The organism is Pseudomonas sp. SWRI50 (assembly GCF_014269095.1).
GTDB lineage: Bacteria > Pseudomonadota > Gammaproteobacteria > Pseudomonadales > Pseudomonadaceae > Aquipseudomonas > Aquipseudomonas kermanshahensis.
In genome coordinates, this window is the sequence record NZ_JABWRW010000020.1 from 56,241 (window position 1) to 113,911 (window position 57,671).

Genomic DNA, 57,671 nt, shown 5'->3' on the forward strand with positions numbered 1-57,671 from the left:
AACCACGTGACCGCCTGATCGAAGGGTGCCTGCAGCCGGTGGACCCGCACCCGGTCGCGCCCAGGCAGGCTGTCGAGCATGGATTGCGCCATCATGGCCACACCTGCGCCGGCAATCACACAGGCCAGCATGCTCTGGTACGACTCGATCTCCATCACCCGGCCCATCGGCGTATGGGCGTGGGCGTACCAGGCCTCAAGGCGCATCCGGTATGAACAGCCCTGGCGGAAGGTGAACACCGCTTTGCCTGCCACGTCTTTTGCCGTGTGCACGGGCGGGTGTTCAGGGCTGGTGATCAGCACCAGCTGTTCGTCGCACAGCGGCACACCGTCCAGCCCGGCCAGGCTTGGCGGGCCATCTACCAAGGCCGCGTCCAGGCCATGGCTGAGCAAGCCCTCGAACAGCTCACCGCTGGGCGCTGCACGCACCTGCAGGTTCACCGCCGGGTACGCCTGGTGATAATGCGCCAGCAACGCTGGCAGGTGGGTGGCTGCGGTGCTGTACATGGTGCCCAGCACAAACTCCCCAGCCGGCTGGCCACCTTGCACGGCCGCCATCGCCTCGTCACGTAGCGCCGACAAGCGATTAGCGTAGTCCAGCAGCACCTTGCCCGCGGGCGACAATTGCAGGCGCTGGCGCTCGCGCAGAAACAGCTCCACACCCAATTGCTCTTCGAGCTGGCGCAGGCGCGTCGACAAGTTCGACGGCACCCGATGCAGGCGCTCGGCGGCGCGTGTGACCGAACCTTCCTCGGCCACCGCCTGGAAGATGCGCAGTTGGCTGAACTCCATACCTTTCTCCAAAACAGAACAACTTCATCATCATTATTCAATTTTAATGAAAATGAAACCGGCCTAACCTGCCATCCATCGCTTACCAACGTGCAGGAGCCCTTCCATGTCGCCCCGTATACAACTGCTGGCCAGCGCCGTGGCCCTGATGATGGCCATGGGCATCGGCCGCTTCGCCCTGACCCCACAACTGCCGCAACTGATCGCCGAAGGCCAGTTCGACCTCACGGCCGCCGGGCTGGTCGCGGCGGCCAATTACCTGGGTTACTTCATCGGTGCGGTGGATGGCATGTTCGCCCGCAAGCCTGCCCAGGTACGCCTGCGCCTGCAGGGTGGCCTGTGGCTGTGCGTGCTGTTGACCTTGGCCTCGTGGGCCGCCGATGGCTTCTGGAGCCACCTGCTGTTGCGCTTCGGCACCGGCGTGGCCAGCGCCTGGGTATTGGTGATGATCACCAGCCTCAGCCAGCAGGTTGCCAATGCACACCATCAACCACGCTTGGGCGCCTTGGTGTTTGCCGGGCCGGGCCTGGGGATCGCCGTTACCGGGCTGCTGGCACTGGTGGCGCATGGGCTGGGGCTGGGTTCGGCAGCGCTGTGGCTGATCTACGCGGTGGCGGCGCTGATGATGCTGTTGGCCGTACGGCCCTGGTTGCCCCAGGCGCAAGCGCAAACCGTGCACCCGGCCACTGCGCAGCCCGGTAGGGTAGGCAATGCCGGGATTGCGCGCCTTGGGCTGGTCTATGCCTTGTACGGCGTCGGTTACATCCTGCCGGCCACCTTCTTGTCACAGATGGCCAACCAGCAGTTTCACGGCCAGTGGATGGCCGACCTGTTCTGGCCGGCCTTTGGCCTGGCAGCCGCGCTGGGCGTGCTGCTGGTGAGCGTGCGCCGGGCCGGCCGGACCTCTGCCTGGCTGACCGCCACCCTGTGGCTGCAAGGGCTCGGCGTGCTGGCATGCCTGATGGGCGGTGGCCTTGGCTTGGGGTTGGGTGTGGTGCTGTGCGGCGCGCCGTTCTTGGCCTGCATGCAGCTGGTGATGCAGCGCTCGCGGGAGCTGGCGCCACACGCGACGCAGCGTAATGCCGGGCTGCTCACTGCGTGCTTTGCGCTCGGCCAACTCAGCGGGCCGTTGTTGGCGGCAGTCAGCAACCATTACACGGGGAGCCTGCAACTGGCGTTGCTGCTGGCCGCGAGCGGGTTGGCAGTGGCCGGGGTGTTGGTGCTGACTGCAGCCCATCCCAACCCCAGCTGCCTGGCGGCCCCTTCAACCACCGCGCAATCCGTGTAGGAGCAGCCTTGCGCTGCGAAGAGGCCAGTCGCAACAACGTAGATGCTCGCTGCTGCCACTGGCCTCTTCGCAGCGCAAGGCTGCTCCTACAGGGGTTTCGGTTGACGGTCAGTGAAGCCTAGGGCAGCGGCTATCACCCCACCCATTTGCGCAATTGCTGCTTCACCCAAGGCTCGGCGCTCACCAGCACTACGCCAAGCAACACCATCACCGCGCCAAGTACAAAGTTCACGCTCAGCGGCTCATCCAGCAGCAGCACGCCGAACGTGACGCCGAACAGCGGCGTGATGAACGAAAACACCGCGAGGTTCGACGCCAGGTATTTGCGCAATAACCAGAACCAGGTCAGGTAGCTGACAAACGACACCACGACCCCCTGGAACAGCACACTGCCCACCGCCAAAGGCGTCAGCGACACCGCGCCGATCTGGCCGCTGAGCAAGGCAATCAGCAGCAGCCCGGCAAAGCCCACTGCCAACTGATAGAACAGGGTCAAGGTCGCCGGTGCTTCCGAAAGCCGGGAACAGCGCACCACCACCGTCGTCGCACCCCAGGCCAACCCCGCCACAACGCCAAAGGCATCGCCCAGCAACGTGCGGCTGTCCATCTCTTCAAACGACATGCCACCGGCAAACGCGGTGGCAATCCCACCGAAGGCCAGCAAGATCCCCAGCCACTGCAGCAGCCGCAGCCGCTCACTGGGCAGCATGAAGTGCAGGCCCAACGCCGTGAAAACGGGTGCCGTGTAGAGGAAGACCGACATGTGCGCTGCCGACGTCAGCTTCAACCCTTCAGCGATGAACAGGAATTCGACACCAAACAACCCACCCGCCAACAGCCCGGCGCGCCAAGTGCTGCCCACCTGCTCCCAACCACCGCGCCAGCAGATCATCAGGCCCACCAGCACAGCGGCGATGCAGTTGCGCAAGGCGGCCTGCATGACCGGGGCGATGTCGACGGCAGCCGTCTTGATCAGCACTTGCTGGCAGCCCCAGATCAGGCACAACCCAAGCATGACCTGGAAAGCGAAAGCGTCGGGGTTCTTCCGGGCCGCGCTCATCGGCGGGCCTTTGGGGTAATCATTGGCATGGGATCAGCTCGGCAGTCTTCAAAGACTGCCGATTATCGGGTTTACAGGCCCACCCATGCCACCCTCAAAACGACCTCAAGCAATCTGTGCCTTCGATGACACCTGCTCAAAGGTCGCTTCATCCAGCGCATCGGCTTGTTCATCCAAGACCTGACGCGGGTGCTCGAAGCCCGGGATGCTGCTGTCGATCAGGCTCAACAGGCGCGAACCGCGTTCGCTGAGGACAAAGTTTTCGCCGTTGCCCCCCTCTTCATCAGGCCGACTTTCGATGAAGCCGCGCTCGAACAGCAGTTTTTCGTATTCGCAGGCTCGGGTCTTCAGGTGGTCCAGATCGCCTATCGGCTGGCCTTTGGCGGCTAGCGCCGCGGCGTGCTGCTCGGCATAGGGGCGTGGCGTAAAGCTGTGACCGGCGCTGTTCTGCACTTCATGCAGCAAGCGTTCGATCAAGTCCCAGTCGTAGGTGGTGCTCATGGCGGCAGGCTCCTGCTGTGGACGGAAGGGGTACACAGGTTGGGACCTGCCGCTGACAGGCTGCGTTCAGAAAGATATCAGCGCTGTCTTTGCTGAGCCTGCATGTACTGGCGCAGCAACTGATTTATACGCGTCTGATACCCGGCGCCCTGATCCTTGAACCAGGAAAGAACATCAGCGTCCAGGCGAATGGTCACCGCCTGCTTTGCAGGAACCCGCAGGTCGGCCTGGCGAAAAAAATCCAGTCAGGACGGAACTGCAAAGCTGGAGGCCACCTGTCGCAGATGCTGAACTTCTCAGGGAGCCGAACCCTCCACCGCGCATAGCCAACGCGAGAGGTAGAAAGGATGAAATCGCTGCTGCGTATCACCTGTGCAACCGCCTTGCTCTGCGCACTGCCCGCTTGGGCCTGTACGCCGGAGGAGGCCACCCAGAAGCGCGAAGAACTGGCCGGGCTGGTCAGCCAGCTGACCGAACAGAACCCGCAGAAGGCCAAGGAGATCAACGATGAGCTCCAGGGTATGGAGCTGGGGACGGCGAGCAAGGACCTGCCGGACAAGTGCCAGCTGATCGATACGCGAATCAAGGAATTGAAGACAGCGGAGAAGAAAGCGGAGTGACGCAGAGGCGGTAAAGGCCCTATCGCCGGCAAGGCGGCGATAGGGCTACAGACGACTTACTCAGCCGCTGGCGTGCGCTTTTTCAGCGGCGCCATGCCGTCGGAGCTGGCCAGTGGCGCGTTGGCCTTTGGCTTGGCGGTCGGCTTGCGCTTAGCGCCAGCCTTCTTGTCACCCGACTTCTTCTCGACCTTTTTCTTCTTGGTACCGGCAGCCTTGCCCGACGCCTTGACCTTTTTAGGCCCGGTGTAGGTGCCTTTGACTTCCTTGATCACCCGGCGCTCGAACTGCTGCTTGAGGTAGCGTTCGACGCTCGACATCAAGTTCCAGTCGTTGTGGGTGATCAACGAGATCGCCAGGCCTTCGCCCCCCGCACGGCCGGTACGGCCAATACGGTGCACGTACTCGTCACCGCTGCGTGGCATGTCGAAGTTGATCACCAGGTCCAGGCCGTCGATGTCCAGGCCACGGGCGGCAACGTCGGTTGCCACCAACACGTTGGAGCTGCCCTGCTTGAAGCGCTCAATGGCCAGCTTGCGGTCTTTCTGGTCCTTCTCACCGTGCAGGACGAAGGCCTTCACGTCCTTGGCCACCAGGTGGCCATAGATACGGTCGGCCAGGGCACGGGTGTTGGTGAAGATGATCGCCTTCTGGTAGGTCTCGTTTTCCAGCAACCACTGGACGATCTTCTCTTTGTGCTGGTCGTGGTCAGCCATGATGATCTGCTGACGGGTGCCTTCGGCCAGCTGCGAGACGCTGTTGAGCATCAGGTGCTCAGGGTCTTTCAACACCTTGCCGATGATGTCGCGCAGGGCCGCGCCGCCTGTGGTGGCGGAGAACAGCAGGGTCTGCTCACGGTTCTCACACTCCTTGCATAGGCGCTCCATGTCTTCGGCAAAGCCCATGTCGAGCATGCGGTCGGCTTCATCGAGGATCATGACCTTGACGTGGGACAGGTCCAGGTTGCCGGCGTTGAGTTGCTCGAGCAGGCGGCCCGGGGTGCCGATCAGCACGTCCGGCACCTTGCGCAGCATGGCGGCCTGTTCCTTGAAGTCCTCACCGCCGGTAACCAGGCCAGCCTTGATGTAGGTGAACTGGGAGAACAGTTGCACCTGCTTGAGGGTCTGTTGCGCCAGCTCACGGGTGGGCAGCAGGATCAGCGCACGGATTTCTACGCGCGGGCCGCTCAGGTCGACCAGGCGATTGAGCATTGGCAGGACGAATGCCGCGGTCTTGCCGCTGCCGGTCTGCGCGGTCACACGCAGGTCACGCCCTTGCAGGGCCAGGGGGATGGCCGCTGCCTGCACCGGGGTCGGCTCGACAAATTTAAGCTCGGCCACGGCTTTAAGCAGGCGTTCGTGCAGGGCGAATTGGGAAAACACGGAGGTAACCTCAGGCAAGTGCGGGAAATTCAGTTGCATAGGGTAACGTTTTCTGCCGCCATAGCCGAATTTCTTTTGGCAACTTTATCGGCATCCGCGCTCTAATGGCGCTTCGTTTGGCAATACAGACTGTTCAAAACCCCATGGATATCCAACGAATCTGGCGTGACTCCCTCGACCTCTGGGGCACCCTCGATCAACATCCCATGCTCCACGCCGCCATCGGCCTGGCCGTCCTGCTGCTGATTTCTCTAGTCGTCGGCCGCCTTTCGCGCTTCCTGATGCTGCACGGCACCCGCCTGCTGGCGCGCCAACAGGCGCTGAAATGGCTGGATGACCTGCGCCACAACAAAGTGTTGCACCGGCTGGCCCAGACCACACCGTCGCTGGTGCTGCAGTTTGGCCTGAAGTTGGTGCCGGAGCTGTCCGACACGGCGCAGCACTTCCTCGGCAACGTTGCCCTGGCCTTTACCCTGCTGTTCATGACCATGGCCCTGTCGTGCCTGCTGGATGCCTTGCTCGACATCTACGCGCGCACCGAGCATGCCCGCACCCGCTCGATCAAGGGCTATGTGCAACTGGCCAAGATGATGCTGTGGATCTTCGCCTCCATCGTCATCGTCGCCACGCTTATCGACCGCTCGCCGTTGCTGCTGCTGTCGGGCCTGGGTGCCATGTCGGCGGTGCTGCTGTTGGTCTACAAGGACACCCTGCTGTCGTTCGTGGCCAGCGTGCAATTGACCAGCAACGACATGCTGCATGTGGGTGACTGGATCGAAATGCCCCAGGTCGGTGCCGATGGCGATGTGGTGGACATCACCTTGCACACGGTGAAGGTGCAGAACTTCGACAAGACCATCGTCTCGATCCCGACCTGGCGCTTGATGAGCGAATCGTTCCGCAACTACCGCGGCATGCAGCAGTCAGGCGGCCGGCGCATCAAGCGCAGCCTGTTCATCGACGCGGCGGGCGTGCGTTTTCTGACCCGCGAAGAGGAACAGCGCCTGACCCAAGTGCGCCTGCTGGGCGACTACCTGGCTGGCAAGCGCCAGGAACTGCAAACCTGGAACGAAGCGCTGGGGCCGGTGGCCGAGCTGTCCGCCAACCGCCGCAAGCTGACCAATATCGGCACCTTCCGCGCGTTTGCGCTGGCTTACCTGAAGAACCACCCCAATGTGCATCAGGGCATGACCTGCATGGTCCGGCAGATGCAGACCGGCGCCGAGGGTGTGCCGCTGGAAATCTACTGCTTCACCACCACCACGGTGTGGGCGGAGTACGAGCGGATTCAGGGGGATATCTTCGATTATCTGCTGGCGGTGTTGCCGGAGTTTGGTTTGAGCTTGTATCAACAGCCGAGTGGCAATGACATGCGGGTGGGGTTGAGCGGGCGAGTGCCGCACCGGTTGGAAGAGATGAGCGAGGCTTGAGATCGCCGGGGCTGCTTTGCAGCCCATTCGCAGCACAAGGCCGCTCCTACCGGAGGTACGCGCTCCCTGTAGGAGCAGCCTTGTGCTGCGAATGGGGCGCAAAGCGCCCCCCAATCACCCCGCATAACCCAGCAGGTACAACAACCCGGTCAGGGTCACCAACGAAGCCACGGTCGACAACAGGATCGTCCGCGAAATCAACCCCGCCTCGCGGTTGTAGTACTCCGCCAGCATGTACGGCCCGGTCCCGGTCGGCAGCGCCGCCAGCAGCACCGCCGAAGCCGCCCACATGCTCGGCAGGCTGAATACCTTGTACGCCAGCACCCAAGTCAGGGCCGGCTGCCCAACCAGTTTCAATCCCACCAACGGCCACGGGCTGGCTTGCGCACCCGCGCGCTTTTCTGCCAGGAATGCGCCCAGCGATATCAAGGCGCACGGCGTGGTGGCCAACGCCAGCATGTCGAGAAAATGCATCACCGGCTCGGCCAGCCCCAACCCGCTCATGGCCCACCCCGCCCCCACCACCGGCGAAATCACCAGCGGGTTCTTCGCCAGCGCCTTGCTCACCACCAGCACCGCCCGGCCGACCTGCCGCTCTTCCTGCAGCCCGACCTCAATAAAGGTCAGCGAAATGGCGAACACCAGGCACACCACGATCAACGACGAGATCAGCGCCGGCTGCAAGCCCGCCTGGCCGAACAGCAACAGGCACAGCGGGATGCCGATGTAGCCGGTGTTGGCATACCCTGCACTGAGCCCGTCGATGCTCGCGGCAACCAGGTTATGGCCGCTGTACAGCCGCCACGCCAGCGTGACCACGAACATGGCCAGGGCGCCCGTGCCAAACGCCACGATGAAGCCTGGGTGCCAGATCTCGCTCCAGGTCGCAGTGGCGGTCACCTTGAACAGCAAGGCCGGCAGGCAGAGCCAGACCACCATCTTGTTGATTTCGGCTGCGGCCTTGTCGCCGAGCTTGTTGGCGCGACGGCACAGGTAGCCGACCAGGATGAGGGCAAAGATCGGCGCGACGATGACAAAGAGGGTATGCATATCAGGCCTTGCGGGTCAGCGCGACGTCAGTGCGGCTACCCAACCGGCTCATCCACACCGACGCCAGAATCACCGCGCCTCCAATGAGCAACCGCCCCAGTGGCTCGTGCTGGTTCCAGATCAACAGGTTGAGCAACAGCCCCACCGGCACATGCAGGTTGTTCATCACGGCCAGCGTCGCCCCGGAAACCAGGCACGCGCCCTTGTTCCACCAGTACAAGCCCAGCGCGGTCGGGCACAACCCGAGGAACAACAGCACCAGCCATTGCACATCGGTGCTGGGCAGGTGCTGGGCATTGCCGAACAGCAAAAACGCCGGCAGCACGACGATCAAGGCCCCGAGGTAGAAGTAGCCGAAGCGCTTGTAGTGCGGCAGGTCGCTGGGGTTTCGGGCGATCAGGTGACGGTACAGCACCTGGCCGGCGGCATAGGTGAAGTTGGCCAGTTGCAGCAGCAGGAAGCCGATGAAGAACTCACCACTGATGCTGTCGAAACGAATCACCGCGGCTCCCGCCACGGCCACCAGCGCGGCCAGCAAGGCCCATGGGTTGAAACGCCGGTTCAAGGCATCTTCGATCAGGGTCACGTGCAACGGCGTGAGGATGGTGAACAGCAGCACTTCTGGCACGGTGAGCACGCGAAAGCTCAGGTACAGGCAGACATAGGTAATGCCATATTGCAGCGCACCGATCAGCAGCATCGAACGCATGAAGCGCGGCTCGACCTGGCGCCAGCGGGTCAGCGGCAAGAACACCAGGCCTGCCAGCAGCACCCGGGCGAGCACGGCAAAGTAGCTGTCGACGTGCCCAGCCAGGTACTCGCCGATCAGGCTGAAGGAAAACGCCTGAATCAGCGCGACGATAATCAGGTAGCCCATGGTTGCCTCTCGTGGATCAAGGCGGCGACCTTAGCGGGTTGCGGGCAATCTGTTCAACCCTGCGGAATGTGGGGGCTGAGTTTTTGTAGGAGCGGCCTTGTGTCGCGAAAGGGCTGCGTAGCGGCCCCAGATTTACGCTTCACCTCAAGCATGATGGGGCTGCTTTGCAGCCCTTTCGCGACACAAGGCCGCTCCTACAATTGATCGCATGGGCCGCAGGCATAAAAAAGCCCGGCCATCAGGCCGGGCAGGTACACCCAAAGGAGCAAAAACAGGTGTCAGGGTTGGGAATTCGTTGACGCTCAGGCCACCGCAGCCAGCTTGGCCTTGGCCTGGTTGATGCCCTTCTCGTGGAAGTCGCCGCTCATGTTCAGGCCTTCGGCATGGATGAAATTCACATCGTGAATGCCGATGAACGCCATCACCTGGCGCAGGTAGGGTTCCTGGTGGTCGCTGGTGGCGCCAGCATGAATGCCACCGCGGGCGGTCAGGACGATGGCGCGCTTGCCAGTCAGCAGGCCCTGCGGGCCGGTCGGGGTGTACTTGAAGGTGATGCCGGCGCGCAGCACGTGGTCCAGCCAGGCCTTGAGGGTGCTGGGGATGGTGAAGTTGTACATCGGCGCAGCCATCACCAGCACGTCGGCCGCCAGCAGTTCATCCGTCAGCTCATTGGAGCGGGCCAGCGCTTCGAGCTCGGCGGCACTGCGCTGCTCTTCGGGCTTCATCCAGCCACCGAGCAGGTTGGCATCCAGGTGCGGCACCGAGGTCACAGCCAGGTCACGTACGGTGATCTCATCGCTCGGGTGGGCGGCCTGCCATTGCTGGATGAAGTCGCGGGTCAGTTGACGGGAAACGGAATCCTGCTGGCGGGCGCTGCTTTCGATGATCAGTACGCGGGACATGGGGTGCCTCCATCGGCAAAAAGGGTGCGATTCGATGGAGGTGAGATTAAGGCTTGACCTATCGATAAAAAAGCGTAAAAAGTGGGTTCAATCAATCGATTAATCCGTTTATTCCGCTGTACAGTTCACGCTGATCCGCAATTTGATGATCTGGCGATTGAACTTGGCGGTGACGTCGACGCTTTTACCCGCCGGCACGTTCACCCGGCGCACCCGAGGCGCTTCCGGGCCGTTGCGGAACATCACCTTGCAGGCTGCAGGCACCTGCCCATAGTTGTTGAGGGTAATGGCGCCAATGTCGTAGGCGGTATCGTAGGCCGTGTAGTCGAGCTTGACCCCATCCTCCAATTGCTTCTCCACATCGATGGGGTAAGCCATGGCACCGAGGGGCAGGCACATCAGTATTGCCGCACAACATTTCTTCATGGGGCGCTCTCCTTGGAAGAGCGCAGCTTAGGACAACAGGAGCGAAACATGAAAGCGCCGCGCGTAACCCTTGATCAGTGGCGAACACTGCAAGCAGTGGTCGATCACGGGGGGTTTGCCCAGGCCGCCGAGGCGCTGCACCGTTCGCAGTCGTCGGTCAGCTACACCGTGGCCCGCATGCAAGAGCAGCTCGGTGTTCCGCTGCTGCGCATCGATGGGCGCAAAGCGGTGCTCACCGAGGCTGGCAACGTGCTGCTGCGCCGCTCACGCCACCTGGTCAAACAGGCCAGCCAGCTCGAAGACCTTGCCCATCACATGGAGCAAGGCTGGGAAGCCGAGGTGCGCGTGGTGGTCGACGCCGCCTACCCCAGCGCCCGGCTGGTTCGTGCGCTGAGTGCGTTCATGCCGCAAAGCCGCGGTTGCCGGGTGCGTCTGCGTGAAGAGGTGTTGTCGGGCGTCGAGGAAGTGCTACGCGAAGGCATCGCTGACCTGGCCATCAGCAGCTACAGCATCGGCGGCTACCTGGGCGCCGAACTGAGCGCGGTAGAGTTCATCGCCGTTGCCCACCCCGAACACAGCCTGCACCGCCTGGGCCGTGAAATTACCTTCCAGGACCTGGAAAGCCAGCTGCAGGTGGTGATCCGCGACTCTGGCCGCGCCCAACCGCTGGATGTCGGCTGGCTGGGCGCAGAACAGCGCTGGACCGTCGGCAGCTTGGGCACCGCCACCACCTTCGTCAGCAGCGGCCTGGGCTTTGCCTGGCTGCCGCGGCACATGATCGAGCGCGAACTGCGTGAAGGCGTGCTCAAGCCGTTGCCGCTGGATCAGGGTGGCAGCCGTCACCCACTGTTCTACCTTTATTCGAGCAAAGAGAAGACCCTGGGCCCGGCTACGCAGATTCTCATCGACCTGCTGCGCAACTTCGACACCGCGCCTCTGGACGTGCCCTTCGCAGCCCCCCCACAAGCCTGAGAGGACCGCGCCCATGGCCTACTTCGAACACGAAGGATGCTTACTGCATTACGAGGAATACGGCCAGGGCGAACCCTTGGTGCTGCTGCATGGCCTGGGCTCTAGCTGCCAGGACTGGGAGCTGCAGATACCGCTGTTGAGCCGCCACTACCGGGTCATCGTCATGGACATTCGCGGGCACGGCCGCTCCGACAAACCCCGCGACGGCTACCAGATCGCCACCTTCAGCGAAGACCTGCTGGCCCTGCTCGAACACCTGCAGACCGGCCCGGTGCACTTCGTGGGCCTGTCGATGGGTGGGATGGTCGGCTTCCAGTTTGCCGTCGATCACCCGCGCTGGCTGCGCAGCCTGTGCATTGTCAACAGCGCCCCGGAGGTTAAGCGCCGCTCCCGCAGCGACTGGGCCTGGTGGGCCAAGCGTTGGGGCCTGGCACGCCTGCTCAGCGTCGAGACCGTGGGCAAAGGCCTGGCCCAGCGCCTGTTCCCCAAGCCCGGCCAAGCTGACCTGCGCCAGAAGATGGCGCAGCGCTGGGCACGCAACGACAAGCGCGCCTACCTCAAAAGCTTCGACGCCATCGTTGACTGGGGCGTGCAGGAACGCATTGGGCAAATTCGCTGTCCCACGCTGGTGATTGCCGCCGACCACGATTACACGCCGATACATCTGAAAGAGCGCTACGTAGCCCTGATGCCGCAGGCCAGGCTGGTAGTCATCGACGATTCCCGGCACGCTACGCCCCTCGATCAACCCGAGGTCTTCAACCAGACCCTGCTGCAGTTTCTTGCAGCTGCTTCCACCTCTCAAGGATCTTTGAGCCCATGCTGAAAAAACTCCTGCTCACCGCCTGCTCGGTCGCCTTCGCCACCAGCGTCATGGCGTCCGACAAGACCCCTCACGTGTTGCTGGACACCAGCTTCGGTCAGGTCGAAATCGAGTTGAATGCCGAGAAGGCGCCGATCAGTACCAAGAACTTCCTCCAGTACGTCGACAGCGGCTTCTACAACAACACCATCTTCCACCGCGTGATCCCGGGCTTCATGGTCCAGGGCGGCGGCTTCACCGACCAGATGGTGCAGAAGAGCACCCAGGACCCGATCCGCAACGAAGCCAGCAATGGCTTGCTGAACACCCGCGGCACCCTGTCCATGGCCCGCACCTCGGACCCGAATTCGGCTACCAGCCAGTTCTTCATCAACGTGGCTGACAACGACTTCCTCAACCCAGGCCGTGACCGTGGCTATGCCGTGTTTGGCAAGGTGACCAAAGGCATGGAAGTGGTCGACCAGATCGTCAACTCACCGACCACTGTGAAAAAGGGCATGCGCGACGTGCCGGCCGATCCGGTCTATATCAAGTCCGCCAAACGTATCGACTGAATGCAGGTTTCACAGGGACGTGAACCCGCCTGAAGGCCGGACCAACAGGAGTGTTGTCACCCATGCTGTACCGCCGTTTCGAACGACTTATCGACATTTTTCGCGAGGCACCGAGCGAAGCACCGCCGAGCACGGTGTGGCCGTTCTACCTGTATTACCTGCGCCAGGTCTGGCCAAGCTTCGCCGCCCTGCTGGTGGTCGGCCTGGTCGCTTCGTTGATCGAAGTGGCGATGTTCAGCTACCTGAGCCGTATCATCGACCTGGCCCAAGGCACGCCCAATGCCAACTTCTTCAGCGAACACAGCGGTGAGCTGATCTGGATGCTGGTGGTGATCCTGCTGCTGCGCCCGCTGTTCTTCGGCCTGCACGACCTGCTGGTGCACCAGACCATCAACCCAGGCATGACCAGCCTGATCCGCTGGCAAAACCACTCCTATGTGCTCAAGCAGAGCCTGAACTTCTTTCAAAGCGACTTCGCCGGGCGTATTGCCCAGCGCATCATGCAAACCGGCAACTCGCTGCGCGATTCGGCGGTACAGGCAGTGGACGCCCTGTGGCACGTGCTGATCTATGCCGTCAGCTCGCTGGTCCTGTTCGCCGAGGCCGACTGGCGCCTGATGCTGCCACTGTTGGCGTGGATCGCCTGTTACATCGCCGCGCTGTTCTACTTCGTGCCACGGGTAAAGGCGCGCTCGGTAATTTCGTCCGACGCACGCTCCAAACTGATGGGGCGCATCGTCGACGGCTACACCAACATCGCCACCCTCAAGCTGTTCGCCCACACCGACTACGAACAGCAGTACGCCCGTGAGGCGATCCGCGAGCAGACCGAAAAAACGCAACTGGCCTCGCGGGTGATCACCAGCATGGACGTGGTCATCACCACCCTCAACGGCTTGCTGGTGGTCGGCACCACCGGCCTGGCGCTGTGGCTGTGGAGCCAGTCGCTGATCACCGTGGGGGCAATTGCCCTGACCACCGGGTTGGTGATCCGCATCGTCAACATGTCGGGCTGGATCATGTGGGTGGTCAACGGCATCTTCGAGAACATCGGCATGGTCCAGGACGGCCTGCAGACCATCGCCCAGCCGGTCACCGTCACCGACAAGCCCAATGCGCCGGCATTGAAGGTGAGCCGTGGCGCGGTGCATTTCGACGATGTGGACTTCCACTACGGCAAAGCCAGCAACGTGATCGAAGGGCTCAATCTGAACATCCGCCCGGGCGAGAAGATTGGCCTGATCGGCCCTTCTGGCGCGGGCAAATCGACCCTGGTGAACCTGCTGCTGCGGCTGTATGACGTGCAGGGTGGGCGCATCCTCATCGATGGCCAGGACATTGCCGAAGTGAGCCAGGCCAGCCTGCGTGCGCAGATTGGCATGATCACCCAAGACACCTCGCTGCTGCACCGCTCGATCCGTGACAACCTGCTGTACGGCCGCCCAGAGGCCAGCGAAGCGGCACTGCTTGAAGCCGTACGCCGCGCCCGCGCCGACGAGTTCATTCCGCAGTTGACCGACGCCCAAGGGCGTACCGGCTTCGATGCGCATGTGGGCGAGCGTGGGGTCAAGTTGTCTGGCGGCCAGCGTCAACGTATCGCGATTGCGAGGGTGCTATTGAAGAACGCACCGATCCTGATCATGGACGAGGCCACTTCAGCGCTGGATTCTGAGGTTGAAGCCGCGATCCAGGAGAGCCTGGAAACGCTCATGCAGGGCAAGACCGTGATCGCCATCGCCCACCGGCTTTCGACCATTGCCCGGATGGACCGGCTGGTGGTGCTGGACAAAGGGCATATCGTCGAGAGTGGCAGCCACAGTGAGTTGCTGGCGCAGCAAGGGTTGTATGCGCGGTTGTGGCATCACCAGACCGGCGGGTTTGTTGGGGTGGATTGAGATGAGCGGTTGCCTGCGCCGGCCTCTTCGCGGGGCAAGCCCGCTCCCACAGGTTCATCACTGCCCGTAAAACCAGTGATGCACCTGTGGGAGCGGGCTTGCCCCGCGAAGAGGCCGGGGAAAGCGACATAAAATTCAATCCCTGCGGTAAGGCAACATCCCCCGCGCCTCTTCGGCATACCCCTGCACCCCTTCCCGCTCCTGCAACAAAAACCCTTCCACCGCCCGCCGCAACCCGGGATGCAGCAGGTAATGCCACGACCGCGTCAGCACCGGCTCGAACCCTCGGATCAGCTTGTGCTCACCCTGAGCCCCCGCATCGAACCGCTGCAAGCCTTCAGCAATGGCAAAGTCCATGCCCTGGTAGAAGCACGTCTCAAAGTGCAGCCGGTCGAACTCATCCAGGCATCCCCAGTAACGGCCATACAGGCTGTCACCGCCCACCAGGCTCAGGGCCATGGCCACGTCACGCCCGCCTTGCCTGGCCATCACCACCCGCAGCGCCTCGGGCATGCGCTCGGCCAGCAGGCTGAAGAACTCACGGGTCAGGTACGGCGCGCGCCGGCGTACTGCATAGGTGTTGGCGTAGCACAGGTAGACGAAGTCCCACTGCGCCTCATCCAGTTCATCACCCCGGTACCACTGAAAGTCGATGCCCTGCCCGGCCACTTGCTCGCGCTCTTTGCGCATCTGCTTGCGCTTGCGCGAGCTGAGCGTGTCGAGAAAGTCCTGGAAGTCCCGATAGCCTCGGTTGCGCCAGTGGAACTGGCAACCCAGCCGCTCCATCCAGCCTGGCAAGCCGGCCATCTGCTGGTCCAATGCCGGGTCGGTGAAGTTGATGTGCGCGCCAGAGAGCCCGCCCTTGCCCAGGTACTCGGGCAAAGCTTGCAGCACCAGCAGGCCATCGGCGGGGTCGGCGGCCAGCAGGCGCGGGCCACTGACCGGGCTGAACGGCACGGCGCCCAGCAGCTTGGGGTAGTAGGCAATGCCTGCCCGCTCACAGGCATCGGCCCAGCCGTGGTCAAACACGTATTCGCCAAACGAATGCCACTTGCGGTAGGCCGGCAGCACGGCGCGTACCTGCCCTTCACGCTCCAGCACCAAGTGCTCGGCAGCCCAGCCGGTCGCGGGGGCAACGCTGCCACTGTCCTCCAGGGCGGTGAGAAAGGCGTGGCGCAGAAACGGTTGGCCCGCAGGCACCAGGGCATCCCAGGTGGCCGCCGGAAGATCACGCAGATGAGCAAGGCTATACAGGCTGGTCACGGTTTCGACTCGCTGTCTTGAGGCCCTCAGTATCCCGGAAGAATGGCCCATCACTCAAATGACGATCACCTGGCCAATCCGTTCATTGCCGATTACTTAACAACAGTGCCACTAATTAGACATTAATCTGTCATTCCCCCCCCGCAATACTTGCGCCTGTTTTCCGGAACCCCAGAACCTGTCTATTCAGGCCCTTTCCGAAGACATGCCAACACAGGGGCGGGCGCTGAGCCTCCCCCATTTTTTTCTAGTAGGGAGAACCTTATGCGTCTTGTTTCCACACTTACCGGAGTGAGCCTCACCGGCATGATGCTGGCTCTGAGTACTCCGGCCAGTGCTGCTGTCGACGCCAAGCTGCTCGAAATGCTCCGCGCCAATGGCTCGATCAACCAGGCGCAGTACAACGAACTGCAAGGCGATCTGGCAAAAGAGACCAAGGAAAAGGCCGACCAGAAAGCGCAGTCCGAGCGTATGAGTTCCTTTGAACAAAAAGTGGCATGGGCCGCCAAGACCCAGATCAAGGGTGATGTGCGCCTGCGTTACGAAGACGTCAACGTTGACGACCCGAACAGCAGCAGCGGCAACCAGGACCGCCAGCGCGTCCGCGCCCGTGTCGGCTTCTACAGCGAAATCAACCCGCAAGTCGATGCTGGCGTGCGTATCGCCACCGGTAGCAGCGCCGACCGCCGCTCGACCAACCAGAGCTTCGACAACTATTTCGACAAGAAATCGCTGTGGGTCGACCTGGCCTACCTCGACTGGCACCCGACCGCAGTGCCAAACCTGCACCTGATCGGCGGCAAGATGCCACAGCCGTGGGTAAGCATGGGCGATATCATCTGGGACAGCGACATCAACCCGGAAGGCGTGGCCGCGACCTACAAGGCTGACCTGGGCGGCGCCGAAGTGTTCGCAAGTGCCGGTCAGTACACCCTCAAGGACAACGTCGACGGCGACGGCGTGCAGTACAAGCACGATGCGCAGGTCTACCATGGCCAGCTGGGCGCCAAGTTCGCCCCTGCCGACGTGATGAAGGTCACTGTAGGTGCGAGCATCTATGGCTACGACAACGACAAGGAAGCGGCCATTCTGCAGTCGTTCGGCAACACCACCAATGAGTTCAACCTGGTGGAAGGCTTCGGTCAGCTCGACTTCACTGGCTTCGCCATCCCGCTGTCGGCCTACGGCCAATACGTGAAAAACACCGAGAGCACCGATGGTGAAGACCAAGCCTGGCTGGCCGGTCTGAAAACCAAGGTCGGCGCTTGGAGCCTGGACTACAACTACCGCGATGTTCAACGTAACGCCGTGGTCAGCCTGTTCACCGACTCCGATTTCGGCAACGGCTTCACCGGCTCTCGCGGCCACAAGTTCAAGGTCGGTTACGAGATCGACAAGAACTTCTCGCTGGGCGCGGCGTACCTGATGGCCAAGACCGATTTGTCGCAGTTGCCGAACAGCAATGCTGACGTAGACACGCTGCAGGTAGACCTGGAAGCCAAGTTCTAAGCAACCGCTTCACTGCTTCACTCAAGGCGGGAAATGCCGACCCCATCCGGTATTTCCTGCCTTTTTTTGTCTGTGACATTGAGGGGGCTGCTTTGCAGCCCATTCGCAGCGCAAAGCTGCGCCTACAGGTGCGGTTCGCGTTCCCCTGTAGGAGCAGCCTTGCGCTGCGAATGGGCCGCAAAGCGGCCCCGGCAATCAGCGTTTGCGCAAAATCACGCTACCCACCGAATACCCCGCGCCAAACGAGCTCAGCACGCCCACCGCACCCTCGGCCAGGTCATCCTGGTACAGGTGGAATGCAATCACCGACCCGGCCGAACTGGTGTTGGCATAACGGTCCAGAATCACCGGTGCCTCTTCCTCGGTGGCTTCACGCCCCAACAGCTTCTTGACGATCAAGTGGTTCATGCTCAGGTTGGCCTGGTGCAACCAGAAGCGCTTGACGTCGCTCGGCTGCAGGTCATTCGCTTCAAGGTGCTCACCGATCAGCTCAGCCACCTTCGGGCACACTTCACGGAACACCTTGCGGCCTTCCTGGATGAACAACTTGTCCGCAGCACCTTCCCCCTCCTCCGCCGCGCGGTTGAGGAAGCCGAAGTTGTTACGGATGTTGTTGGAAAACCCGGTCCACAACTTGCTGCTGACAATCTCGAACTGGTGCTTCGAGGTGGCCTGGTCGGCACGCTCGATCAGCACGGCGGTGGCGGCATCACCGAAGATGAAGTGGCTGTCGCGGTCGCGGAAGTTCAGGTGGCCGGTGCAGACCTCGGGGTTGACCATCAGTACCGAACGCGCCTGGCCCAGCTGCACGCTGTTGGCGGCGGTCTGGATGCCGAAGGTGGCTGACGAGCAGGCCACGTTCATGTCGAAGGCAAAGCCCTCGATGCCCAATGCATTTTGCACTTCGATGGCAATGGCCGGGTATGGGCGCTGCAGGTTGGAGCACGCGACGATCACACCATCGACATCGGCAGCGGTACGGCCCGCACGTTCAAGCGCCTGGCGAGCAGCGGCCACAGCCATTTCACACAAAATCGACGGCTCGTCATTGGAGCGCTCTGGCAGGCGTGGCTTCATGCGTTGCGGGTCGAGGATGCCGGCCTTGTCCAGCACGAAGCGGCTCTTGATGCCCGAGGCCTTCTCGATGAAAGCGGCGTCGGACAGCGGCGCTGCCTCGACCTCGCCGCGCTCGATGGCGGCGGCGTTGTCGTGGTTGAACTGCTGCGCCCACGTGTTGAAGGACTCCACCAGTTCTTCGTTGGAAATGCTCTGGGCCGGGGTATACAGGCCGGTGCCGCTGATCACGACGTTATGCACGGTCGTTCCTCTGGTCAAAGGCCATCGCCACGGGGCGCTGGCTGGAAAATGCGTAATAGCACTTTAGTGCCAACTCGAAGGCGAGGGCGTTGCCCTCGTTCGCAGGTAAACCCGCTCCCACAGGGGCCGCCAGGCGACCCCAAATTGCATCAATATTGCCACATCTTCTGCGGTTTAGGCTTCCACCTGACTCCACTGTTTGCTGAGACGCTTGTCAGAAATCGGCACTTTGGTACCCAACTGCTGAGCGAACAACGACACCCGGTATTCCTCCAGCAACCACCGGTACAGCGTCAGTTGCTCATCACGCTTGCCCTCCTGGGCGTGCTTGTCGGCACGTGTCTTGTACTGGGCCCAGAGGTTTGCCAGCTCGCCACTCCAGACGCGGTCCTTCTGCACCTGCGAGCCGAGCTTCTCCAAGCGTAACTCCACGGCCTTGAGGTAACGCGGCAACTCCTTGAACCAGGCGCCCGGGGTTTCGCGAACGAAACCCGGGTACACCAGGTTGGCCAGCTGTTGCTTGATGTCGTTCAGCGCCACCGCCTGGCTCAGGTCGATCTTGCCTTTGAAGCGCTTCTGCAGCCCGTGCCACAACTTGAGCACTTCCAAGGTCTGGCGCGCCAGGCGCTCAGCGTGCTCGGCCCAACTGCCACGTTTGCGCTCGGCCAAGCCGGCCAAGGCCGCACCGTCGCGCGGCAGCGGGTGTTCACCCTCGAGGATGCAGCTGTCCAGGCTGGCCAGCAGAATGTCTTCGACCAGTGCCTCGACACGGCCCAGCTCGCGGTACAGCAAGCCCAGTTCGGTCAGCCCGGGCAGCTTGCCACGCAAAAACTTGGCAGGCTCCGCCAACTGCTGCAGTAACAGGCGCTGCAAGGCGCGACGGTGCTGGAACTCGGCTTCGGCCTGGGTCGAAAAACGCCCTTCGCGCACGGTGCCGTTTTCGTCCACCAGCGCCGGGTAGACGGTCATCGACAGGCCGGCGATCTTCTGCTGGGTGCTCTGCGCCACTTCACTGAAGGCCTTGGCCTGCACCGGGCGTTCGGCGTTCTCGCTGCGTGGCACGGCCAGTGCGGCCTGGCTGGCGGCGACAAAGCGTGCGGTCAGCTCGGCCAGGTCGCGGCCTTCGCCGAGGAACTTGCCCTGGCCATCGACCACTTCGATGTTCATCCGCAGGTGGCCTTCGACCAAGTTGACCGATTCTGCCCAGGCCTCTTCGGACACACGCGCACCGGTCATGCGCAGCAGCTCCTGGCCCAAGGCCTGGGGCAACGCGCCCTGGCCGAAGGTCATGCGCGCCAGCGCGGCCTTGACGAAGTCCGGTACCGGCACGAAATTCTTGCGCAGAGCCTTGGGCAGGTTGCGCACCAGCGCCACGCACTTGGCTTCGATCAGGCCCGGCACCAACCATTCCAGGCGCTCGCCCGGCAGGCTTGGCAACAGCGGCGCCGGTACGCGCACGGTCACACCGTCGCGGGGGTGGCCCGGCTCGAAGTGGTAGGTCAACGACAGGCGCAAGTCCCCTACCTGCAGGCTGTCCGGGTACTGCGCCGCGGTGACTTCGCTGGCTTCACGCGCCAGCACGTCTTCTTCGCGCATGATCAGCAGGTTGGCGTCCTTCTGGCTGGTCATGCGGTACCAGGCATCGAAGGTCGCGGTCTGGTGGATTTCCTCGGGCAGGCGCGCTTCGTAGAACGCGTAGAGGGTCTCTTCATCGGCGAGAATATCGCGCCGACGGGCCTTGGCCTCCAGTTCGTCGAGCTGTTCGAGCAGGCGTTTGTTGGCCGCCAGGCACTTGGCCCGCGACTGGATCTCGCCGCCCACCAGCCCCTCGCGGATGAACAGCTCGCGGGAGGTCACCGGGTCGATCGGGCCAAAGTGCACCGGCCGGCGCCCCACCAGAATCAGCCCATACAAGGTGATCTGTTCAAAGGCCACCACTTGCCCGCGCTTTTTCTCCCAGTGCGGTTCGAAGTGGTTCTTCTTGACCAGGTGGGTGGCCAGCGGCTCGATCCAGTCGGGCTCGATCTTGGCAACCATCCGCGCATACAGTTTGGTGGTCTCTACCAGTTCGGCAGCCATGACCCACTGCGGGCGCTTGCGGCCCAAGCCCGAGGACGGGTGGACCCAGAAACGCCGCTGACGGGCACCTTGGTAATCGCCCTCTTCCGTCTTCTGGCCGATCTGGCTGAGCAGGCCGCTGAGGATGGCCTTGTGCATCCGCTGGTAATCGGACGGTTCCTTGTTGACCGTCAATTGCAGGTCACGGCAAATCAGCGCCAGCTGGCGGTGGGCATCGCGCCATTCGCGCAGGCGCAGGTAATTGAGGAAATTCTTTCGGCACCAGTTACGCAACGGGTTGGCCGTCAACGCCTGGCGCTGTTCTTCAAAGCCACGCCACAGGTTGACCAGTGCGGCGAAGTCGGAATCGACGTCCTTCCACTGAGCATGCGCCTGGTCGGCCGCCTGCTGGCGCTCCGGCGGCCGCTCGCGCGGGTCTTGCACCGACAGGGCGCTGGTCACGATCAACACTTCCTGCAGGCTGCCCTGGCGTGCGCCTTCAAGCAGCATGCGGCCCAGCCGTGGGTCGATCGGCAAGCGCGCCAGCTGTCGCCCAAGCGGGGTCAACTGGTTCTCGCGGTTGACCGCCGAGAGCTCCTGCAACAGGTTGAAACCGTCGCTGATGGCCTTGCCATCCGGCGGCTCGATGAACGGGAATGCGTCGATCGCACCCAGGCGCAGGTGCAGCATCTGCAGGATCACCGCCGCAAGGTTGGTGCGCAGGATCTCAGGGTCGGTGAACGCCGGCCGGCCGTTGAAATCCTCTTCGCTGTAAAGGCGTACACAGATGCCCGGTTCGACCCGGCCGCAGCGGCCCTTACGCTGGTTGGCGCTGGCCTGCGACACCGCCTCGATCGGCAGGCGCTGGACCTTGGCGCGGTAACTGTAGCGGCTGATGCGGGCGGTGCCGGTGTCGATCACATAACGAATGCCCGGCACGGTCAGCGAAGTCTCGGCGACGTTGGTGGCCAGGATCACGCGGCGCCCGGTGTGCGACTGGAAAATGCGCTGCTGCTCGGCGGGCGACAGGCGCGCATACAGCGGCAGAATCTCGGTATGGCGCAGTTGCGCCTTGCGCAAGATCTCGGCGGCGTCGCGGATTTCCCGCTCGCCCGGCAAGAAGATCAGCACATCCCCAGGGCCCTTGGCCTCGCTGCGCTCATGCTGCGCCAGTTCGTCCAGGGTGGCGAGGATCGCCTGGTCGACGGTGAGGTCTTCCTCGATCTGGTTGCCTTCCTCGTCCTGCTCGCTGGTCAGCGGGCGGTACCAGGTTTCGACCGGGAAGGTGCGCCCCGACACCTCGATGATCGGCGCGCCATCGAAGTGCTGGGAGAAGCGCTCAAGGTCGATGGTCGCCGAGGTGATGATCAGCTTCAGTTCCGGGCGGCGGTGCAGCAGGGTCTTGAGGTAGCCGAGCAGGAAGTCGATGTTGAGGCTGCGTTCGTGAGCCTCGTCGACGATGATCGTGTCGTAGCGTTCGAGGAAGCGGTCGTGCTGGGTTTCGGCCAGCAGGATGCCGTCGGTCATCAGTTTGACCAGGGTATTGGCATCACTCTGGTCCTCGAAACGCACCTGGTAGCCGACCAGCCCGCCCAGCGGCGTGCCGAGTTCTTCGGCGACACGGGTAGCGACGCTGCGCGCAGCGATACGGCGTGGCTGGGTGTGAGCGATCAGGCCATGGCTACCGCGCCCCAACTCGAGGCAGATTTTCGGCAACTGAGTGGTCTTGCCCGAGCCGGTCTCACCGGCAATCACCAGCACCTGGTGCTCGGCCAGCGCCTTTTTGATCTCGTCACGTTTGGCAGCAATCGGCAGGCTGTCGTCGTAGCGCACGGTTGGCACGCTTTGCTGGCGTGCGGTGACCTGCGCGCAGGAGGCCTGGACCTTTTCCACCCACTGGGCGAGCTTCGCTTCGTCCGGGCGTTTGCGCAGCTCGTGCAATTGCCGACGCAGACGGTGGCGGTCGGCGATCATGGCGTGGTCGAGGTTTTTCAGGAGCTGGTCGATGGCTTGGTCTGTCATGGGGCTTTTTAGTGATGCAGGTGAGCCTGCTTTTTCATGATCGGCATTTGAAGAGGCGCGATTGTCGCAGATTTGCGGGTTCTTTGCTGTCCGCGCTGGCCGCACCTTTGTGTGTAGGAGCAGCCTTGTGCTGCGAAGGGGCCGGTGACAACAACGGTGATGTCGGTTGCTATCACCGGCCTCTTCGCAGCACAAGGCTGCTCCTACAACGAGCAGGCAGGCGCGCTATGTTTAGTGAAGGCTGATGTAAAGGTTGCCATTCACTGCTTTAATCAACCTTACGCCGCATGTGAGTATCAAAGGCATGACTCCCGCCCAGCCTATCGCCCCACCGTCCTCCCGCCCTTCGCTGCCGAAGGCCCGGAGCCGTGCTGGGGAAAATCCGCTGGTCCACATCATCCTCGCCTTCTGGGCTTTGTGGCACTGCCGTCACGCGCGCCCACCGGACACTTCGCTCACGCCATTGTGACCCAACACGGCCACCGCCTGGCCGTTTGACTCAACTGGGCCGCCTGCATGCGCGGTGGCCCTGTGCGCCCGTGAGCGAATTCATCATGCACTTTGCACCCGTAGAGCACGCCAGCCAATTCCTGGCCGACAACCCCGATATCGAGCTGTTCGAGCTGTTCATCCTCGACGCCAATGGCGTCCCCCGCGGCAAGCTGCTACACCGCGAGGAACTGCTGGCGGTCTACCAGACCGGGCGCCCGCTGCCCAGCACCATCCTGGGCCTGACCCTCAATGGCGATGACGTCGAAAACTCTGGCCTGGTCTGGGACGTTGGCGACATCGACTGCCGCGCCTACCCGCTGGAAGGCAGCTTGGTGCGCCTGCCCTGGCGGCGCGTACCCACCGCTGCCGTGCAGGTCAGCATGCACCCCAGCGAAGGCCTGCCGGCGAGCATTGCCGACCCACGCCATGTGTTGCTGCGCACTGTCGAAGCGCTCAAGGCCGATGGCTACCACCCGGTGATGGCGTGTGAACTGGAGTTTTACCTGCTCGACCAAAAACGCGATGCACAGGGCCGCCCGCAGCCGGCTCTGGACAACGACGGTGGGCGCCCGCGCAGTACGCAGGTGTATGGCCTGCGTGAACTGGAACAGATCGAGCCCTTCCTCGCCGACCTTTACGCCGCGTGCAAAGCCCAGGGTATCCCCGCCCGCACGGCGATCTCCGAGTACGCACCTGGCCAGGTGGAAATCACCCTTGAGCACGGCGATGCGCTGCTGGCCATGGACCAGGCCGTGCGCTACAAGCGCCTGGTCAAAGGCGTGGCCCATGCGCATGGCATGCAGGCTTGTTTCATGGCCAAACCCTTTGCACAACTGGCCGGCACCGGCATGCACATGCACCTGAGCCTGGCCGACAGCGCCGGCAACAACCTGTTCGCCAGCGAGGACAAGGCCGGTACGCCGTTGTTGCGCCAAGCGGTGGCCGGCATGCTGCGCTACCTGCGCGATTCGCTGCTGCTGTTTTGCCCCAATGCCAACTCGTTCCGCCGCTTCCAGGCCAACAGCTACGCGCCACTGGCGCCCACCTGGGGCGTCGACAACCGCACGGTCAGCCTGCGCGTACCGGGCGGCCCGGCCAACAGCCGACACGTGGAGCACCGCATCTGCGGTGCCGATGCCAACCCTTACCTGGCCGCAGCGGCCATCCTCGCCGCCAGCCACCGCGGCATCCGTGAACAGCTGGACCCCGGCGCCCCCGTTGAAGGCAACGGCTATGCCCAGGCCACCGAGCACTTGCCCACCGACTGGCTGATCGCCCTGGATGCCCTGCAGCATTCGGGCTGGGCCCGGGAGGCACTGGGCGCTGAATTTCTTGGGGTGTACCTGAAGGTCAAGCGCGCCGAATACCGCCAGTTCATGGCCGAAGTCAGCGAACAGGACTGGCGCTGGTACCTGCACCAGGCCTGAGCCCCATTCATAACAAGGAACACCCATGAACGCAGCATTGAACAAGGGACCGGCCCAACGCGCGCCGTCCTATTACAGCGCCACCCTCAATGACCACACGCAGTACCCGACCCTCAAGGGCACCGTGCACGTCGACGTGGCCATTATCGGCGGTGGGTTCACCGGCGTTGCCACCGCCGTGGAATTGGCCGAGCGCGGCCTGAAGGTGGCCATTGTCGAAACCAACCGCATCGGCTGGGGCGCCAGTGGGCGCAATGGCGGCCAGGTGACCGGCAGCTTGTCGGGCGACGAAGCCATGCGCACGCAGATGCGCGATCGCCTGGGCAGCGAGGTGGATGATTTCATATGGCACCTGCGCTGGCGCGGGCACCAGGTCATCGAACAACGGGTGGCACGCTACGGCATCGACTGCGACCTCAAGCGCGGCCACCTGCATGCCGCGATGAAGCCGTCGCACTTGAACGAACTGCGCGGTTTCGCGGCCGAGGCGGAGCGTCGCGGCATGGGCGATCAGGTCGAGATGCTCGACCGCAGCGCCATGGCCCAGCACCTGCAGAGCCCGCTGTACCTGGGTGCCTTGAAAAACCGCCGCAACCTGCACCTGCACCCGCTCAACCTGTGCCTGGGCGAGGCCCGCGCCGCCCACAGCCTGGGCGCGTTGATCTTCGAGCATTCAGAGGTGCTGGACATCGTCCACGGCCCGCGCCCGGCAGTGGTGACCGCCGAGGGGCGCATCGAAGCCCGCCAGGTGATGCTGGCCGGCGATGTCTACCACAAGCTGGAGCAACGCACGCTCAAGGGCAAGATTTTCCCGGCCATGGGCGGCATCGTTACCACAGCGCCGCTGGGTGAACTGGCCGAGCAGATCAACCCGCAGGACCTGGCGGTGTATGACTGCCGCTTTGTCCTCGACTATTACCGCCTGACCGCCGACAAGCGTTTGCTGTTTGGCGGCGGCGCCAACTACTCCGGGCGTGATTCACGCGACATCGAAGGTGAACTACGGCCCTGCATCGAACGCACCTTCCCGGCGCTCAAAGGGGTGCCGATCGAGTTCCAGTGGAGTTGCGCCATGGGCATCGTGGTCAACCGCATCCCGCAACTGGGCAAGCTCTCGGACAATGTCTGGTACTGCCAGGGTTACTCCGGGCATGGCATTGCCACCAGCCACATCATGGGCGAGATCATGGCCGAAGCGCTGACCGGGACACTGGAGAAGTTCGACACCTTTGCGCAGTGCAAGCACGTGCGGGTGCCGATGGGGGACTTGCTGGGGAATCCGCTGTTGGCGGCGGGGATGTGGTACTACCAGATGCTCGAGAAATTGCGCTGATTTGACCGGCCCTTTCGCGGGCAAGCCCGCTCCTACAGTGAGATACCTGTGGGAGCGGGCTTGCCCCGCGAAAGGGCCAGCAAAGCCAGCCCAGAATCCAGGCTCAAGCGATCTTCTTGAGCCCTTGCTTCTTCAGCTCTTCATCGCGCAACTCACGGCGCAGGATCTTGCCCACATTGGTGGTCGGCAACGTATCGCGGAACTCGATGTAGCGCGGCACCTTGTAGCCGGTGACGTTGGCACGCATGTGCTCCATCACCTGATCCTTGGTCACGGTCATGCCCGGCTTGACCACGATGAACACCTTGATCACTTCGCCCGACTTTTCGTCCGGCACGCCGATGGCCGCACACTGCAGCACACCTGGCAGGCCGGCCAGCACGTCTTCCAGCTCGTTGGGGTACACGTTGAAACCGGAGACCAGGATCATGTCCTTCTTGCGGTCGACGATGCGCATGTAGCCGTCCGGCTGGATCAACGCGATGTCGCCGGTCTTGAGCCAACCCGCGCTGTCGAGGATTTCGGCAGTGGCGTCTTCGCGCTGCCAGTAGCCCTTCATCACTTGCGGGCCCTTGATGCACAGCTCACCCACCTCGCCCAGCGGCAGTTCATTGCCACTGTCGTCGATGATCTTGCACAGCGTCGAAGGCACCGGAATACCGATGGTGCCAATCTGGTTCGCCTCGGACGGGTTGACGGCGGCCACCGGGCTGGTTTCGGTCATGCCGTAACCTTCGCAGATGGCGCAACCGGTAACGGCCTTCCAGCGCTCGGCCACGCTCAATTGCAGGGCCATGCCGCCAGACAAGGTGATTTTCAGCGCAGAGAAGTCCAGCGCGCGGAACCCCTCGTTGTTGCACAGGGCGACGAACAAGGTGTTGAGGCCAACGAAGCCGCTGAATTTCCACTTGCTCAGCTCTTTGACCATCGCCGGCAAATCACGCGGGTTGCTGATCAGCACGTTATGGTTGCCGATCAGCATCATTGCCATGCAATGGAAGGTAAAGGCATAGATGTGGTAAAGCGGCAGCGGCGTGATCAGGATCTCGCAGCCTTCATGCAGGTTTGAGCCCATCAGCGCCCGGCATTGCAGCATGTTGGCCACCAGGTTGCGGTGGGTCAGCATCGCGCCCTTGGCCACGCCCGTGGTACCGCCGGTGTATTGCAGCACGGCGACATCGTTGGGTTGCGGGTTGGCCTCGGTGACCGGCTGGCCCTTGCCCAGCGCCAGGGTGTCGTTGAAGCGCACGGCACGCGGCAGGTCATAGGCCGGCACCATCTTCTTGACGTACTTGATCACACTGTTGATCAGCAGGCGCTTGAGCGGCGGCAGCAGGTCGGCCACTTCGGTGACGATGACATGCTTGACCTGGGTCTTGGGCACTACTTTTTCGGCCAGGTGGGCCATGTTGGCCAGGCACACCAGCGCCTTGGCACCGGAATCGTTGAACTGGTGCTCCATCTCCCGCGTGGTATACAGCGGGTTGGTGTTGACCACGATCAGCCCTGCACGCATGGCGCCGAATACCGCTACCGGGTATTGCAGGACGTTTGGCAGTTGCACGGCAATGCGATCACCCGGTTTCAGGTCGGTGTGTTGCTGCAGCCAGGCGGCAAACGCCCCCGACAGCGCATACAGTTCGCCATAAGTGATAGTCTTGCCCAGGTTGCTAAAGGCCGGTTTGTCGGCAAAGCGTTGGCAGGATTGCTTGAGTACCGCCTGGATATTGGGGAATTCGTCAGGATTGATTTCCGCCGTAATCCCGGCTGGGTATTTATCCTTCCAAAAATGTTCGATCATGGAAGCCCACTCCTTCAGCAACAGCGAAGTTCGATTCACGCGTCGATGCGCTTATTATTGATATGTGATGGCGGCTCATTGCAAACCGGATCATCTGAAAGCGGCCCGAGAGTAACAGCTTTGCCAGGGGTCGCCTAGAGGCCAAAACAGGCCTCACGGTCACAAAAATGACTCAATGAACGATACAAGTCATTTTTAGAGTATTTATCCAAAATGTCGCAAAACGGGCCAAAAGGCCCGTTCCAGAGGTGTCCTGCATCGCTGTCAGGCGATGTCACGCAACTCGCGCCGCAGGATCTTGCCCACCGGGGTCATCGGCAGCGACTCGCGCAGCACGATGTGCTTGGGCACTTTGTAGCCGGTGAAATTGGCTTTGCAGTACGCCTTCAGCTCATCGACGCTCAAGCCACCCTCGCGCGGCACCACGAACAGTTTAACAGCCTCGCCAGAACGCTCGTCCGGCACGCCGATGGCCGCGCAGTTGGCCACCTGCGGATGGCCCATGATCACGTCCTCGATCTCGTTGGGGTACACGTTGAAACCCGAGACGATGATCATGTCCTTCTTGCGGTCGACGATGCGGGTGAAGCCGTCCGGGTCGATCACCGCGATATCACCCGTCTTCAGCCAGCCTTGTGCGTCCAGGGTCTGCGCGGTGGCCTCGGGTTGCTGCCAATAGCCCTTCATCACCTGCGGGCCCTTGATGCACAGTTCACCCCGCTCGCCCAGCGGCAGTTCGTTGCCGTCGTCGTCGATTACCTTGAACGCCGTGCCTGCCACCGGGATACCCACCGTGCCCAGACGCGCCAACTGGCCATAAGGGTTGGTACTGGCGACCGGCGAGGTTTCGGTCAGGCCATAACCTTCGACGATGCGGCAGCCCGTGAGGCTCTCCCAGCGCTCGGCGGTGGCCTTGACCAGCGCAGTGCCACCGGAGTTGGTGACCTTCAGCGCAGAAAAATCCAGTTGCCGGAAGCCAGGGTGGTCCATCAGCGCGACGAACAGCGTGTTGAGCCCCAGCAGGCCGGAAAAACGCCACTTGCCCAACTCCTTGATGAAGCCGGCAATGTCCCGCGGGTTGGTGATCAACACATTGTGGTTGCCGGTGACCATCATGCACATGCAATTCGCGGTAAAGGCATAGATGTGATAAAGCGGCAGCGGCGCAATCATCACCTCCTGGCCTTCTTTGATCATCTTCTGCCCGTCTGGCCCGTGCTGCGAGAAACACGCCAGCACTTGGAGCATGTTGGCCACCAGGTTGGCATGGGTGAGCATCGCGCCCTTGGCCAGGCCGGTGGTGCCGCCGGTGTATTGCAGCACGGCGATATCGTCCAGGCTCAGCGGCACCGGCTTGTGGCTCAGCGAGCGGCCCTCGCGCAGCACCTGCTTGAATGACACCGCCTGGGGCAATTGATAGGCCGGCACCATCTTCTTCAGCTTGTCGACCACGGTGTTGATCAGCCAGCCCTTGGCGGCGGGCAGCAGGTCGCCCATCTTCGCCTCGATCAAGTACTCGATACCGGTATCGGGTAGCACCTCCTGCACGCGCTTGCCGAACATGTTCAGGTAGACCAGCGCGCGGGCGCCGGAGTCCTTGAACTGGTGGCGCATTTCACGCTCGGTGTAGAGCGGGTTGGTGTTGACCACGATCAGCCCGGCACGCAACGCGCCGAAGACCGCGATCGGGTACTGCAGGACGTTGGGCATCTGCACGGCAATGCGGTCGCCCGGTACCAGGTCGGTGTGTTGCTGCAGCCAGGCCGCAAAGGCTGCCGAATGGCGTTCCAGCTCGGCGTAGGTCAGGGTCACGCCCAGGTTGCTGAACGCCGGGCGGTCGGCGAAGCGCTTGCAAGAGCGCTCGAACACCTCGACGACGGAGGTGTAGGCATGGATGTCGATGGTGGAAGGCACGCCCACCGGGCGCTTGTCATTCCAGAAGTCGGCTTGCATTTATTATTGTTCCTCTGCCTGGACCTGCTGCGGGAGGTGTAGCGGGTCGTTTAGTCCTTTGACCTGATCGCCAATGGCAAACAGGCGTTTAACCGACGTTAGCAGGTAAGCCCAAGGCGGCATATACGCCAAGCTCCGCCATTAACATTGTGAATCTTATTTGTGCCCTTCCTGCAATCCAGCCGGTTGCGCATACACTGTGCTCGTACTCCCGCGCAAAGGACCGGCCATGCCCCACGACGCCTTCTGGCTGCCCGCCAGCGAGCATTGCAGCCTATACGTACACCAATGGCTGCCGGCCACGCCGGTCAAGGCCGTGGTGCTGCTGGCCCATGGCATGGCTGAGCACGCCGGGCGCTACCAGCGCCTGGGCCATGCGCTGAGCGAGGCCGGCTTCGCCCTGTTCGCCCCCGACCTGCGCGGCCACGGGCGCACCGCCGAGCTGGGCAGCCTCGGCCTGTTCGCCCGCCATCATGGCTGGAATGCCGTGGTCAATGACCTCGGCTTGCTCGCCCAGCACATCGGCCAGCAATACCCCTGCACGCCGCTCTTCCTGTTCGGCCACAGCATGGGCAGCTACATTGCCCAGGCGTACCTGCTGCACCACAGCGCCAGCCTGCACGGGGCGATCCTCAGCGGCTCGAACTTCCAGCCCGCGGCGCTGTACCGCGTGGCGCGGCTGATCGCCCGGGTCGAGGCCTGGCGCCAAGGGCCGCTGGGCAAGAGCGCGCTGATCGAGTGGCTGTCGTTCGGCTCGTTCAACAAAGCCTTCAAGCCCAACCGCACCGCCTTCGACTGGCTGAGCCGCGACCCTGGCGAAGTGGACCAGTACGTGAATGACCCCCTGTGTGGCTTTCGCTGCAGCAACCAGTTGTGGCTCGACCTGCTGCAAGGCTTGGCGCAGATCAGCCAGGCAAGTAACCTCGCGCAGATCGATCCGAACCTGCCCCTGCTGGTGATTGGCGGTGAATGTGATCCGGTCAGTACCGGCAAGCGTCTCACCCATCTGGCCGACGCGTTACGCGCGACCGGCAACCAGCATGTACAGCTGCGCATCTACCCAGAGGCACGGCACGAAGTGCTCAACGAAACCAACCGTGACGAGGTCACCGCCGATATTCTCGGCTGGCTCGAACAGGCGCTGGCCCTTGGCCGCCCTGCGCGCAGTGAATGATAGCCGCCCTCGCCCACCGCTTAAGGAAGCCCCGATGTCCCAGGTCACCAACACGCCTTACGAAGCCCTTGAAGTCGGCCAGACAGCCACCTATGAAAAGTCTGTGGAAGAACGTGACATCCAGCTGTTCGCCGCGATGTCCGGTGACCACAACCCGGTGCACCTGGATGCCGAGTTCGCGGCCAAGAGCATGTTCCGTGAGCGCATTGCCCATGGCATGTTCAGCGGCGCGCTGATCAGTGCGGCGGTGGCGTGCACGCTGCCTGGCCCTGGCACCATCTACTTGGGCCAGAAGATGAGCTTCCAGAAGCCGGTGAAGATTGGCGACACCCTGACCGTGCGCCTGGAAATCCTCGAGAAGCTGCCGAAGTTCAAGGTGCGGATCGCCACCAATGTGTACAACCAGAACGATGAGCTGGTGGTCGAGGGCGAGGCCGAGATCCTGGCGCCGCGCAAGCAGCAGACGGTCGAGCTGGTATCGCCACCGAATTTCGTGGCCAGCTGATTTCAGCGCGGTTTCCTCGCAAGGCCCGCCCCTTGATTGAGTGGGAGCGGGCTTGCCCCGCGAACACCGGCGAAGCCGGTGCCCTGCACCCCGTGCCCCCTTCGCGGGGCAAGCCCGCTCCCACAAGGGCAGTATTGCCCGCTCATTTCAGTGCCTGGAGCCGCCGCTCGATATGCCGCCGCTCCGGCGCCTGCCGGGTCAACGCCAACGCCTGCTGCCATGCCGCACGGGCCTCTTCGACATGGCCCAGTTGAGCATGCAACTCTGCCCTTGCCGCATGCGCCAGGTGATAGTCGTGCAGCTCACCCGCCGCCAGGATCGCTTCAACCGCCGCTAGCCCCACCTGCGGCCCATCCCGTTTCGCCAGCGCCACTGCCCGGTTGAGCGCCACCACCGCCGACGGCCAGTGCCGTTGCAACACGTCATACAGACCGACGATCTCGTCCCAGTCCGTGTCATCCGCCGTGGCCGCCTCGGCATGCACCGCGGCTATGGCCGCCTGCACGGTATAGGCGCCATAGCTGCGGCTTCGCAGGGCATGGCGCACCAGCTCACAGCCTTCTTTGATGCGCTCACGGTCCCACACGCTGCGGTCCTGCTGTTCAAGCACCACCAGGTTGCCCTGCGCGTCGATGCGCGCACGCTGCCGCGATGCCTGCAACAGCATCAGCGCCAGCAAGCCGATCACCTCCGGGTCTGGCAACAATTGCCCCAGCAGGCGGCCGAGCCGGATCGCTTCGTCTGTCAGGTCCTGCTGCAGCAAGGCGTCGCCGGACGAGGCCGAATAGCCTTCGTTGAACACCAGGTAAATCACCCGCAACACGCTCTCGAGGCGCTCGGGCAACTCATCGAGCGCCGGCACCTGGTAGGGGATGCCCGCGTCGCGGATCTTGGCCTTGGCGCGCACGATGCGTTGGGCGATGGTTGCCGGGCTTTGCAAAAACGCCCGGGCAATCTGCTCGGTGGTCAGGTCGCAGACCTCGCGCAGGGTCAGCGGCACCTGCGCGTCGGCGGCCAAGGCCGGGTGGCAGCAGGTAAAAATCAGCCGCAGGCGATCATCGCTGAGCAACGCTTCTTCGCTGGGGTCTTGCACCTGGCCTTCCAGCAGCATGATCAGGTCCGCCTGAGAGCGGTCGAAGCGGGCACGTCGGCGCAACGCATCAATGGCCTTGAAGCGGCCGGTCGACACAAGCCATGCCCGAGGGTTAGCGGGGATACCATCGCGCTGCCAGCGCTCAACAGCGATGAAGAACGCATCGTGCATGGCCTCCTCGGCCAGGTCGAAGTCGCCCAACAAGCGGATCAAGGTCGCCAGGATGCGCCGCGAATCGCGACGGTACACCGCCTCGACTTCGGCGCGCACCTGCGCCAGCCCTGCCATCAGTCCGGCATCCGCTGGGTCACCACCTCCACCAGGCGGTCCAGGCTTTCTCCCCAGCCTTGGTGAAAGCCCATTTCCTCATGGGCTCGGCTGTCGGCGGCGCTCCAATGCCAGGCGCGGGCGGTGTAACGGGTCTTGCCGTGCTCCTCGTCGAAGGTCACCACAGCGGTCATGAACGCTTTGTCAGAAGGTACCCAGCCCGGCCCGAAGGCGTCGGTAAACACCAGGCGCCTCGGCGCGGCAATCTCCAGGAACACGCCCTGGGTCGGGTACTCGGTGCCATCCGGGGCCCGCATCAGGGTGCGGAACAGGCCACCGACCCACAGTTGCATTTCGCATTCCGGGGTGGTCATGCCGTGCGGCCCCCACCATTGCATCAGCCACTGGGGCTCGGTCCAGGCGCGGAACACCTTGGCCGGGGGCGCGTCGATCAATCGGCTGATGGACAACTCGTGCTGCGCTTGCGCAGGGTGTGCAAGGCTCATGCTGGTGGTTCTCCGTGAGTGTCAGGGTTGCAGTTCGCGCACAGGTCGCACTTCAACGCTGCCGACCCTTGCGGCGGGGATGCCTTTGGCGATGTTCAGCGCCTCGTTCAGGTCTCGGGCATCCACCAGATAAAAGCCGGCCAGTTGCTCCTTGGTTTCGGCGAACGGGCCATCGGTGAGGCTCATGTGCCCACTGCGCACACGCACCGTGGTGGCGGTTTGCACCGGCTTGAGCGCCTCGGCCGCGAGCATGCGCCCAGCGCCCTGCAACGCCTCGGCATAGGCCATGCATTCGGCGTCTTCCGGGCTGTCGGGCAGGCTGTGCAGCAGCCCTTCGTCACAATAGACCAGGCACAGGTATTTCATGGTCGCCTCCAGGGCATTGGCAAAGTGCGTTTGGCGATATCAGATCAGGGCTTCAGATCGAACAGGGCTTTCTGCGTTTCCATGTCGAACGGTGCCGACCAGTGTTCATGGATGACTTGCCATTGCCCGCCTTGGCGACGATAGCCGACCGTGGCGCGCATGAAGCCGCATTGGCTCTCGTCGTCCGACGGGCCGCAGCGGTTCAACCAGTGCGCCAGGCCCAGGTCGCCGTCGGCGTATACGGTGAGCTCGGCCAGCTCGAAGATCATCGGGCCGGTGCACAGGCCCATGCACATTTCCCAGTGGGCCTGGTAAACAGCCTTGCCTTTGAATTGCAGGGTTTTGATGGCATCGAAGGCGACGATGTCGTCGGCATAGGGCGCAGTGATGCCGGGGATGTCACGGTCGCGCACGGCCTGCATCCAGCGGTCGATCAATTGGCGGAGTTCGTTTTCGGCTGCGGTGCTCATCGGGGAGCCTCCGATCGTTTGTCAGGTTTGGGCACAGGTGGGGCCTGTGCCTTCAACTGTTAGTCGAACGGTAGCGGGGGAAATCGACAGGCCGGTGAAAATAAATGGGCTTGAGGTTGGGTGAGGGCTACCAGGTGTTTGCTTCGGGATATTTAGCGCCTGGGAGATCGAGCGCCGCCGGCGCGGCGCTTCGCAGCACAAGGCTGCTCCCACATCTATTTCCGGCCAGTAAAGCCTGTGAGAGAGGCGCGCGACCGCCTTGTTTGTTCGACTCGATATCGTGTCAGGCGCCTAGGGACGGCGCGCTAATGCCTCAGGAATAATTGGCCCGAAACAGATGTGGGAGCAGCCTTGTGCTGCGAAGCGCCGCGCGGGCGGCGCTCGATCTCCCAGGCGCTGAAAGACCCAAGGCATGCACCCTGCCTACACCCCAGGGCTGGCGAGAATGAACTCGCGATACCCCGAAACAATCACGTAAACCGCGAAATAGCAGAAAATCGCCGCCGACAGCAGGTACGACCAGGTCAGCAATCGATCCCCCAGCAATCGCCCTCCGTGGCTGGCAATGCCGCACAGGCTCAGGCACCAGACCAACCCCGCCGCAAAAAAGCCGCTGAGGAACAACCCGGCCTCCAGCAAGCTGCCACCACCGGAACGGGAAATCAGCACCCCACCCACCGCCGCGAACCACAAAATCGCGGTGGGTGAGGACATGGCCAAAAAGATCCCGCGCAAGAACTCGCGCCAGCCCGAGTCCACCACCACGTCTGCCCGCGTGTCCATGTGCCCACCGCGCCACGCCGCCAGCAGCATCTTCACTGCGAACCACACCAGCAGCGCCGAACCGCCCAGCCACAAGGCCCAGCGCACGCTTTCAAACTGCAGCAGCACGGTCATCCCGGCCAGTGCGGCAACGGCATAGATCAAATCCCCCACACAGGTCCCCAGCCCCAGCCAGAAACCTTTGAGAAAACCACGCTGCATGGCCAAGGTGATCATGGCGATGTTGGCGATGCCGATGTCCAGACACAGGGACAGGCTGAGGAGAAAACCATTGGAGAAAGGCATTGAGCACTCGATGACCGGCCAATTAAGCGCCGTAGAGCCTGCCACGAGTGATCAGGGGATGGGAAGAAGAAGTGTTCGATCAGGCAAAGGCCGCCTGCTCGAATACTCAGGATTTTTCATCACCCGCCAGCACGCGCGCATAACGCGCGCGATCCACGTTCGCCCCGCTCAGCACCACGGCCACCCGCCGGCCCACTTGCCGCTCGCGCTCCTGCATCAACGCCGCCAGCGCCGCAGCGCCCGCACCTTCGGCGGTGTTATGCGTGGCCTCGTGGTACACCCGCATGGCTTCGGCGACTTCACTGTCACTCACCCGCACGATGCGCGCGGCATGCTCGCACACCAAGGCGAACGCCTCCGGGTGCGGTACCCGGCAGGCCATGCCATCGGCGAAGGTGTCGGCAGTGGCAGTGGTGACGATGCGCCCGCGCTCGAAGCTTTGCGCATAGGCATCGGCCGCGCTAGACACCACCCCCACGATCTCGGTCTTCAACCCCAGCAGGTTGCGTGCCTGGATCAGCCCGCAGATGCCCGACCCCATGCCGATAGGCACGTATACACAGTCCAGCTCAGACACGGCCTCGAACAGTTCCAAGGCATAGGTGGCTACCCCGCGTACCAGCTCCGGGTGAAACGATGGCACCATCATGTAGCCCAATTCGTCAGCCAGCCGGGCCGCCTCTTCACGGGCCACATCAAAATCGACACCGTGCTCTACCAGCTCGGCACCCAGGGCGCGCATGGCGGCGTTCTTCTCGGTGGAGTTGCCTTCGGGCACGACGATCACCAAGGGTATGCCCGCCTGGCGTGCGGCCAGTGCCATGCTTTGGCCATGGTTGCCGCGCGTGGCGGTGACCAGGCCACGGGGCGGCGCGCCATCCGCCAGCAGCGAACGCACGTAGACCAACCCGCCGCGCACTTTGAACGCCCCGGTGGGCGCTTGGTTTTCATGTTTCACCCACACTTGGCAGCCCAGCCGCTCGGCCAGCAAAGGCCAGGCGTGCTGGGGCGTTGCGGGCACATGCTGGTGAACGAAATCGGCGGCTTCGCGCAGGGCTTTCAAGTCAAACATGGCGATCATCCCTCATCGTTAGGTGGTTGATCCGATCCTAAGCGCCGGGCATTGTATGGGTACAACCTTATATTGCATGGGTAGCAATTTCGTGTGGATCCCAACGCTTGTGGATGATGACCAACCCCGCTACCTGGCCTTGGTCGATGCCATTGCCGACGCCATAGCGCGTGGCGAACTCAAGGTCGGCGACCGCCTGCCACCCCAGCGGCGCCTGGCCTGGAAGCTCGACCTCAACCCCAGCACCACCCAGCAGGCCTACCGTGAAGCTGCCGCGCGCCACCTGGTGGCAGGTGAAGTCGGCCGCGGCACCTACGTGCTGGCCGGCAGCAAGGAAGCGACGCTGTTTCGGCTCAAGCATCACGATGGGCAACAGCCGTTGATTGACCTGTCGACCAACGTCCCGGTGGCAGACCCGCACAATCAGGACCTGCAAAGCAGCCTGCGTAACCTGCTGGAACGGCACGAGAGTGGCCTGCTGGATCATTATCTGGGGCCAGAGCAGTTACTGCTGGGCCGCATTCATGGCGCGCAATGGCTGGCCAATCGCGGCTTGGCCCTGCCCCCGGACGCACTGCTGCTCAGTAGCGGTGCGCAACAGGCACTGACCCTGGTGCTGCAGTCGTTCTGCCAGGCCGGTGAGCCGGTCATGCTCGAAGCCTTGACCGCACCCGGCATCAAGGCGGCCTGCCGGCAGTTGCGCTTGCCCGTGCATGGTGTGGCGTTGGACAGCCAAGGCCTGCGCCCCGACGACCTTGACCGGGTCGCCCGCGCCAGCGGTGCCCGTGTGCTGGTGACCACACCCACCCTGCACAACCCTACCGGCACCTGCATGGATGACGCTCGCCGCGAAGCGCTCGCTGCGGTCGTCAAACGCCTGGGGCTGCTGGTGATCGAGGACGATGTCTATGGCGCACTCAGCGACAGGCCGCCGCTCTACCCCCTGTTGGGCGAGCAAGGGATTTTCATCAGTAGCTTGTCCAAGACCGTGGCTGCCGGGTTGCGCCTGGGGTGGATCGTGGCCAGCCCTCAGTTGCTGGCACAGGTCGACCCGCATGCCCAAGCCAGCCACTGGCCTGTATCGCCGTTGAACCTGCACATCGCCTGCCAGTGGATCGAAGACGGTACGGCTGCGCGGCGGCTGGCCTGGCAGCGGGCGGAAATTACCGAGCGTTGGCGCCTTGCGCGAAGGCTGCTGGGCGATGGCCTGCACAACACAGCGCAGCCTTCACCTCACGCATGGTTGGCCACACCGCAGGGTGCGGAGGGGGTGGTAAGACGGTGTCGCGAGCAGGGTGTGGAAATCGTCCCGGCCAGTGTCTTCGCCATGGGTGCGACCGAGGTGCAGGCGGTGCGTATCAGCCTGTCGGCGGCGGCTAGCCGGGCCGAGCTGAAACGCGGGCTGGAGGTGGTGCGCCAGGTAATGTCCAGCCCATGACACCGAGGCCGGCCTGGCCACCTCTTCGCGACGGCTCGGCGCGAAGAGGTGGCTGGCGTTGCAGTATCAACCCTGCTGGCAACCCTCGCCCATGGCGCGGTACTGAATAGTGTGCACCTGGCCTTGGTGGTCTTCGTAGGTCATGGTCGCAGGCACTACTTCGCAGACATTGGGGATGGTCGACAGGTTGATGACCCGCTTGATATCCAGGTTCATGGAGTAGTCGTATTGCTGGGCCACGGGCTCGTTGGAGACAGGTTTGACCTCATCGGCGAGGGCGAACGAGGACATACCGACCAATGCAAGAATCAGTAATGGTTTCATGTGAGTTTGCCTATAACACAATCAAGCTGATCGATTGACTTCTAATGCCGTCACTGGCGCGGAGAAGTTGTCATCGACTGCAAAGATGACACGAAGTACCGATCCCGCTTCGTCGTACTGCTGGTGGGATGAGTAAAAGTCTACTCCCGGTTTGCAATAGTTGAACCCCGAAGTCGGATATTCACCCTTGCCGGTTTTGCAACAATCTGCGACATAATGGGTTAGGAACAGTGGGATAGAGCCTCTGGCATCTACCTGCCCATCTTGGCCGTTTAAACAAGGGATACACGCCATTTCTGATTATCTGCATTGCTCCAAGCTGCCAGACACGGAACGTCGCCTGCTCGATCACTTCTACCGCCAGCACGGCTCGCCAATGCGCGCAGCAAGTGATGCTGCGCTGTGGGTGGCGCGGGCCAGCGGCATCATTGCAGGCCTGAGCCTGACCGCTGTCGGCGATGGCTTCTGGCTGACCGGGCTGTTCGTCGCCCCGTCACAGCGTGGCCAGGGTATCGCTGGGCGGCTGATCGACAGTGCGTTGGCGCAAGCGGCTGGGCCGACCTGGCTGTTTTGCCACCCCGACCTTGTGCCCTTCTACCAGCGCCTGGGCTTCGATGATGCGCAAACGCTACCCGAGCCCCTGGTCGCGCGCCTGCAGCGCTACCAACGCAGCAAGCGCCTGGTGGCCCTGGTGCGCGGTCAATCGTCGCTGGCGTCCAGCCCGGGGAACAGCACCTCGGTGTAACCGAATTTGGCGAAATCCTGGATGCGCGAGGGGTACAGCCGGCCGATCAGGTGGTCGCATTCGTGCTGCACCACACGTGCATGGAAGCCATCGGCAAAGCGGTTGATCGGGTTGCCCTGAGGGTCGAGGCCTTCGTAGCGAATGTGCTGGTAACGCGGTACCACGCCGCGCAGGCCGGGCACCGACAGGCAGCCCTCCCAACCGTCTTCGACCTCGCTCGACATCGGCGTGATCAGCGGGTTGAGCAGAATGGTCTGCGGCACCGGTTCGGCATCCGGGTAACGCTCGCTGCGTTCGAAGCCGAAGATGACCAGTTGTAGGTCGATGCCGATCTGCGGCGCAGCCAAACCCACACCCCCGACATGGCGCATGGTTTCGAACATGTCGTCGATCAGTTGCTGCAGTTCGGCGCTGCCGATCATCTGCGGGGGCACCGGCGGGGCGATGCGCAGCAAGCGTTCGTCGCCCATCTTGAGAATGTCACGGATCATCGGGGATTCGGCTCGGTGGTTTGCGGCTCGACGGGGTGTTCATGGCCGAGCACAGTGATGGTTTCCTTGGGCTTATCGCCGTCGAAATCCTTTTCGCCAGGGTTCTTGCCCTCGGCCGACATGTGTTCGATCACGGCGTTCATTTCCGCGCCAAGCAACAGCACGGCAGCAGAAATGTAGAAATACAGCAACAGGACGATGATTGCACCGATGCTGCCATACATGGCGTTGTAATCGGCAAAGGTTTTCACGTAGTAGGCAAAGCCCAGGGAGGCGACGATCCACACCACCACGGCCAGCACCGAGCCTGGGGTGATGAAGCGAAACTTCTGCTTAACATCGGGCATCACGTAATAGATCAGCGCCACCGCCACCATCATCAGGATGATGATTGCCGGCCAGCGCAGGATGGTCCACACCGTGACGATGACTTCCTGCATGCCAACCTGGGCGGCAATCCACTCCATCACCTGCGGCCCCAGCACCATCAACGCGGCGGCGGCCAGCAGCATGACGGCGATGCCCACGGTGTAGAAGATGGACAGCGGAATGCGCTTCCATACTGGGCGGCCTTCGGGTACGTCGTAGGCGGCGTTCATGGCGCTCATCATCAGCCGCACACCTGCCGAGGCTGTCCACAGGGCAATCACGATACCCACCGACAACAGCCCACCCTTGGACTGTTGCAACTGGTCGATCACTGGGTTCACCTGTTCCAGAGCCTGGGGCGGCAGCACCAATTCTGATTGCAGGCGCAACCAGGAGAAGAAATCTGGCAAATGCAGAAAGCCGATCAAGGCAATCAGAAACAACAGGAAGGGGAACAGCGAAAACAGCATCTGGTAGGCCAGCGCGGACGCATAGGTGGACATCTCGTCGTCAAGAAACTCTTTGACGGTGCGCACCAGCACGCGGTGCAAGGGCAAACCTTGCAGGGCGGAAAAAATCATAGCGTCTCCTTTCGCCGCTCGATCGATACAACAGACAAGTCTAATAGACCACGCCGTTGCTGTGCTGCTCCCGAGGGTTTAAAAGAAAATGCCTACGTTAAACACAATCCTTGTAGGAGCAGCCTTGCGCTGCGAAGAGGCCGGTAGCAACTTACATAATATTCATTGCTATCACTGGCCTCTTCGCAGCACAAGGCTGCTCCTACAGGGCGACGCCTATACCCTGGCGAACAGGGCAGGATGCATCAAGGCTTTTTCACAGCGTCCTTCACATTGCCTTTGATCTGCTGGGCTTCACCCTTCAGTTCCTGCGCCTTGCCTTCGGCCTTGAGCTTTTCATTGTCGGTCACTTTGCCGACGCCTTGTTTCACGTTACCGATTGCTTCGTTGGCCAAGCCTTTCGCTTTGTCTTTAGTACCGCTCATGGCAAAACTCCTGCAAATGGAGACACGTGAACCGTGTCGACAGTCTGTGGACCTGAGGCCCTTCGCAAGAGTTTCAACCAATTTGCCACGATCAAGCCGAGCGGCAAATCTGCGGGCGAATACCGCACCAATTCCCGCCAACCACCTGCGCAGGGCCGATTGCCTGCCCTAGAATCCCCGCATACGACCGCCTGCAATAAAAACAACGACTTATCGGAAAACCCGCCCCATGCGTTTGATGCCTGTGCTCGTGGCCATGCTGCCACTGCTCCCCCTGCCTGCCCTCGCCGCCTCGCCGGCCGTCACCGAAGCCCTGCGCGTCGAGCGCTATGCCGATGACGGCCAACCCGGCAGCCTGCGCTGGGCGATCGAGACCAGCAACCAGAACCCCGGCCACTACCGCATCGAGATTGCCGCGGTGGGCCAGGCGCCCTATGTGATTAAACCCACGCGCGCGCTGCCTGAAATCAAAGGCCCGGTTAGCATTACCGGCCTGGCTTGGGCCCGCGACGGCCAGTACATCGCCATCGACGGCTCGGGCTATATCAAAGACCAGGGCGTGCACACCTGCCCCGGCGCCCTGCCCGGCCAGTTCGGCACCAACGTACGCACCACAACCCACCCGGGCCTGGTGCTGCGCGACACCCAAGGCGTGCACCTGAGCGGCCTGGAAGTGCGCAACTTCTGCATCGGCATTCTGGTCAACCGCGCCAGCGGCAACGTCATCGAAGACAACCGCGTCATCGCCAACAAAGGCGGCGCCGGCATCATGCTCACCGGTGACGACGGCGCCGGTAACCCCACCGCCACCAGCACGGTCAACAACAAGGTGCTGCGCAACCAGCTGATCGACAACGGCGACGGCCTGGAGCTGACGCGTGGTGCGGCCTTCAACCTGGTGGCGGACAACCTGTTCCGCTCCACACCGGCCAACCCCGAGCCGTCCCAGGGCATCGAGATTCTGCTGGGCAATGACAACACGGTGGTGCGCAACCGTTTCGAGAACTACTCGGACGGCCTGCAGATCAACTGGGGCAACCGCAACTACCTGGGCGCCAACACCTTCACCGGTAACTCGATCGGCGTCAGCGTCACCGGCGAGGGCAACATCCTCGATGGCAACCTGATCCACGGCAACCGCATCGGCGTGGCCTTGCGCCCAGAGCCGAGCGTCACCGCCACACGCCTGAGCGCCAACCGCATTTGGAATAACAGCCAGGACATCCGCCGCTGCGAGGCCGGTGGCTCCTGCGTGCCCAACCAGCGCACCGGCGCCATCGTCTTCGGCGTGCCGGCACAGGCGCATGCGTTGTATGTAGGGTCGCGCGGGGTGGGCGCGGAGCTGGCGAAGAAGGACCAAGCGATCATCTGCGATGCCAAGGGCGAACCCAAGCCTTGCCAACCGTTGCCTAACCACAACCAGCAGCCACCTCGGCTGATTGCGCTTGAGGGAAATGTGATTCGCGGCGAAGTGCAGGGGCCGGCGTCGAGCCTGTTGCGCATCGAGTTGTTCGGCAATGCGCAGGCTGCGGGCAGCGAAGCGGAGCAGTATCTTGGGGAAGTGCTGGTGAACAGCGATGCCCAGGGGCAGGCGCGGTTTGCCCATCCGCTGGAGAATATCGGCGGGTTGCGCAGCTTTACCGCGACGGTGACCACGGCCGATGGGGCGACCTCCGAGTTGAGCCGGCCGGTTAGTCGCTGAGGCAAATGGCCTCTTCGCGGGGCAAGTCGGATCGCCGCACCGCCGCTCCCACAGGTACTGCAATGTTCTCAAGGACGGTGTAGTACCTGTGGGAGCGGCGGTGCGGCGATCCGACTTGCCCCGCGAAGAGGCCGGCCCAGGCAAAGCGTATGGCAAACCTTGCCCCGCTAACCGCCACCCCTCACAATGCAGGCCTTATTACGCGTCAACCCGCAGGAACCTGCATGAAACTCGACAAACCCGCCGCCATCGCCCGGCGCAATGAAGCACTGGCCCGGCCCGTGCTGACCAGCAGCAACACCCTGTTCGCCATCCTCGACCCCAAACGCAACCTGTGGTGGTTCGAAGTGCCGGTAGCGCTATTGGGCAAAGGCCAGCCCGATTGGGTCAACCTGCTGCTGCACACCCCGGAAAGCGATGAGCTGCAGCACCTGAAAGTACCGACCAACTTCCTCAAGGCTCACCTGGAGCAGATGGAAGTGCGCAAGCCAGGCAAACGCCGTTCGACCATCAGCCTGGCCCTGAGCGCTGACCGCGACTCGCTGCTGCGCGACACCCGCCCGGGCGGCGAGCAGCTGGACTTCCGTACGTTCGTGCAGGCCTGATCAGACCCGCTCGATGCGATCGTCATGGATGACGATGCGGCCTTGCTTGAACAACGCACCAATGGCCTTCTTGAAGTTGCCCTTGCTGACGTTGAACAGCTTGGTGATCACTGCCGGGTCGCTCTTGTCGCACACCGGCAGCACACCGCCTTCGGCGTCCAGGCGCGCCATGATCTGCTCCTGCAGGCTGTCAGCCAGGGCAGCGCCCACCGGTTGCAGGCTCAGGGCGATCTTGCCGTCGTGGCGGATTTCCTTGATGAAGCCCTTCTCGTGCATCCCCGAACGCAGGAACTTGAACACCTCGTTCTTGTGGATCAGGCCCCAGTGGCGGTTGTTGATGATCGCCTTGAAGCCCATCGGCGTCTCGCCGGCCACCAGTAGCTCAACCGGCTGGCCGACCTGGTAATCGGCCGGGGTACGGTCCAGGTAGCGGTCCAGGCGCGCGGTCGCGGTGATGCGGCGGGTACGCTTGTCGAGGTACGCGTGCACCACGCAGTAGTCGCCGATCTTCAGTGGCCGCAACTCTTCCGAGTAAGGCATCAGCAGGTCCTTGGACAGGCCCCAGTCGAGGAAGATACCGGCACCATTGATGTCCTTGACCTTGAGGCTGGCGAACTCACCGACCTGCACCTTGGGCTTCTCGGTGGTAGCAATCAGCTGGTCTTCGCTGTCCAGGTAGATGAACACGTTCAACCAATCGTCTACCTCGGTCTCGGCGTTCTTCGGGATGTAACGCCCCGGCAGCAGGATCTCGCCATCGGCGCCGCCGTCCAGGTAGAGGCCGAATTCCACGTGTTTAACGATTTGCAAACTGTTGTAACGCCCAAGCAGAGCCATTTCCGATGTTCCTCAAGACAAGACGGCTATTCTACACCTGAAGCCACCGTACTGCCCGACCGCTGATTCGGTGGAACCGTCATCTTCCCCCTTGCGTCTACCGACTGGCCAGCCACTGCAAGGATCAGCACATGCCTCGACGCCTGCTCAAGCCCCTGCTCATCACCGTCGCGTTCGCCCTGGCCCTGGTCGCGTGCAGCCGCATCGACCTGGCTTACCGCAACCTGGACCGCCTGGTGCCGTGGTCGCTCGGTGACTACCTGGACATGAACCGCGACCAAAAGGTGCTGCTCGACGAGCGGCTCAGGCAGCACCTGGCCTGGCATTGCAAAACCCAACTGCCCAGTTACCTCGACTGGCTGGACCGGGTGCGGGCCATGGTCGCCGAAGACCAAGTGACCGATCAGGCGTTGCAGCAGCGCACCCGCGAAGCGCGCGAGGCGATTGGCCGGGTTGCCGAAGAAATCACCCCCTCCGCCACCGAACTGCTGCGTGGCATGAGCGACGCGCAGGTGGCGGAAATGCGCGAGGCGTTCCGCGACGACATCAGCGAACGGCAAAAGCAGTATGTCGATACGCCGTTGCCCAAGCAGATTGCCCGCCGCGCCGAGCGCATGGAAAAACGCCTGACGCCGTGGCTGGGTGAACTCAATGCAGCCCAACGCCTACGCGTGCTGACCTGGTCACAGGCGCTGGGCGATCAGAACCGCCAGTGGATCGCCAACCGTGCCCACTGGCAGCAACAGCTGGTGCTGGCAATGGACAAACGCAGCGATGCCAGCTTCGAACCGCGCCTGGCGCAATTGCTGCAGCGCAAAGAGAGCCTGTGGACCCCGGAGTACCGCATCGCCTACCAGAACACCGAGCTGCAAGCACGCAGGTTGCTGGTCGACCTGATGCACTTGAGCACCCCGGAGCAGCGTCAGCTACTGCAGGCGCGACTGAGCAAGGTGCGCACCGATTTCAGCGAGTTGAAGTGCCTGAAGGGCTGAAACCCCAGACGTGCGTGGCGCTGATAGTTTGCGCCCGCAGCGCAGCCCCAGCGGTTACCGCACCTTACGCCGATACGGGAACACATCGATCACCTTCCCGTCGCGAATCGTTGCCTGCAAACCTTTCCAGTAATCCGCGTCATACAACTCGCCATGCAAGCGGCTGAACAAACGCCGCTGGCCCATATCGGCAAACAGAAACGGCGGGAACTCTTCGGGGAACACGTCATGCGGCCCGATCGAGTACCACGGCTCGCCTGACATCTCGTCTTCCGGGTAGCGCGCTGGCGGTATATGGCGGAAGTTCACCTCGGTCAGAAAACAGATTTCGTCATAGTCGTAAAACACCACCCGGCCATGGCGGGTGACGCCGAAGTTTTTCAGCAACATGTCGCCGGGGAAGATGTTCGCCGCCGCCAGTTGCTTGATGGCCAAGCCGTAATCTTCCAGCGCTTCGAGCACCTGGCCTTCACTGGCGTGCTCCAGGTACAGGTTGAGGGGCGTCATGCGCCGCTCGGTCCAGCAGTGGCGGATCAGCACCGTGTCGCCTTCCAGGGCAACCGTGGACGGCGCCACTTCCAGCAGCTCGGCCAGGCATTCTGGTTCAAACTTGCTGCGCGGAAAGCGAAAATCGGCGAACTCCTGGGTATCGGCCATGCGCCCTACCCGATCGACGCTTTTCACCAGGCGGTATTTGTCGATCACCGTGGCACGGTCAACGGTTTTCGACGGTGAAAAGCGGTCCTTGATGATCTTGAACACGGTATTGAAGCCCGGCAACGTGAACACGCTCATGACCATCCCCCGCACCCCAGGCGCCATGATGAAGCGGTCGTCACTGTTGGCCAGGTGGTTGATCAGCGCCCGGTAGAACTCCGACTTGCCATGCTTGTAGAAACCGATCGAGGTGTACAACTCGGCAATGTGCTTGCCGGGCAAGATGCGCTTGAGGAAGTTGACGAACTCCGCCGGCACCGGCACATCGACCATGAAGTAAGAGCGGGTGAAGGAGAAGATGATCGACACCTCCGCCTCGTCGGTGATCAGCGCATCGGCCTCGATGCCATGGCCTTCGCGGTGCAACAAAGGGATCACCAGCGGCCACTGCTCGTCGGGGGTGTACAGGCGGCCGACCAGGTAGGCGCCCTTGTTGCGGTACAACACTGGCGAAAACAGCTCGACCGCCAGGGCCGGGTCCTTGCACACCCAGTCCGGCAGGCATTCGCGCAGTTGTTCTTCCAGCCGCGTCAGGTCGCCCTCAAGGTCACCATAGGGCACATCGAACGGGTAATCGGCGAAGATCGCCCGCAGCAGGCCCTTGAGCCCGTCCTCAAGCTGATAGGTGCGGGTTTGCGCCGCGCGCTCGTGGCTGCGCATGGAAGGCCGGGTGGTGTGGATGAACATGCAGCCGTCGCTGATCTGGTCATGGCTGAACAGGCTGCAGAACAGCGAGTTGTACCAGGTCTCGGACAACTCGTCGTCGAGCCGTGGGTCGATCAGGTGGATGTAGGCGCTCTTGACCAGCGGCCACTGCTCCACATCCAGCAGCACCTCATCGGCAACGCTCTGCCGTAGCCGGCCGTTGGCCTCGGCCACCTTTTCTTCGTAGAGGTTGATACGCGCCGCCGCTGCGCGCTGGATCTCTTGCCAGCGCGCCTGCTCGAAGCGCTCACGGGCGCCGAGGGTGATGCGCCGAAAGTGTTCGCGGTAGTCATCGAAGCCATCGAGGATCATCCGGGCGATTTCGCTGGCAGGCCAGTGCTGGGACATGCAGGGCATCTCGGTGCAGGGTGAGAGATACAGCTTAGCCGGTCCACAGCCCGCCTAGATTCACAGCGCAAGAAAGCACAAGAATCCCACTCCCCCCTGGCGTAAACTCGCGCCCTGCCCAAAACCCGGAGACCGTTGTGACCCCCATTGCCCTAGCCCGCCTGCTGACCCTTGCCGCTGTCTGGGGGGCGAGTTTCCTGTTCATGCGCATCATCGCCCCCGAACTCGGCACCGTGCCGACCGCGTTCTTCCGCGTGTCGATCGCCTGCCTGGGCCTGTTCGCCATCGTCGCCGCCGCGCGGGTACGCTGGGACTTCCAAGGCAAGCTCGGCGCCTGCCTGGTGCTGGGCATGATCAACTCGGGCATCCCGACGACGTTCTACTCCGTGGCCGCGCAAGTACTGCCAGCTGGCTACTCGGCGATTTTCAACGCCACCACACCGCTGATGGGCGTACTGATCGGCGTGCTGTTCTTCCGTGAACCGATGACCCTGCCCAAGCTCTGCGGCATCTTCCTGGGCCTGTTCGGCGTCGGCATTCTCAGCGGCGCTGGCCCCGTCGCCCTGGACCTGGCCTTGCTGCAAGGCGCCCTCGCCTGCCTGGCGGCCACCACCTGTTATGGCTTCGCCGGTTTTCTCGCCCGCCGCTGGGTCAGCGGCCTGGACAGCCGCCTCTCGGCCCTGGGCAGCATGCTCGGCGCTACGCTCCTGCTGAGCCCGCTGTTCGCCTGGAGCGCCCTGGCTCAGCCCCCTGCCAGCTGGGGCGGCTGGCAGGTGTGGCTGTCGCTGCTCGGGTTGGGCCTGCTGTGCACCGCATTCGCCTACATCCTGTACTTCCGCCTGCTCGAAGAAATCGGCCCAGTCAAAGCCAGCACCGTGACCTTCCTGATCCCGGTATTCGGCGTATTGTGGGGAGCATGGTTGCTGGATGAGCCGCTGTCGATGGCGCACCTGTACGGCGGTGTGTTGATTGGCGCGGCCTTGTGGCTGGTGCTGCGGCCGACGCGCCATTGAAGCGGGGCATACGATGAACAGTGCATACAAGAAGGTGTTGTTCCGCCTGGTGCAGGACGCAGACGGTTACCCGCCGGCCTCGGTCGAGGGCCTGTGGGCCAAGGCAGTCGACGGCGGCTACCAAGTCGATGGCATCCCGTTCTATGTCTACGGCATTGCGCCGGGCGACATCATCGACACGCGGGAGGACAGCGGTGAAACCTGGTTCGACAGCTTGCGCATCAGCAGCGGCCGCTCGGTGTTCCGGGTGATCGTCAAGCCACCAGAAACCCTCGACCAGGTGCGCGCAGCCCTGCAAGACTTCGGCTGCAATTGCGAAGCAGAACAGGCGGTGAGGATGCTTGCCGTCGAAGTCCCCTCGCAGCGCGCGCTCGACACCTTGCTCTACTACCTGCTGACCCAGCGCGAAGCCGACCTGCTGGACTTCGAGGAAGGCGTGCTGCGGCACACCATCCCCGAAGAGTTTCGCTAGAGCGCTACGCTTACGCCTCCGCCAACCGCGCAGCCGGCTTGCGGAACACGAACAGCAAGCCCACCACGATCAGCCCCATCCCCAGCAGGCTCAGCGCTGCCAAACGGTTGCCGAAGATCAGGAAGTCCATCACCGCAGTCACCGCAGGCACCAGGTAGAACAGGCTGGTGACATTGACCAGATTGCCCTTGGCGATCAGGCGATACAGCAGCAGGGTGGCCAGCAACGACACCACCAGCCCCATCCACAGCAGTGCACCGACGAAGCCGCCGGTCCACTGCACGTGCAACGGCTGCAAGGGGGCGAACAGCGCGCACAGGGCAAACCCTGCCAGGTACTGCAACGGCAAGGTGCCCATGGGGTTGTCGGTGATGCGTTTCTGCAGGATCGAACCCAAGGTCATGCTGCCCAGCGCCAGCAGCGCGAACAGCATGCCGGCCAGGGACACCCCACCCAGGTTGATGCTTTGATAGACCACCATCACCAGGCCAGCAAGGCCCAGCCCCAGGCCGAACAGCCGGCTCCAGGAACGCTGACGCTCCATCAGTACTACGGTGAGGATCGGTTGCACCCCCATCACCGTGGCCATCACGCCAGGGGTGACATGGGTATTGAGCGCCAACAGATAGAAGATCTGGTAGGCCCCCAGCAACACGCAGCCGGTGCCCAGGGCGCGCAGCACCGCCCCACGACTGCGCGGCCAACGCAGGCCCAACAAGGGGCCGATCATCAACAGGCCCGCAAGGGCCAGCGCCGAGCGCAATAACAGAAAAGCGAACGGGCTGGCGTGCGCCAGGCCCAGCTTGGAGACGATTGCCCCGCTGCTCCACAGCAAGACGAACAGGCTGGTGGTGGCCGCCGAGGCCACGGATGCTTTGGAAATGACAGACATGTATTGCCACCTTTCGGGCGAATGAGCCGAACGGAGGGCGTACGCTTCAGCGAGGGAAGTAGCCGACCGTGTTCAGTAGGTTGCGAGTGCGGTGGGCAGCGGCCAGAAGCCGATCAGCCCAGCACGACCACGCAAAGAGGCGGAGCTACGCCGCCTACAACGCCACTGACAGGTGGTGGGTAGTGACTGATCATGGCCGGCTGCTGGCTTCCACGCACGACCTCGCCCGCGACTGGCGCGAAGGCAAAGCATGAGGTGGAAGGGATGGCTGGCATGAACAGGTCTTCAGGATGAGATCAATGGCCTGGACTATAGCCCGGCGTTTTCTGGCTGGCAACTGGCTAAACCGACCTTTGTAGGCGCGGCCGTTGGTTAATTTTTCACCGCCTTGGCTCGTCTGAATGCGAAACGCCGCACGCATTCACCCGCTCCGAGGACCACTCATGAACGCAAAAGCCTGGCTCTACCGGCCAGCCCAGATCACCTGCCTGCTGCTGGTCAGCGCCTACGCCCACGCGGCCAAGCCAGGTGATGTATTCCAAGACTGCAAAGACTGCCCAGAGATGGTGATACTGCCCGCCGGCAGCTACGTGATGGGCGCACCCGATGACGAAGCCGGCCGCCAGCCCGACGAAGGCCCGCTGCACACCGTGACCTTCGCCAAGCCTTTCGCGATGAGCCGCTATCAAGTCACTGCCGGCGAGCTGGACGCCTACATCAAGGCCACCGGCACCGTCATCAAGAGCGGCGACGACCGCCCCGGGCGCTGGTGCGAAGCCAGCAAGCCCACCTACAAACAAACGGCCCGCCAACCTGCGGTGTGCGTCGACTACGACGAAGTCCAGGCCTACACCGTGTGGCTGGCAAAAAAAACCGGCAAGCCCTACCGCATGGTCAGCGAGGCTGAACGTGAATACGCCGCCCGCGGCGGTTCTACCGGCCCGTTCCCCTTCCCGTTCGACGCGCCGGGCAAGTACGAGATCAGCAAGCACGCCAACACCTACGGCCCCCGTGACGGCTACACCTTCACCGCCCCCGTGGGCAGCTACCCGGCCAATGCCTTCGGCATGTACGACATGCACGGCAACGTCTACGAGTGGGTCGCCGACTGCTACCACGAAAGCTACGAAGGCGCCCCTAGCGACGGCAGCGCCTGGATCCAGGACCCCAAGTGCATCCGCGCGCACATGCGCGGCAACGACTGGGGCGAGCCACCGATCTTCTCGCGCTCGGCCAACCGCAACGACCGCCTCAAGACCACCCGTGGCGACTTCCTCGGCTTTCGCGTAGCCCGCGAACTCTGAACGTTGTGACGCGGTTAACAGCACCTGCGGAAAAACAGTCAATAAGAATCGTTCCGGTTTTTCACAGGTGCTGCGTCACATACAGCACATAGAAAAAACCCCTCTGCCAACGAGAACGCAACAGATGTCCATGCCATTGCCCAGTGCGCTCAACCCGCTTGCCAAAGCCTTATTGATTCGTCATTCCCTTCGCCCCCAGCGTGCGCTGTCACGCATTGGCCTGGGCCTGGCGCTGTCCTCTGCGCTGGTTGCACAGGTGCAGGCACAGGAATGGACCCTGGATATTCCCGCGCAGTCGATGAACTCGGCGCTGCAGGCGCTGGCCAAGCAGACGGATACTCAACTGCTGTACAGCCCACAAGATATCAGCGGGCTGCGTTCTTCGGCACTGAAGGGGCGCCATGACCTGGCGTCATCGCTGCGCATCCTGTTGCAAGGGACGGGGTTGAGGTACCAGATCGATGGCAACTCGGCGACGGTGACCGCGAGTTCGGCCGCAAAGGAAGGCCAGGTCGAGCTTTCGGCGACCAACGTCAATAGCGTGGGCCTCGGCGCTACTACCGAAGGCACCGGTTCGTACACCACAGGTATCACCAGTACAGCCACGAAGATGAACCTGTCGCTTCGTGAAACGCCTCAATCGGTCACCGTGATGACGCGTCAACGCATGGATGATCAACACCTCAGCGCCATCACCGATGTGCTCAAAGAGACCCCAGGGATCACCATGTCCCAGGATGGCGGGGAGCGCTTCAACATCTACGCCCGCGGGAGTGCCATCGATACCTACCAGTTCGACGGCGTCAATACCAGCCAGGAAAACCAGACGCGCAACATGCCCAGTACGCTACTGGACATGGCCCTGTATGACCGGGTCGAGATCGTCCGTGGCGCCACGGGCCTGATGACCGGTGCCGGCGAGCCTGGCGGCGTGATCAACCTGATCCGCAAGAAGCCGACCCGCGAGTTCAAATCCTATGTCAAGGGCAGTGTTGGATCCTGGGATAACTACCGCAGCGAAGTCGATGTCTCCGGCCCACTGACAGAAACAGGTAACGTCCGAGGGCGCATGGTTGCGGCCAAGCAAGACAACCACACGTTCATGGACTGGTATGACCAGAAGCGGGAAATCCTCTACGGTGTCGTCGAAGCCGACCTGACCGACACGACCCTCGTGCGTTTTGGTGTCGACTACCAGAAGTACAAATCGACGGGCGCGCCGGGTGTCCCGCTGCTGTTCACCAATGGCAAGCAAACCGATTTCTCGCGATCCACCAGCTCCGGCGCTCGGTGGATGTACGATGATTTCGAGACCATGAACTACACGGCGACCTTGGAGCAGCAGTTGGTCAACGACTGGAAGCTCAGGGTGGTGGCCAATTACATGGACGTCGATCGCGATGCTGACCTGGGCTGGTACCGCAGCACGTCCGGGGTCACGTACTTGAACGAGGAAACCGGCGCTGCAAGCGCCGAACGGGCAAAGATTTCCGCCGATCAAACCCAGAAGGGCTTGGACGTCAACCTCGCCGGCACTTACGAGCTGTTCGGCCGTTCCCACGACTTGGTCGTGGGGTACAACTATTCCGAATATGAAAACGACCACCACTCGCAGACCGGTGGTATCGCCACGTTCAATTTCTACACCTGGGATAACTACCTGGCCCGCGATGGCTACCGGCCCTCTCTGATTTTCAACATCAAGACACGACAAAGCGGTTACTTCGTGGCCAACCGTTTCAACATTACCGATGACCTGCACCTGCTGCTGGGTGCACGGGTTTCGCAATACACTTACGACTCCGACCTGACCTCGCTGATTGCCAACACCAACACGGTCAGCAAGATGCGTGAAACCGGCCAGGTTACCCCCTATGCCGGTCTGGTCTACGACCTGACCCCTGAACAGTCTGTCTATGTCAGCTATACCGACATCTTCAAGCCGCAGACGTCGATGGACAAAGACGGCAAGGTACTCGAGCCTGTGGTCGGCAAGAACTACGAATTGGGGTGGAAAGGCGAATTCTTCGATGGCCGCCTGAATACCAGCGCCGCCGTGTTCATGGTAGAGCGGGACAACTTCGCTGAAATTGATCCGGGCCAACTCACACCAACCAATGGCCAGGCGTACCGTGCCGTAGACGGCGCGAAAACCAAGGGCTTTGAGTTTGAAATCGCGGGTGAGATCGCGCCTGGCTGGAATGTACAAACCGGCTACAGCCATGCCCGTACCGAGAACGCCGACGGCGACCGTCTGACGACCCAATTGCCCATGGACACGTTCCGCCTGTGGAGCACTTATCGCTTCCAGGGCAACTGGGACAAGCTGACCGTAGGCGGTGGCGTCAACTGGGATTCCAGCAAAGCGTTGACGTTCACCAACTTCAACAATGCCAAGGTCAAGGATGACGACTATGCCGTGGCCAGCCTGATGGCGCGTTACCAGGTCACCGACCACTTGGCGGCAACGCTGAATGTGAACAACCTGTTCGACGAAAAGTACTACTCCGGCATGGCCGGCAGTTATGGCCACTATGGTGCTCCGCGTAATGCCACGCTCGACCTGCGCTACGACTTCTGATGGCGTTCATCTAGCCAGGCGGGTCTAGCCGGCCACGGTCCACACGACAGGCCTGTTGAAAACGGCGCTTCCCTAACCGGAGCGCCGTTTTTTCATGCCCAGCTTTTGCAAAGGCGAGCGCCATTTACGCCTGCATACAAAAAGGGGCTATCCCGTACGGATAGCCCCTCTTGGTACTTCTACAAGGCCGTTGCTACGCGACCGTATCCACCTCCCTCAACTTCGCCACCAGGCTCTCGATCACCTCTGCATGCTTGAGGATGTCATAGTGGCCAGCTAAGACAGCGTTGCTTTCAGCATAGGCATGGGTCCAGGCAGGGCTCACGCTGCCGCCTGCCCACCAGCACGATGCCAATGCCTGGGTGGCCGGAAGCGGCTCGACCCCTTGCGACAACACCTTCAGCCGCATGGCAACGATGAATGTATGAGCCAATTCAGCGCTGCCGACTTCGGCAAACGCTGACTGCCCACCCTGCATCGCGCAGACCTCGTCGATCACCTGCTCCAGCATTGCAGTTGCAGTACCGGCTGGCACTGAGCCAATAGCCAGTTGTTCCTTGGGTACGCCCAACACGACACCCAGGAAGCCGCGTAGGTCATCGCTCCAGTCACCTGGCACGTCACTTGGTTCGGCCCCCGGCATGAAGCTGTCGACCAGCCCGAGCAACGATACCTGCTGGCCCTGGCTTTCCAGTTCCTGGGCCACCAGCACGGCCAGCGTCCCCCCCAACGACCAACCCAGCAGGCGGTAAGGCCCTTCGGGCTGCTTCTGGCGGATGTACTGGGCGTAATCGATGGCCATCGACTGAAGCGAATCGTCCACCCAGTCACGGTCGAGCAGCATTCGGCATTGCACACCGTATACGCTGCAGCGCCCCTCCAGGCGTCGGGCCAGTGGTTCATAATCGAACACCGTACCAAAGCCCGCGTGCAGGCAGAACAGGGGGGCCACATCGGGCACCCGGCTGTTGAGCAGCAACAAAGGATCGAGGCTTTCATCAGCGGCGGCATAGCCACTGAGTTCACCGATGGTCGGTTTAGCCATGACGTCCCGCAGTTTCAGCTCTATCGGAATATCATCGCTGGCGCGGACCTTCGACAACATCTTGAGCACCCGCAGCGAGTCACCGCCAAGCTCGAAGAAGTTGTCGTCCACACCCACACTTTGCACGCCCAGCACCTCTTGCCAGATGTTCACCAAGGCCTGCTCCACGGCATTGCGCGGTGCAATCCGCTGCCGCTGTGCTGCAAACTCAGGGGCAGGCAATGCATTGCGATCGATTTTGCCATTAGGTGTGAGCGGCAGCGTCGGCAACAGCACCAACTGCGCAGGCACCATGTAGTCAGGCAGCTCGGCACGAAGCGCCTCACGCAGCTGCGTCGCATCGGTTGCGGCCGTACCGGTGACCACATACCCGACCAGCTGTTTGCCGGCAGCGCCCTCACGCGCCACGACTACGGCATCCCTGACATCGGCCAGGTTACGCAAGCGCGCTTCGATCTCGCCCGGTTCGATACGGAAGCCGCGCACCTTCAACTGGCTGTCCAGTCGCCCAATGAAATCGATCACCCCGTCGGCACGGCGGCGCACGCGGTCCCCCGTCCGATACAGGCGCGAACCTTCGGCGAAGGGGTCGGCCACGAAACGCTCGGCCGTCAGGGCACTGCGCTGGTGGTAACCCCGCGCCACACCCTCGCCTCCGATGTACAGCTCACCCGCGACACCCTCGGGCAGCGGGTTGAGGTCATCATCGAGTACATGCAACGTGCGCTGGCCGACCCGATCACCGATCGGCGCATACACCGCCTCGCAACGCTGCTGTGCCGATACCTTCCACAGCATCGGCGTCACTACCGTTTCTGTAGGCCCATAACCATTGGTCAAGTACTGAGGTTGCAAGGTGCGCTTGACCAATTCGAACAAGGCATCGGGTACCGCATCCCCGCCGAAGCAATAGATGCGTACCGCAGGTGGCGCCTCTGGCTGACTCTCGGCGAACTCGGCCAACTGCTGCAGGTAGGCTGGCGGGAAGCACGCAATATCGATGCTTTGTGCCTGCAGCACCTGCCAGGTTTCTTCCGCGGTCCACAAGCGGTTCTCGCGAACCACCAGGCAACCACCGGAGGACAGGGTGGAAAGCCACCGCTCCTGGGCTCCGTCGAAGGCAAACGACATGAACAGCAACTCGCGCGTGGCCTCGTCCATCTCATACAACTGGGCGATGGCCTGGCAGTGCATGCGGATTTGCCCATGGCTTACCGCCACACCTTTCGGCTTGCCGGTAGAGCCAGAGGTGTAGATCAGGTAAGCGAGGTTGTCTTCCTGTACCTGAAGCTGAGGTGCAGTCGACGGCCGCCGCGACAGCGACAACTGGTCCAGTGCCACCACGTGTTGTACGTCACCCACACGCTCACGCAGGCTGCTGCTGGTCAGCAGCAGGTGCATGTGCGAATCCTCCACGATCCACTGCAAACGTTCCTGCGGGTAGTCAATGTCCAGTGGTACATAGGCCGCGCCGGTTTTCATCACTGCCAGGAAGGCTACGATCGTCTCGACCGAACGCTCCAGCGCAACCCCCACCGTCGCTTCTGGCTGCGCGCCCAGGTCGATCAAATGGTGCGCAAGGCGGTTGGCGCGTTCGTCCAGTTGCGCATACGTCAGTTGCTGCCCAGCACAGATGACAGCCACGGCTTGCGGCCTGGCTACCGCGTGTTGGGCAATGCGCTCAGCCAGCAACGGCAGGCCCTGTTGCTTAGGTTGCAGTTGGTTGCGCTCGCGTGCCTTGAGCGACTGCATCGGCGTGAGCATGTCCAGGCTGCCTATCGCTGCGTTCGGGTTATCCAGTATCCCGGTGAGCAAGCGCTCAAAGCTGCCGCGGATCATGTCCGTTGCCGCATGAGTCAAGCGGTTTCGCAGGTACAGGAACTCGACGGACAAGGTCTCGCCCAGGTGCACGGCGAGGTCCATGGCATAGTTGGTCACGTCACGGCTACTGACTTCACCGAACCGCAGCGTGCCAGCCCCTTCCTCGCGCAGACGCTCATCGACTGGATAGTTCTCGAAGACCACGATGCTGTCGAACAGCGGTTGCCCCGCGCGCCCTGCCCAACGCTGGACGTCAGACAAGGCAGCATGTTCATGGTCTCGCAGTTCCAGGTTGTAGGCCTGAAGCTGACGTACCCACTCAGCGACAACGTGATGAGGTTGTGCTGACTGCACCACTGGCAAGGTATTGATGAACAGCCCGAGCATCTCATCGGCGCCGGCCAAACCTGCTGGCCGCCCAGCTACCGTGGCCCCGAAGCACACCGTAGATTGCCCGGTATAGCGCTGCAAGAGCAACAGCCAAGTGGCCTGAATCAAGGTGTTCGGGGTGACGCGCAGACGCTGTGCCTGTTCGCGTAAACGCGAAGTCTGCTGGCGGTCCCATTTCAGATACAGGGCATCATGGCCAACCTGCTTGGCATCAGGCTGTGGCGCTATGCTGCCCGCCAGCAGCGTCGGGCTTTCCAGCCCTTGCAACTTACTGCTCCAGAACGTCTCGAGCGCGCTTTGCGGCTGCTCGCCCAGCCAACGGATGTAGTCAGCGAAGCGGCCGAGCGGCGCCTTGGCAGCATGACCGTGGTAATGCTGCAGCACCTCGCCCAGCAGGCGTGAGTTGCTCCAGCCATCCATCAGGATGTGATGACGTGTCCAGATCAGGTGCAAGCGTGCGTCTTCGAGCTTGACCAATGTCAACCTCATCAGCGGTGCAGCCATCAGGTCAAAGCCTTCTGCCGCCTCCCTTGCAGCCAGGTCTTGCAATGCCTGGGCGGTATCATCACGGCCGCGCCAGTCAAGCACTTGCACAGGCAGGGTGGCGTGGCGATGGACCACTTGCAGCGGCTGGTCTGCTTTGGCAGACAACCAGAAGCCGGTACGCAGGATGTCATGGCGCGCAATCACATGGTTCCAGGCCGCGATGAAACGCTCGACTTCAAGGCCTTCGACTTCTACTGCGGTCTGGTTGATGTAGAGCGCGGCTTCCGAGCCCTGCAGCGTGTGGAAGAGCATGCCCTGCTGCATCGGGGATAGCGGGTAGAGATCGGCAATGTCCGCAGCTGCAACCGGCAAGCTGTCCAGCTGAGCCTGGGTAAGGCCCGCCAATGGGAAGTCCGAGGGTGTGACACCTCGATGGGACGGTTCGCAGCAGTGGGCCACCAACGCTCTCAACTCATCGGCATACGCGTCCGCCAGCTGCTTGAGTGTCGCCTCGTCGAACCGCTCGCGGCTGAAACTCCAGCTCACCTTCAATTCGCCGCCATACACCTGGCTGTTCACTGTCAGCAAGCTGGGCAATGGCGCGTCTGCGTCCTGGTTAGCACCCGCGTACTCCTTGGCAGGCACGAACAGGCCCGACTCGCCGTCAAAGCTACCGTCGAACTGCCCCAGGTAGTTGAACACGATTTCCCCCTGGGGCAGCGCCGCGAGCACATCACGCGCGTTGTCCCCGCCCAGGTATCGCAGCAGACCATACCCGACCCCTTTATTGGGTACTGCGCGCAATTGCTCCTTGATGGCCTTGATCGAGTCGGACAGGCCAGCGTGAGGGCGCAAGGTGATCGGATACATGCTGGTAAACCAGCCTACCGTGCGGCTCAGGTCGATGCCATCGAACAGGTCTTCCCGACCATGGCCTTCCAGGCGCACCAACACGTCCGGGCGCCCCGTCCAACGGCCCACTACCCTGGCCAGCGCAGTCAGCAGCAAGTCGTTGATCTGTGTGCGATAGGCCACCGGGGCTTGCTGAAGCAGTTGCCGCGTGGTCTCGCGGTCCAATTTGGTGCTGACCGACGCCGCATGTTTGAGCAGGTTTTCGCCTTGCG

At 62.5% G+C, this 57,671-nt stretch carries 48 protein-coding genes and 1 pseudogene (2 of these 49 cut by a window edge); 21 read left to right on the forward strand and 28 right to left on the reverse strand.

Annotation, left to right across the window (positions count from 1 at the left end):
* On the reverse strand, nucleotides 1–791 hold the 5' portion of the coding sequence (ptrR, locus tag HU750_RS19850) for a putrescine utilization regulator PtrR (RefSeq protein WP_186681922.1). Its footprint begins 103 nt before the window's first position; only the first 791 of its 894 coding nucleotides appear in the window; it begins with the start codon at nucleotides 789–791; the stop codon falls past the left edge of the window.
* Between the two features lie 106 nt (nucleotides 792–897).
* Between ptrR and HU750_RS19855 the strand changes: the two genes are divergently transcribed.
* Nucleotides 898–2,079 carry a YbfB/YjiJ family MFS transporter gene (locus HU750_RS19855; protein ID WP_186681924.1) on the forward strand — a complete coding sequence of 394 codons (1,182 nt, stop codon included), beginning with the start codon at nucleotides 898–900 and terminating at the stop codon, nucleotides 2,077–2,079.
* 133 nt (nucleotides 2,080–2,212) lie between these two features.
* On the opposite strand, the gene HU750_RS19860 is transcribed toward HU750_RS19855, so the two are convergent.
* The 3 genes and pseudogenes from HU750_RS19860 to HU750_RS19870 form a co-directional block, all read right to left on the reverse strand.
* Nucleotides 2,213–3,139: a DMT family transporter gene (locus tag HU750_RS19860; protein WP_027593131.1), complete on the reverse strand. Its 927-nt coding sequence runs from the start codon at nucleotides 3,137–3,139 to the stop codon at nucleotides 2,213–2,215.
* 105 nt (nucleotides 3,140–3,244) lie between these two features.
* The gene (locus tag HU750_RS19865) at nucleotides 3,245–3,640 is read right to left on the reverse strand and encodes a hypothetical protein (protein ID WP_027593132.1); all 396 of its coding nucleotides are present in this window, start codon (nucleotides 3,638–3,640) and stop codon (nucleotides 3,245–3,247) included.
* A 77-nt stretch (nucleotides 3,641–3,717) separates the two neighbouring features.
* Nucleotides 3,718–3,882: pseudogene (locus tag HU750_RS19870) on the reverse strand (BrnA antitoxin family protein); the annotation flags it as partial.
* A gap of 105 nt (nucleotides 3,883–3,987) precedes the next feature.
* Between HU750_RS19870 and HU750_RS19875 the strand changes: the two are divergent.
* Nucleotides 3,988–4,260, forward strand: a complete 273-nt coding sequence (locus tag HU750_RS19875; protein WP_099455003.1) for a hypothetical protein — start codon at nucleotides 3,988–3,990, stop codon at nucleotides 4,258–4,260.
* A gap of 56 nt (nucleotides 4,261–4,316) precedes the next feature.
* Here HU750_RS19875 and HU750_RS19880 read toward each other — a convergent pair whose 3' ends face one another.
* Entirely contained in the window at nucleotides 4,317–5,678 is a 1,362-nt protein-coding gene (locus HU750_RS19880) for a DEAD/DEAH box helicase (protein ID WP_085272470.1), read from the reverse strand.
* A gap of 104 nt (nucleotides 5,679–5,782) precedes the next feature.
* Between HU750_RS19880 and HU750_RS19885 the strand changes: the two genes are divergently transcribed.
* The gene (locus HU750_RS19885; protein WP_085272469.1) at nucleotides 5,783–7,069 is read left to right on the forward strand and encodes a mechanosensitive ion channel family protein; all 1,287 of its coding nucleotides are present in this window, start codon (nucleotides 5,783–5,785) and stop codon (nucleotides 7,067–7,069) included.
* Between the two features lie 114 nt (nucleotides 7,070–7,183).
* Here HU750_RS19885 and HU750_RS19890 read toward each other — a convergent pair whose 3' ends face one another.
* The 4 genes from HU750_RS19890 to HU750_RS19905 form a co-directional block, all read right to left on the reverse strand.
* Nucleotides 7,184–8,119, reverse strand: a complete 936-nt coding sequence (locus HU750_RS19890) for an AEC family transporter (RefSeq protein ID WP_186681926.1) — start codon at nucleotides 8,117–8,119, stop codon at nucleotides 7,184–7,186.
* Between the two features lies 1 nt (nucleotide 8,120).
* Nucleotides 8,121–8,996: a carboxylate/amino acid/amine transporter gene (locus HU750_RS19895; RefSeq protein WP_186681928.1), complete on the reverse strand. Its 876-nt coding sequence runs from the start codon at nucleotides 8,994–8,996 to the stop codon at nucleotides 8,121–8,123.
* A gap of 302 nt (nucleotides 8,997–9,298) precedes the next feature.
* A complete protein-coding gene (locus HU750_RS19900) occupies nucleotides 9,299–9,898 on the reverse strand; it encodes an FMN-dependent NADH-azoreductase (RefSeq protein ID WP_099455006.1) in 600 nt (199 codons plus the stop codon).
* 108 nt (nucleotides 9,899–10,006) lie between these two features.
* Complete coding sequence (locus tag HU750_RS19905; RefSeq protein WP_099430150.1) at nucleotides 10,007–10,324, reverse strand: 3-phosphoglycerate kinase; 318 nt, start codon at nucleotides 10,322–10,324, stop codon at nucleotides 10,007–10,009.
* A 48-nt stretch (nucleotides 10,325–10,372) separates the two neighbouring features.
* On the opposite strand from HU750_RS19905, the gene HU750_RS19910 reads away from it, so the two are divergent.
* From HU750_RS19910 to HU750_RS19925, 4 genes are all read left to right on the forward strand, one after another.
* Nucleotides 10,373–11,296: a LysR family transcriptional regulator gene (locus tag HU750_RS19910; protein WP_027593141.1), complete on the forward strand. Its 924-nt coding sequence runs from the start codon at nucleotides 10,373–10,375 to the stop codon at nucleotides 11,294–11,296.
* Nucleotides 11,297–11,309: 13 nt separating this feature from the next.
* The gene (locus HU750_RS19915; RefSeq protein ID WP_186681930.1) at nucleotides 11,310–12,122 is read left to right on the forward strand and encodes an alpha/beta fold hydrolase; all 813 of its coding nucleotides are present in this window, start codon (nucleotides 11,310–11,312) and stop codon (nucleotides 12,120–12,122) included.
* On the forward strand, nucleotides 12,116–12,673 hold the full coding sequence (locus HU750_RS19920; protein WP_186681932.1) for a peptidylprolyl isomerase: 558 nt from the start codon (nucleotides 12,116–12,118) through the stop codon (nucleotides 12,671–12,673). The genes HU750_RS19915 and HU750_RS19920 overlap by 7 nt, the downstream gene beginning before the upstream one ends.
* Before the next feature lie 62 nt (nucleotides 12,674–12,735).
* Nucleotides 12,736–14,568 carry an ABC transporter ATP-binding protein gene (locus HU750_RS19925; protein ID WP_027593144.1) on the forward strand — a complete coding sequence of 611 codons (1,833 nt, stop codon included), beginning with the start codon at nucleotides 12,736–12,738 and terminating at the stop codon, nucleotides 14,566–14,568.
* A gap of 135 nt (nucleotides 14,569–14,703) precedes the next feature.
* Here the strand turns inward: HU750_RS19925 and HU750_RS19930 are convergent, their stop codons facing one another.
* Nucleotides 14,704–15,831, reverse strand: coding sequence for a GNAT family N-acetyltransferase (locus tag HU750_RS19930; protein ID WP_099430153.1), 1,128 nt, complete (start codon nucleotides 15,829–15,831; stop codon nucleotides 14,704–14,706).
* 264 nt (nucleotides 15,832–16,095) lie between these two features.
* Here HU750_RS19930 and HU750_RS19935 point away from each other — a divergent pair, with 264 nt between their 5' ends.
* A complete protein-coding gene (locus tag HU750_RS19935) occupies nucleotides 16,096–17,340 on the forward strand; it encodes a putative porin (RefSeq protein WP_099455012.1) in 1,245 nt (414 codons plus the stop codon).
* A 195-nt stretch (nucleotides 17,341–17,535) separates the two neighbouring features.
* Here the strand turns inward: HU750_RS19935 and HU750_RS19940 are convergent, their stop codons facing one another.
* Both HU750_RS19940 and hrpA read right to left on the reverse strand, forming a co-directional pair.
* Nucleotides 17,536–18,657, reverse strand: a complete 1,122-nt coding sequence (locus tag HU750_RS19940; RefSeq protein WP_099430154.1) for a beta-ketoacyl-ACP synthase III — start codon at nucleotides 18,655–18,657, stop codon at nucleotides 17,536–17,538.
* Nucleotides 18,658–18,831: 174 nt separating this feature from the next.
* Nucleotides 18,832–22,737 (reverse strand): ATP-dependent RNA helicase HrpA, encoded by a 3,906-nt coding sequence (gene hrpA / locus HU750_RS19945; protein WP_186681934.1) that lies wholly within the window; start codon nucleotides 22,735–22,737, stop codon nucleotides 18,832–18,834.
* 554 nt (nucleotides 22,738–23,291) lie between these two features.
* On the opposite strand from hrpA, the gene HU750_RS19950 reads away from it, so the two are divergent.
* Nucleotides 23,292–24,656, forward strand: a complete 1,365-nt coding sequence (locus HU750_RS19950) for a glutamine synthetase family protein (RefSeq protein ID WP_186681936.1) — start codon at nucleotides 23,292–23,294, stop codon at nucleotides 24,654–24,656.
* 25 nt (nucleotides 24,657–24,681) lie between these two features.
* A complete protein-coding gene (locus HU750_RS19955; RefSeq protein ID WP_186681938.1) occupies nucleotides 24,682–25,989 on the forward strand; it encodes an NAD(P)/FAD-dependent oxidoreductase in 1,308 nt (435 codons plus the stop codon).
* A 103-nt stretch (nucleotides 25,990–26,092) separates the two neighbouring features.
* On the opposite strand, the gene fadD1 is transcribed toward HU750_RS19955, so the two are convergent.
* Both fadD1 and fadD2 read right to left on the reverse strand, forming a co-directional pair.
* Nucleotides 26,093–27,790: a long-chain-fatty-acid--CoA ligase FadD1 gene (fadD1, locus tag HU750_RS19960; protein ID WP_186681940.1), complete on the reverse strand. Its 1,698-nt coding sequence runs from the start codon at nucleotides 27,788–27,790 to the stop codon at nucleotides 26,093–26,095.
* Nucleotides 27,791–28,054: 264 nt separating this feature from the next.
* Nucleotides 28,055–29,743 (reverse strand): long-chain-fatty-acid--CoA ligase FadD2, encoded by a 1,689-nt coding sequence (gene fadD2 / locus HU750_RS19965; protein ID WP_186681942.1) that lies wholly within the window; start codon nucleotides 29,741–29,743, stop codon nucleotides 28,055–28,057.
* Nucleotides 29,744–29,972: 229 nt separating this feature from the next.
* Here fadD2 and HU750_RS19970 point away from each other — a divergent pair, with 229 nt between their 5' ends.
* Both HU750_RS19970 and HU750_RS19975 read left to right on the forward strand, forming a co-directional pair.
* A complete protein-coding gene (locus tag HU750_RS19970) occupies nucleotides 29,973–30,917 on the forward strand; it encodes an alpha/beta hydrolase (RefSeq protein WP_186681944.1) in 945 nt (314 codons plus the stop codon).
* Between the two features lie 34 nt (nucleotides 30,918–30,951).
* Nucleotides 30,952–31,422: a MaoC family dehydratase gene (locus tag HU750_RS19975; protein ID WP_099430159.1), complete on the forward strand. Its 471-nt coding sequence runs from the start codon at nucleotides 30,952–30,954 to the stop codon at nucleotides 31,420–31,422.
* 142 nt (nucleotides 31,423–31,564) lie between these two features.
* Here HU750_RS19975 and HU750_RS19980 read toward each other — a convergent pair whose 3' ends face one another.
* The 6 genes from HU750_RS19980 to HU750_RS20005 all read right to left on the reverse strand — a co-directional run bounded on the left by HU750_RS19980 (nucleotide 31,565) and on the right by HU750_RS20005 (nucleotide 36,264).
* Entirely contained in the window at nucleotides 31,565–32,803 is a 1,239-nt protein-coding gene (locus tag HU750_RS19980; protein WP_186681946.1) for an RNA polymerase sigma factor, read from the reverse strand.
* Nucleotides 32,803–33,288, reverse strand: a complete 486-nt coding sequence (locus HU750_RS19985; RefSeq protein WP_027593156.1) for an SRPBCC family protein — start codon at nucleotides 33,286–33,288, stop codon at nucleotides 32,803–32,805. The genes HU750_RS19980 and HU750_RS19985 overlap by 1 nt, the downstream gene beginning before the upstream one ends.
* A 21-nt stretch (nucleotides 33,289–33,309) precedes the next feature.
* The gene (locus HU750_RS19990) at nucleotides 33,310–33,654 is read right to left on the reverse strand and encodes a YciI family protein (protein WP_027593157.1); all 345 of its coding nucleotides are present in this window, start codon (nucleotides 33,652–33,654) and stop codon (nucleotides 33,310–33,312) included.
* 44 nt (nucleotides 33,655–33,698) lie between these two features.
* Nucleotides 33,699–34,124, reverse strand: coding sequence for a YybH family protein (locus HU750_RS19995; protein ID WP_027593158.1), 426 nt, complete (start codon nucleotides 34,122–34,124; stop codon nucleotides 33,699–33,701).
* A gap of 423 nt (nucleotides 34,125–34,547) precedes the next feature.
* The gene (locus tag HU750_RS20000) at nucleotides 34,548–35,192 is read right to left on the reverse strand and encodes a LysE family translocator (RefSeq protein ID WP_186681948.1); all 645 of its coding nucleotides are present in this window, start codon (nucleotides 35,190–35,192) and stop codon (nucleotides 34,548–34,550) included.
* A 106-nt stretch (nucleotides 35,193–35,298) separates the two neighbouring features.
* On the reverse strand, nucleotides 35,299–36,264 hold the full coding sequence (locus HU750_RS20005; RefSeq protein ID WP_186681950.1) for a threonine dehydratase: 966 nt from the start codon (nucleotides 36,262–36,264) through the stop codon (nucleotides 35,299–35,301).
* Nucleotides 36,265–36,355: 91 nt separating this feature from the next.
* On the opposite strand from HU750_RS20005, the gene HU750_RS20010 reads away from it, so the two are divergent.
* A complete protein-coding gene (locus tag HU750_RS20010; protein ID WP_479687724.1) occupies nucleotides 36,356–37,702 on the forward strand; it encodes an aminotransferase-like domain-containing protein in 1,347 nt (448 codons plus the stop codon).
* A gap of 66 nt (nucleotides 37,703–37,768) precedes the next feature.
* Here the strand turns inward: HU750_RS20010 and HU750_RS20015 are convergent, their stop codons facing one another.
* A complete protein-coding gene (locus HU750_RS20015) occupies nucleotides 37,769–38,026 on the reverse strand; it encodes a DUF2790 domain-containing protein (protein ID WP_027593162.1) in 258 nt (85 codons plus the stop codon).
* A gap of 340 nt (nucleotides 38,027–38,366) precedes the next feature.
* Here HU750_RS20015 and HU750_RS20020 point away from each other — a divergent pair, with 340 nt between their 5' ends.
* Nucleotides 38,367–38,771, forward strand: coding sequence for a GNAT family N-acetyltransferase (locus HU750_RS20020; protein WP_338109087.1), 405 nt, complete (start codon nucleotides 38,367–38,369; stop codon nucleotides 38,769–38,771).
* On the opposite strand, the gene def is transcribed toward HU750_RS20020, so the two are convergent.
* From def to HU750_RS20035, 3 genes are all read right to left on the reverse strand, one after another.
* Nucleotides 38,726–39,262, reverse strand: a complete 537-nt coding sequence (gene def / locus HU750_RS20025) for a peptide deformylase (protein WP_027593164.1) — start codon at nucleotides 39,260–39,262, stop codon at nucleotides 38,726–38,728. The genes HU750_RS20020 and def overlap by 46 nt on opposite strands.
* Nucleotides 39,259–40,212 carry a YihY/virulence factor BrkB family protein gene (locus HU750_RS20030; protein WP_027593165.1) on the reverse strand — a complete coding sequence of 318 codons (954 nt, stop codon included), beginning with the start codon at nucleotides 40,210–40,212 and terminating at the stop codon, nucleotides 39,259–39,261. Before HU750_RS20030 ends, def begins: the two co-directional genes overlap by 4 nt.
* A 245-nt stretch (nucleotides 40,213–40,457) precedes the next feature.
* A complete protein-coding gene (locus HU750_RS20035) occupies nucleotides 40,458–40,637 on the reverse strand; it encodes a CsbD family protein (protein WP_027593166.1) in 180 nt (59 codons plus the stop codon).
* 229 nt (nucleotides 40,638–40,866) lie between these two features.
* On the opposite strand from HU750_RS20035, the gene HU750_RS20040 reads away from it, so the two are divergent.
* Complete coding sequence (locus HU750_RS20040) at nucleotides 40,867–42,339, forward strand: right-handed parallel beta-helix repeat-containing protein (protein ID WP_186681956.1); 1,473 nt, start codon at nucleotides 40,867–40,869, stop codon at nucleotides 42,337–42,339.
* 224 nt (nucleotides 42,340–42,563) lie between these two features.
* Nucleotides 42,564–42,944 (forward strand): hypothetical protein, encoded by a 381-nt coding sequence (locus HU750_RS20045; RefSeq protein WP_186681958.1) that lies wholly within the window; start codon nucleotides 42,564–42,566, stop codon nucleotides 42,942–42,944.
* On the opposite strand, the gene HU750_RS20050 is transcribed toward HU750_RS20045, so the two are convergent.
* Nucleotides 42,945–43,781, reverse strand: a complete 837-nt coding sequence (locus HU750_RS20050; protein ID WP_027593169.1) for a CvfB family protein — start codon at nucleotides 43,779–43,781, stop codon at nucleotides 42,945–42,947.
* A 131-nt stretch (nucleotides 43,782–43,912) separates the two neighbouring features.
* Between HU750_RS20050 and HU750_RS20055 the strand changes: the two genes are divergently transcribed.
* Nucleotides 43,913–44,773 carry a DUF6279 family lipoprotein gene (locus HU750_RS20055; protein ID WP_186681960.1) on the forward strand — a complete coding sequence of 287 codons (861 nt, stop codon included), beginning with the start codon at nucleotides 43,913–43,915 and terminating at the stop codon, nucleotides 44,771–44,773.
* 54 nt (nucleotides 44,774–44,827) lie between these two features.
* On the opposite strand, the gene aceK is transcribed toward HU750_RS20055, so the two are convergent.
* Nucleotides 44,828–46,543, reverse strand: coding sequence for a bifunctional isocitrate dehydrogenase kinase/phosphatase (gene aceK, locus HU750_RS20060; protein WP_186681961.1), 1,716 nt, complete (start codon nucleotides 46,541–46,543; stop codon nucleotides 44,828–44,830).
* Between the two features lie 137 nt (nucleotides 46,544–46,680).
* On the opposite strand from aceK, the gene HU750_RS20065 reads away from it, so the two are divergent.
* Both HU750_RS20065 and HU750_RS20070 read left to right on the forward strand, forming a co-directional pair.
* The gene (locus HU750_RS20065; RefSeq protein WP_186681963.1) at nucleotides 46,681–47,556 is read left to right on the forward strand and encodes an EamA family transporter; all 876 of its coding nucleotides are present in this window, start codon (nucleotides 46,681–46,683) and stop codon (nucleotides 47,554–47,556) included.
* 13 nt (nucleotides 47,557–47,569) lie between these two features.
* Nucleotides 47,570–48,028, forward strand: a complete 459-nt coding sequence (locus tag HU750_RS20070; protein ID WP_027593173.1) for a DUF4265 domain-containing protein — start codon at nucleotides 47,570–47,572, stop codon at nucleotides 48,026–48,028.
* Nucleotides 48,029–48,038: 10 nt separating this feature from the next.
* On the opposite strand, the gene HU750_RS20075 is transcribed toward HU750_RS20070, so the two are convergent.
* A complete protein-coding gene (locus HU750_RS20075) occupies nucleotides 48,039–48,920 on the reverse strand; it encodes a DMT family transporter (protein ID WP_186681965.1) in 882 nt (293 codons plus the stop codon).
* 443 nt (nucleotides 48,921–49,363) lie between these two features.
* On the opposite strand from HU750_RS20075, the gene pvdO reads away from it, so the two are divergent.
* Nucleotides 49,364–50,224: a dihydropyoverdine dehydrogenase gene (gene pvdO, locus HU750_RS20080; RefSeq protein WP_186681967.1), complete on the forward strand. Its 861-nt coding sequence runs from the start codon at nucleotides 49,364–49,366 to the stop codon at nucleotides 50,222–50,224.
* Nucleotides 50,225–50,348: 124 nt separating this feature from the next.
* Nucleotides 50,349–52,805: a TonB-dependent siderophore receptor gene (locus tag HU750_RS20085; RefSeq protein WP_186681969.1), complete on the forward strand. Its 2,457-nt coding sequence runs from the start codon at nucleotides 50,349–50,351 to the stop codon at nucleotides 52,803–52,805.
* Nucleotides 52,806–52,998: 193 nt separating this feature from the next.
* Here HU750_RS20085 and HU750_RS20090 read toward each other — a convergent pair.
* The coding region annotated (locus tag HU750_RS20090; RefSeq protein ID WP_186681971.1) for a non-ribosomal peptide synthetase crosses the window boundary (this coding region is incomplete at its 5' end): on the reverse strand, nucleotides 52,999–57,671 show 4,673 of its 5,619 nt. Its footprint extends 946 nt past the window's final position.

Bases quoted from the DNA above. Each gene is read 5' to 3' on its own strand.
- HU750_RS19855 (WP_186681924.1), top strand. From the start codon at position 898: ATGTCGCCCCGTATACAACTGCTGGCCAGCGCCGTGGCCCTGATGATG.
- HU750_RS19860 (WP_027593131.1), bottom strand. From the start codon at position 3,139: ATGAGCGCGGCCCGGAAGAACCCCGACGCTTTCGCTTTCCAGGTCATG.
- HU750_RS19865 (WP_027593132.1), bottom strand. From the start codon at position 3,640: ATGAGCACCACCTACGACTGGGACTTGATCGAACGCTTGCTGCATGAA.
- HU750_RS19875 (WP_099455003.1), top strand. From the start codon at position 3,988: ATGAAATCGCTGCTGCGTATCACCTGTGCAACCGCCTTGCTCTGCGCA.
- HU750_RS19880 (WP_085272470.1), bottom strand. From the start codon at position 5,678: ATGCAACTGAATTTCCCGCACTTGCCTGAGGTTACCTCCGTGTTTTCC.
- HU750_RS19885 (WP_085272469.1), top strand. From the start codon at position 5,783: ATGGATATCCAACGAATCTGGCGTGACTCCCTCGACCTCTGGGGCACC.
- HU750_RS19890 (WP_186681926.1), bottom strand. From the start codon at position 8,119: ATGCATACCCTCTTTGTCATCGTCGCGCCGATCTTTGCCCTCATCCTG.
- HU750_RS19895 (WP_186681928.1), bottom strand. From the start codon at position 8,996: ATGGGCTACCTGATTATCGTCGCGCTGATTCAGGCGTTTTCCTTCAGC.
- HU750_RS19900 (WP_099455006.1), bottom strand. From the start codon at position 9,898: ATGTCCCGCGTACTGATCATCGAAAGCAGCGCCCGCCAGCAGGATTCC.
- HU750_RS19905 (WP_099430150.1), bottom strand. From the start codon at position 10,324: ATGAAGAAATGTTGTGCGGCAATACTGATGTGCCTGCCCCTCGGTGCC.
- HU750_RS19910 (WP_027593141.1), top strand. From the start codon at position 10,373: ATGAAAGCGCCGCGCGTAACCCTTGATCAGTGGCGAACACTGCAAGCA.
- HU750_RS19915 (WP_186681930.1), top strand. From the start codon at position 11,310: ATGGCCTACTTCGAACACGAAGGATGCTTACTGCATTACGAGGAATAC.
- HU750_RS19920 (WP_186681932.1), top strand. From the start codon at position 12,116: ATGCTGAAAAAACTCCTGCTCACCGCCTGCTCGGTCGCCTTCGCCACC.
- HU750_RS19925 (WP_027593144.1), top strand. From the start codon at position 12,736: ATGCTGTACCGCCGTTTCGAACGACTTATCGACATTTTTCGCGAGGCA.
- HU750_RS19935 (WP_099455012.1), top strand. From the start codon at position 16,096: ATGCGTCTTGTTTCCACACTTACCGGAGTGAGCCTCACCGGCATGATG.
- hrpA (WP_186681934.1), bottom strand. From the start codon at position 22,737: ATGACAGACCAAGCCATCGACCAGCTCCTGAAAAACCTCGACCACGCC.
- HU750_RS19950 (WP_186681936.1), top strand. From the start codon at position 23,292: ATGCACTTTGCACCCGTAGAGCACGCCAGCCAATTCCTGGCCGACAAC.
- HU750_RS19955 (WP_186681938.1), top strand. From the start codon at position 24,682: ATGAACGCAGCATTGAACAAGGGACCGGCCCAACGCGCGCCGTCCTAT.
- fadD1 (WP_186681940.1), bottom strand. From the start codon at position 27,790: ATGATCGAACATTTTTGGAAGGATAAATACCCAGCCGGGATTACGGCG.
- fadD2 (WP_186681942.1), bottom strand. From the start codon at position 29,743: ATGCAAGCCGACTTCTGGAATGACAAGCGCCCGGTGGGCGTGCCTTCC.
- HU750_RS19970 (WP_186681944.1), top strand. From the start codon at position 29,973: ATGCCCCACGACGCCTTCTGGCTGCCCGCCAGCGAGCATTGCAGCCTA.
- HU750_RS19975 (WP_099430159.1), top strand. From the start codon at position 30,952: ATGTCCCAGGTCACCAACACGCCTTACGAAGCCCTTGAAGTCGGCCAG.
- HU750_RS19980 (WP_186681946.1), bottom strand. From the start codon at position 32,803: ATGGCAGGGCTGGCGCAGGTGCGCGCCGAAGTCGAGGCGGTGTACCGT.
- HU750_RS19985 (WP_027593156.1), bottom strand. From the start codon at position 33,288: ATGAGCCTTGCACACCCTGCGCAAGCGCAGCACGAGTTGTCCATCAGC.
- HU750_RS19990 (WP_027593157.1), bottom strand. From the start codon at position 33,654: ATGAAATACCTGTGCCTGGTCTATTGTGACGAAGGGCTGCTGCACAGC.
- HU750_RS19995 (WP_027593158.1), bottom strand. From the start codon at position 34,124: ATGAGCACCGCAGCCGAAAACGAACTCCGCCAATTGATCGACCGCTGG.
- HU750_RS20000 (WP_186681948.1), bottom strand. From the start codon at position 35,192: ATGCCTTTCTCCAATGGTTTTCTCCTCAGCCTGTCCCTGTGTCTGGAC.
- HU750_RS20005 (WP_186681950.1), bottom strand. From the start codon at position 36,264: ATGTTTGACTTGAAAGCCCTGCGCGAAGCCGCCGATTTCGTTCACCAG.
- HU750_RS20015 (WP_027593162.1), bottom strand. From the start codon at position 38,026: ATGAAACCATTACTGATTCTTGCATTGGTCGGTATGTCCTCGTTCGCC.
- def (WP_027593164.1), bottom strand. From the start codon at position 39,262: ATGATCCGTGACATTCTCAAGATGGGCGACGAACGCTTGCTGCGCATC.
- HU750_RS20030 (WP_027593165.1), bottom strand. From the start codon at position 40,212: ATGATTTTTTCCGCCCTGCAAGGTTTGCCCTTGCACCGCGTGCTGGTG.
- HU750_RS20035 (WP_027593166.1), bottom strand. From the start codon at position 40,637: ATGAGCGGTACTAAAGACAAAGCGAAAGGCTTGGCCAACGAAGCAATC.
- HU750_RS20040 (WP_186681956.1), top strand. From the start codon at position 40,867: ATGCGTTTGATGCCTGTGCTCGTGGCCATGCTGCCACTGCTCCCCCTG.
- HU750_RS20045 (WP_186681958.1), top strand. From the start codon at position 42,564: ATGAAACTCGACAAACCCGCCGCCATCGCCCGGCGCAATGAAGCACTG.
- HU750_RS20050 (WP_027593169.1), bottom strand. From the start codon at position 43,781: ATGGCTCTGCTTGGGCGTTACAACAGTTTGCAAATCGTTAAACACGTG.
- HU750_RS20055 (WP_186681960.1), top strand. From the start codon at position 43,913: ATGCCTCGACGCCTGCTCAAGCCCCTGCTCATCACCGTCGCGTTCGCC.
- aceK (WP_186681961.1), bottom strand. From the start codon at position 46,543: ATGTCCCAGCACTGGCCTGCCAGCGAAATCGCCCGGATGATCCTCGAT.
- HU750_RS20070 (WP_027593173.1), top strand. From the start codon at position 47,570: ATGAACAGTGCATACAAGAAGGTGTTGTTCCGCCTGGTGCAGGACGCA.
- HU750_RS20075 (WP_186681965.1), bottom strand. From the start codon at position 48,920: ATGTCTGTCATTTCCAAAGCATCCGTGGCCTCGGCGGCCACCACCAGC.
- pvdO (WP_186681967.1), top strand. From the start codon at position 49,364: ATGAACGCAAAAGCCTGGCTCTACCGGCCAGCCCAGATCACCTGCCTG.
- HU750_RS20085 (WP_186681969.1), top strand. From the start codon at position 50,349: ATGTCCATGCCATTGCCCAGTGCGCTCAACCCGCTTGCCAAAGCCTTA.